Here is a 57,671-nt window from a genome sequence, read left to right as displayed (position 1 = left end):
GGCGATTTTTGCTCGTCAGTTTGCGGCTATGTTTAATGCCGGGGTGGCGATCGTGAGATGCCTTTCCGTGCTGCACGAACAGTGCTCTAATGCTAAGTTGAAACGAGCACTCAGGAGCATGAATGCTGACGTGCAAGAGGGGATAAACTTGGCAGAGGCGATGGCTAAGTTTCCTGATGTTTTTGACCAACTGTTTATCAGTATGGTGGCGGCGGGAGAGGTCGGCGGTGTGCTAGATGAAACCCTCGACCGTCTGGCGGTGATGATGGAAAAAAATCACAAGACGGAGGCTGAAATTAAATCTGCGATGTCTTATCCGAAGACTGTGTTTTTCATCGCGATTGTGATTTTTTTCGCAATGACGATTTTTTTGCTACCAACTTTCGCAAAAATCTTTAAGGATATTGGTGCAGACTTGCCTGCTTTTACGGTGTTTATGTTGGGGATTAGCGCATTTTGTACGGCTTGGCCTCCGATCCAACAACTGACAGTTATTGGGGTAATTATAGCGCTAAAATTTGCCTTCGATATGTACTACAAAACTCCAGTAGGTCACCTCCAAATCGATAGAATTGCGATGAAGTTGCCAATTTTTGGAGATTTGATTGAAAAATCGGCGGTGGCGAGGTTTTGCGTCATCTTTGGCTCGCTGACGCGATCGGGTGTGCCGATTCTTAGCTCTTTGGAAATTGTGCGAGATGTGGCGGGAAATCAGGCGATCTCAAATGCGATCGAATATGCAAGGCAGGAAATTCAAAGCGGTGGCATGATCAGTATTGCTTTGCAAGAACAAGCTGTTTTTCCCTCCTTGGCAATTCAAATGATGGCAATTGGCGAGGAGACTGGGGAACTTGACAAGATGCTGATGAAAGTTGGCGCTTTTTACGAAACCGAAGTCGAAGAAGCAGTCAAGGGACTTACCAGTATGCTAGAACCTCTGATGATTGTTGTGGTCGGTGGTATCGTAGGTTCGATTTTGCTGTCGATGTATCTGCCGATGTTCTCAGTGTTTCAGAAGCTGTAGACAATTGACAGTTGACAGTTGACAGTTGACAGTTGTTAGTTGTCAGTTGACAGTTGTCAGTTGTCCGTTGACAGTTGACTCTTGTCAGTTGGCAGTTGACAGTTGTTATTTGTTATTTAAGAGTTGTCATTAGCTTTGTTTGAGTTGTTAATAATGTTCAGTCAGTGATATGGCCTTGGCTAATCTTTGAATAACCAATGACCAATTGTTGCCAAGTAATGAATAACCAATTGCCAATTACCAATTACAAATTGCCAATTACAAATTGCCAATAACCAACGACAATTGACCAATGACTAATGACCAATGACTAATGACCAATGACTAATGACCAATGACCAACGACTAATGACTAATGACTAATTAATTGATTTAAAATGTCTGTAAAACAATCACATTACGAGGCTTTACTAGCACAGTACAGCGAATTTTCGGAAGCGATCGCCCTGCTGAAAAAATATCGGCTGTACATGGAGATGATTCCGAGTATCCGCCGCGCTAACGAAAGCTTAATTACCATTCCTTTGCCAATTGTGCGCTTGCGGGAGGGGGTTTCCTATGCGGGTAGGGGGGGGACTAGCATCTCTCCGGGACAGGCGGCTTGTTTGCCCTGCGATTTGGCGATTTTGATGTGCGATCCAGAGTGGAAAGTTAAAATTGGGGTGGAAATTTTGGTTTTTATTCACCGCCCTGGTGAAGATTTTTCGGATTTGTTGGGCCGCTGGCGGCAGTGTCAGGTTTGGTTGGATAAAACTTACGAGTGGGTGATGCCTTACCGCTACAGACATATTTTTAGCGATGAGGCTGAGGCTGTTCATCCGCTATTTGTTTTGTTTGAGGAAACTAGCGATCGCATTCAGCGCGGTTTGATGGCGGCGGGGTTGCCGTTTGTTGTTGAAAGTTTTGACTCGGGGATTGAGGAATTGGAGGATGAAGAGTTTCTCGGTAGCCCAGAATTGGGGAGTATGGGTGAAGAGAGTTATGAGTTGTAGGCGGTGGTGCGATCGAGAATGAGGTCTGTCTTGTAATGGTAATGGTAATTGGTAATGGGTAATCAGTAGACGAGCAATTGCATAAATATTTGATTGATAAATCAACCGCAGATGCAAGGCAGATCAACACAGATTAACGCAGATACATTTCTTGATTGGAAAGCTTAGGAGTGCAAGAGGTATAGTGTGTTCTATTTTGTTTGGTAAATTAAATTTAATTTAAAGATATAATTAACCGCAGAGAACGCAGAGGGCGCAGAGGAGAGAGAAAGAGGAAATTATAATTTTATTTAGATGAGTAGTATTTTTTATTAAACAGGAGCTATTGAGATGAGGTTGTTAAAATCCTGGCGTTTAGTTTTATTAGCTCTAGTTTTTGGGATGGCTGTAATTGTCTCAAATTGCGGCACTCCTGCAAATATTAGCAATAATTCTCCAACTGCGACAACTCCTGCGGCTGTTCCACCAGGGGCTTTAGTCTACGGTGCTGGCGGGCCGCCGGTGAATCTGGAACCGGGAAATGTTACTGATGGTAATTCGGTGATTGCGATCGACCAAATCTACAATCGCTTGACTGATTCTAAACCGGGTACTGTGGAACTCGCACCCAGTCTCGCTACTGAATGGTCGAGCTCTACAGATGGCAAAACTTGGACTTTTAAGTTGCGATCCGGGGTGAAGTTTCACGACGGGACGGATTTTGACGCGGATGCTGTTAAGTTTAATGTCGATCGCTGGTGGGATGCCAAAAATCCTCACGGGTATCGAGATTCGGGCAAAACTTATCAGATTTGGAAGGACTTTTTTGCTGGGTTTAAGGGCGATAAAGCTTCCCTGGTCAAGGATGTGACCGTTGTTGATAAGTCTACGATTAGGTTTGTGTTAAATCGACCTTTTGCTGCCTTTCCTGCGGCGATTGGGTCGGGTTATTTTGGGATTGCGAGTCCGGCGGCGGTGAAGAAAGCGGGTGCTAAATACGGCACTCCGGGGTCGCTGGCGGTGGGTACGGGGCCTTTTGTGTTTAAGGAATGGATCTCGGGCGATCGCATTATCTTAGAGAAAAATCCGAATTATTGGAAAGCTGGAACGCCGAAAGTCAATCAGTTGGTAATTCGTTTTGTGGACGATCCGGCGGCGAGACTCGCTCAATTGAGGGCCGGTCAACTTGATTTTACTGTTGATTTAACGCCGGATCAATTGAAAGAAGTGCAAGCGGATGCTAATTTGGAAACTGTTTTGCGGCCTTCTTTTAATGTGGGTTATTTAGCCTTAAATCCGGGTTACGCGCCTTTGGCGAAATCAGAGGTAAGACGGGCGATCGCCCAAACAATCAACAAGCAAGCCATCGTCAAGGCTTTCTGGGGAGAACTTGGCAAATATGATTCACAATTTATCCCGCCTTCGCTGAATTGGGCGGAGTCTGACAAAGTTAAAGATTACGAATTTAACCCGCAGCAAGCTAAAGCAATGCTGGCGAAGGCGGGTTATCCAAACGGTTTTGATTTGGATTTGTGGTATATGCCCGTCAGCCGTCCCTATTTTCCCACGCCGAAGCCGATCGCTGAGGCTTTTGCGGCGGATTTAAGCGCGATCGGGATTCGGGTAAAGTTGCTGACAAAGGATTGGTCTGCTTATTTGGCCGATCGGCTAAAACCTCCGGGCTTTCAAGCTTTTATGATGGGTTGGACTGGGGATTATGGCGATCCTGACAATTTTTATTATCCTCACTTCGGGCCTGGTTCGACGGCGGATTTGGGAAATTGGAAAAATCCGAAGGTTTTGGAACTTTTGGATCGGGGGAGGGCGAGTGGGGATAAAGCAGCTAGAGGGAAAATTTATGCGGAAGTTAGCGAGATTTTGCATGGGGAGGCGGTGCGTTTGCCGATCGTACATTCGCAGCCACTTTTAGGGAAACGCAAGAATATTAAAGGTTGGATTCCAAGTCCTTTGGGTTCGGAGTCTTTTGAGGATGTGAGTAAATTATAGTAAAAATTTGGTTTGTAGTGAGGACTTCAGTCCTTCTAAAATTCAGAGGACTGAAGTCCTCACTACGAACATTTTTGCGGACTGAAGTCCGCACTACAAACTTATAATGAGATCGCATTTAAAATAAACTGATGTTTCAATAAGTAAGGTTCGTAGTGCGGACTTCAGTCCGCTTTCTGGCTGCGGACTGAAGTCCGCACTACGAACTTATAATGAGATCGCATTTAAAATAAACTGATGTTTCAATATATTGTTAAACGTTTGCTGGGAATATTGCCCGTTCTTTTTGGAATTACACTGCTAGTATTTGCGTTTTTGCACCTGATACCGGGAGATCCGGCGACGGTGCTTTTGGGAGAACGCGGAACTCCCGAACAGGTTGAAATATTGAGGGCTAGATTGGGTTTGAATCAGCCTTTACCTTGGCAATATTTGGCTTTTTTAAGTAGTTTGATTCGATTCGATTTAGGACATAGTATTATTAGCGGTATTCCGATTGTTGATGAAATCAGAAGTCGCTGGCCTGCTACTTTGGAACTGTCGGTGGCGGCGATGTTGGTGGCACTTATAATCGGAATTCCGGCGGGAATTTTGGCTGCTGTTCGGAAAAATAGCTGGCTGGACAATCTGACGATGAGCGGTTCTTTGATTGGCGTATCTTTACCAGTCTATTGGTTGGGATTGATGTTGATTTATTTGTTTGCTGTTTATCTGAAATGGCTGCCTCCTAGCGGGCGAATTAGTGTAGATTTGGGGTTTGGTTTTAAGCCAATTACGGGTGTTTATGTTTTGGATGCTTTGCTGCGGTGGGATTTGGTGGCTTTGCGGGATGCGATCGCCCATTTAATCCTTCCAGCCTTGACTTTAGGAACAATCCCCTTGGCGATAATCGCTCGGATTACTCGTGCTGCGATGCTGGAAGTGCTGGCGCAAGATTACATCCGCACGGCGCGGGCTAAGGGTTTGCCGGAATTTTGGGTGGTTTTGAGACACGCTTTGAAAAATGCGTTTTTGCCGATCGTCACAACTATAGGTTTGCAGTTCGGCACGCTTTTGGGTGGCGCGATTTTGACTGAAACAATTTTCTCGTGGCCGGGAATTGGTTCCTGGATTTACAGCGGGATTCTGACGCGGGATTACCCAATTGTCCAAGGAGGAGTAATCTTTGTGGCTGTGACTTTTGTGCTGATCAATCTGGCGGTTGATATTTCCTATGCTTTTTTTGACCCGAGAATTCAGTACCGTTAATTAGAAGGGAAGTTCTACAGAAAATGCTTGTTTAACATCCGGCTGTAGCAGGTAGTAAATGCTAGCAATGGCAAAACCCAGAGATAGAAAATTAACTGCTGCACCTGCGCTACCCAACATTTTGGCAATTTGCGTGACGACGGCGATAACATGGATAATTAATGTTCCAGTCCAAGCCCATTTTTTTAGTTGAAGCAAACCCCATGCTAAGACTAGGGAAATAATTCCGATAATTATCGCGATCGCCGAAAAAATTGCAATGAAGCCGCCGATGACAGTGCCAACTTTTGCGCCGAATCCAACTGCGCCGAGACCGCCTAAAACGCCTGCAAATAGTAAGATGAACAAGCCGTCAAGCAGACTGAAGATGCCACTAATTAACTGTAAGATTGCCAGAACTGTAACGCTTTGAGGACGATTCATGTTGAAGCTTTTCCATTTTCAACGGATTTGCAAAATATTTTAACCTGTTGCGCGCACAGGGCACATAGATATTCACGACTTGGACAGGGTACGATCGACAAACGGGTTTATGAGATGTCAGCGTCTTCATACTGTGTAGTTACCGGGCGCGCACTGTGCGATCGCCCTACAAGACAACCCACGACTTACTGGAAGCCGATCGCCCACGCGGCAGATCCCGCCTCCGCAGAAAGTCAGTTGAGTGCGATCGAAGTTTGAGCTCGCCTCTTGAGACTGAAAAAACTTAACATTATTTAATAAGTTGCAAAGATTAGCTATAATTGTTTACAGGTGCTGGTTGGGGAACTTTTTTTAAATCACCCGATCGGATGAGTCTGAAAGACGATGCCGCGCATCAGAAAAAATTTTACCTTTAAGGTAATCCTGAGATTTAATTAGGTGAGTCGGTATGATCGTTAGCCCCAAAAAGGAAACTGCTCAGGTCAAGGTGGAAGATACTCAGATTGTAGACACCAAGGCCCCAGAGACTGAAATTGCAGATAAAAAACCCGCCCAAAAGCAGTCACCGAAGAAAGCCGCGCGGAAGATGCCGCGGTGGGCGATCGGTTTGGTTGCAGCCGGGTTGCTAGCTGTACCGACTACCATATATATATCAAAAAGTCGATCGCAGCCGAAAGTAGATGCGATCGCAGCGATGACAGTGCCGGTGGAAGCGCAAAACCTGACGGTGCGGATCACGTCTAGCGGGACGGTACAACCCGTACAGCGCGTGAATCTCAGCCCCAAAGGCTCCGGTCGGATCGCAGAGTTATTTGTCGAACAGGGCGATCGCGTCGAAGCAGGACAAATTGTGGCCCGCATGGAAAGCCGCGATGTGGAAGCTCAACTGGCTCAAGCCAAGGCCCGCGAAGCCAGCATTAGAGCTAAACTTGCCAAAATTGAAGCCGGAAATCGATCGGAAGACATCGCCAGCGCCCGCGCGCGTTTAGAGCAAGCCCAGGCTAGTCTGGCGCAACTCCAAGCCGGAAGCCGCGTCGAAGAAGTTGCAGGAGCCAGAGCTCGCTTGGAGCAAACTCAAGCCCGCTTACAGCAACTCAAAGCCGGCAGCCGCGTCGAAGAAGTCAGCCAAGGGCGAGCTCGTTTAGCCCAAGCTCAAGCCCGTTTAGCAGACGCTCAAACTGGCAGTGTCAAACAAGAAATTGCCCAAGCACAAACGCAAATTGAATCGAGTAAAGCTCAAGCCGAACTAGCAGCTCAGCGGGTGGAACGCAACCGCCCGTTAGTCCAAGAAGGTGCTCTTGCTCAAGATAAACTGGATGAACTGATTAAGGAAAATCGCACTGCCAAAGCTAAGGTAACAGAAGCCCAAAAACGCTTGCAACAACTGCAAGAAAGTCGGGAGTCGCAAATTCAGCAACTCCAAGCTGCTGTGGAAGTCGAGCAGCAAGCATTGAAGCAGTTGCAAAACGGCACGCGATCGGAAGAAATTACCAAAGCCGAGGCAGAAGTTGCTGAAGCTAGAAGTAAATTAGCACAAACAGAAAACGGCAACCGTCCAGAAGAAATCGCCAAAGCCGAAGCAGCAGTTGCTGAAGCAAAAAGCCAATTAGCTGTCCAAGAAAACGGCGCTCGCCCGGAAGAAATAGCTTCGGCTAAAGCTGATTTAGCTGAAGCTCAGGCTCAAGTCCGCTTTCAAGAAGTGCAGTTAGAAGATACAAAAGTTCGCGCTCCTTTTGCGGGAGTTATTACCCAACGGTATGCCATCCAAGGAGCTTTTGTAACCCCAGCAACTTCGGCTTCGGAAGCGACTTCGGCAACTTCAACATCGATCGTGGCTCTCGCTAGAGATGTGGAAGTTTTGGCGAAAGTGCCCGAGGCTGATATCAGCCAAATCAAACCGGGTCAAGTGGTGGAAATAGTCGCCGATGCTTATCCCGATAAAGTGTTTAAAGGCAAGGTTAAATTGATTGCGCCCGAAGCTGTGAAAGAACGGGATGTAACGCTGTTTCAAGTGCGCGTCGCCATTGATACTGGCAAGGATTTCTTGCAGTCGGGGATGAATGTTGACTTGAAATTTGTCGGTCAAAAGCTGAGCAATGCTTTGGTTGTTCCGACTGTGGCGATTGTGACCAATAAAGGTCAAACGGGTGTGCTGGTTCCCGACGAGAAACAGCAGCCGAAGTTTAAGCCTGTGACTGTTGGATCGACTATTGGTAACAAGATTCAGATTTTAGAGGGTGCTAAGGCGGGCGATCGGGTTTTTACTGAACTTCCTGCTGGTAAAAAGTTGGAGGATATTATTAAGACTCAGAAGTAGAGGAAGTTGGGCAACAAAGGTACGTTGTTGCGCTTAAGCGCTCTTTCCTAATCTTATAAAGAGCGCTGAAGCGCAACTACATACCTAAGAGTTAACTTTTTTTTAAATAAAGGTACGTTGTTCCCCTTGAGCGCTCTTTCCTAATCTTATAAAGAGCGCTGAAGCGCAACTACATACCTAAGAGTTAACTTTTTTTAAATAAAGGTACGTTGTTCCCCTTGAGCGCTCTTTCATATATTAACTTTTTTTAAATAAAGGTACGTTGTTCCCCTTGAGCGCTCTTTCATATATCTGTAAAGAGCGCTGAAGCGCAACTACATACCTAAGAGTTAACTTGATTCCGCAAACAATCTAAAATCCAAAATCTACAATCTAACAATAGACTCATGGATATTATTGAAAGCGTCAAAATGGCTGTCACAACTTTGACGGCAAATAAGTTACGCAGCAGCTTGACAATGTTAGGAATTATCATCGGTAATGCTTCCGTAATTTCGATGATTGGTATTGGCGAAGGAGCTCAAACCTATATTGCGGGACAGGTTAACTCTCTGGGTTCAAATTTGCTGTTTATCATTCCCGGAAGTCCTGATGCCCAAAGTCGCCCGGTGATTCCTCCTCAGACTTTGGTTTTGGATGATGCAGAGGCGATCGCCTCTCAAGTTCCTTCTGTCGAAGCAGTTGCACCAACTCTCAATGACAGTCAAATCGTTACTTACCGCAATAAAAACGTTTCGTCTTCGATTGTCGGAACTACTCCTGAGTTTCTGCCGGTGAGAAGCTTTGATGTTGCTCAAGGTCGTTTTTTAAACAAGCTAGATTTAGAAAGACAAGAAAATGTAGTTGCTTTAGGTTCAGAAGCTGCTGAACAATTGTTTGGCAATACTCAGCCTGTCGGTCAATATGTTCGCATCAAAAACGCAACTTTTCAAGTGATTGGCGTGATGCAGGCTAAGGGATCGAGTTTTGGTGACAATCAAGATATGAATGTTTATTTGCCGCTGACAACGATGGCTAACCGCATTGTCGGTCGCTCGTCTCCCTACGGTACTAAGGTAACATTTATTTCGGTTTCTGTGAAAGATGAAAAGTTGATGCGGGCGGCGCAATTTCAAATTGAAAATCTGCTGCGCTTGCGTCACAATATTACTAAGGAAGATGATTTTATTGTCCGAAATCAGAAGGATTTAATGAAGACTTTGGGCAGCATTACTGGTGCTTTGACTCTGATGTTGGCTTTTGTGGCGGCAATTTCGCTGTTTGTGGGCGGTATCGGGATTATGAACATTATGCTGGTTTCTGTGACTGAACGTACTAAGGAAATTGGACTGCGAAAGGCGATCGGTGCTTCTCCTCAGGATATTCTGATTCAGTTTATGATTGAGGCTGTGATTTTGTCGGCTGCTGGTGGTGCGATCGGTACTGGATTCGGTATCGGTGGTGTGTTTTTGGTGTCTGCTTTTAGTCCTCTGCAAGCTAGTGTTTCTCCAGTGGCGATCGCCCTTGCGGTTGGTGTTTCTGGTAGCATAGGCTTATTTTTTGGCATCGTACCGGCAAAACAAGCTGCTAAGTTAGACCCGATTGTGGCACTCAGAAGTGCTTAATCAGTTGACAGTTGACAGTTGACAGTTGACAGTTGGTAGTTGGCAGTTGACAGTTGACAGTTGACAGTTGACAGTTGACAGTTGGCAGTTGGCAGTTGACAGTTGACAGTTGACAGTTGACAGTTGACAGTTGGCAGTTGGCAGTTACCAATTACCAATTACCAATTACCAATTACCAATTACCAATTACCAATTACCAATTACCAATTACCAATTACCAATTACCAATTACCAATAACCAATTACCAATAACCAATTACCAATTACCAAACTATTATGAATTTTATTGAAAGTTTTAAAATGGCCGGTCAAACACTGCTAGCAAACAAAACTCGCAGCAGCTTGACGATGATTGGGATGATTGTCGGAAATGCTTCGGTAATTGCGATGATTGGGATTGGAGAGGGTGCTCAAAATTTTGTGGGCGGACAAGTTAAATCACTCGGTACAAATGTGTTGATTGTGAGAGCTGGAGTTCCTAATGCTAGCCGAAGTTCGATTAGAAATGCACCTCAAACACTGATAGTAGAAGATGGTAAGGCGATCGCATCTCAAGTCCCGTCGGTGCAAGGTGTATCTGCCGAACTCAACAGTTCAGAACTCGTTCGCTACGGTAACAAAAATGTCTCGTCTCTGATTTTTGGCACAATTCCCGAATTTCTGACTGTCAGAAACTTTGAAATGGCTAAAGGACGATTTTTGACGGAACTCGATGTTAGGCAAAACAATCAAGTTGTGATTCTTGGTTCAGAATTGGCCGAAAAACTGTTTGCTAATACCAATCCCCTCGGCGAACAAGTGCGAGTCAAAAATGTCAGCATGAAAGTAATTGGAGTATTTGCGGAGAAAGGGACATCTTTTGGTACGAATTATGATAACTCAGCCGTTGTGCCGATCGCCACAATGGCCAACCGCATTGTCGGGCGCAAGTCTCCCTACGGTTTAGCTGTCACTTCGCTGTTTATTTCGATTCAAGATGAGTCGAAAATGGATGCTGCTCAATTTCAGGTGGAAAACTTGCTGAGATTGCGGCACAAGATTACCACAGAAGATGACTTTACTGTCCGAAATCAGAAAGATTTAATGGCGACAATGGGCTCGATTTCCGGGGCGCTGACACTTATGTTAACTGCTGTGGCCAGCATTTCTTTGTTAGTCGGCGGCATTGGGATTATGAACATTATGCTGGTTTCCGTCAGCGAGCGCACTCAGGAAATTGGGCTCAGAAAGGCGATCGGGGCTTCCCAACACGATATCTTGTTTCAATTCATTATCGAAGCTGTAATTTTATCTGCCGCTGGAGGCATCGTTGGGACTTGCGTAGGAGTTGGAGGTATCTTGCTTGTAGGTAATTTTACGCCTCTGCAAGCTGGTATTTCGCCTGTGGCGATCGCCCTTGCTGTTAGCGTGTCCGGTGGCGTCGGTCTCTTCTTCGGCGTGATCCCGGCGCGTCAGGCGGCCAAACTCGACCCGATCGCAGCCTTGAGAAGTGCTTAACAAATAATTACATATATAGCATACTTAAGTATATACCTAGGCAAGTATATACATAATGTTACTCGTTGATGCTAACCACGGTGTATATATGTTGAAAAATTAATAAAACCAGTCGGATGGTAAAGTTTTAGCAAAAACAATGTAGTTTAAATAAAAAATTAATCGGAAACTTTATCAAAATGAGTGAAACATTAAAGATTCAATGAAGTTTCACTCAGGGGATTTACTTACTTAAGAAAAGGCCTAATAATCTAAACTACGAGCAAACACTCATAGCATCGATCGATGGCTATGAAGGTTGGCTATTTGATGAAAATTATTAAATAAAAACAATGGCATCTCTTACCAGCAGTCCTAAATTCGACTTTCTCGAAGGAACTTCAGGCCCAGACACACTTAACGGCTTGGATGGTAACGATATAATTTATGCCAAGAGCGGAGACGACTTGCTCCTAGGCGATCGAGGTAAAGACAAAATTTGTGGCGACTCTGGTAACGATACAATTGCTGGCGGCCTAGACGACGATATGATCTGGGGCGGCAAAGGCAACGACCTGATATTTGGCGACTCAGGCAACGACACTCTCTACGGGTGCGTAGGTAGCGATACCATCAGCGGTGGTGAAGGCAATGACATATTTGCGATCGGCAAAAGCAACGGCGGCCCAACGGTAGCCACAGCAGACTACATCACTGACTTCGAGAAGGGCAAGGACAAAATTCGGTTGCTCAATGGTCTCACATTTAACGACTTAAACATCCAACAAGGCACAGACGCTAACAGCAACAGCACGGTAATTCAAGACAAACTCACAGGTGAATATTTAGCAGTATTGCAGGGAGTCAATAGCAGCACCGTCACCCCCGACAACTTCGCAACTCACCTTTCGGGAAACTGCATCAGAGAGTCGAACGGAATGATGCTAGACGCCATCCGGACAGCCGGCACCCCGCCTCCGGTAGCCTCCCGCAACATGGCAATGGTTCACGCGGCCATTTACGACGCTGTTAACTCGATTACCAAAAAATACAGCCCTTACCGCGTCAACATAGATGCACCAGCGGGGGCATCAGAAGAAGCTGCGGCTGCGGCGGCTACCTACCGCACTCTGCTTAGCCTGTACCCTGCACAAAGCATCAAATTTGATGCAGCATACGCATCGTCTTTAGCAAAAATTCCCGATGGGAAATCGAAACAAGACGGAATCGCGATCGGAGAACAGGTTGCTGAGAAAATTATCAGTTGGCGCAGTACAGACGGCGCTAACAAAGTAGTACCCTACACACCGAAAACTGACGCAGGCAATTGGCAGCCGACTCCTCCCGCCCTGGCAGCATCGCTGCTGCCTCAGTGGCCGGATGTGACTCCCTTTGCGATGACTAGCGGTTCGCAGTTTCGTCCGTCAGGCCCGCCCGCCCTCGATAGCGCCAAGTACGCAGAGGAGTTGAACGAGACTAAAGAAATCGGCAAAATTGACAGTCTGACGCGCACGCCCGATCAAACTGCGATCGCCAAATTCTGGGCCAACGGCGGAGGTACTTTTACTCCCCCCGGCCACTGGAACCAAATCGCCTCAGAAGCATCGGCCCTCAGCGGTACATCGTTGGAAGATAGCGCCCGCTTGTTCGCCCTGCTAAATATTGCCCAGGCCGATGCAGCTATTAACTCGTGGGATGCTAAATATAAGTACGATTTCTGGCGGCCCGTGACAGCTATTCGCCAAGCTGACACAGACAACAATCCCAACACAACAGCCGATCCTCTGTGGACACCGCTGCTGATAACTCCGCCCTTTCCTGAGTACACATCGGGCCACAGTACCTTTAGCGGTGCAGCGGAACCAGTTTTGAACTCTGTATTTGGTTCGGATTTTGGCTTTGCAGATAAGGGAGACAAGTCTGTCAACAGTCTGCGAACCTTTGACAACTTTGCCCAAGCGGCCGACGAATCGGGGATGAGTCGCATTTACGGAGGCATCCATTTCATGAGTGCTAACGTAGACGGTTTGAGCGCGGGTAGAAATGTGGGGAACTATGTTGTCCAGAATTTCTTAGTTTAGGAAAGTGGCGAGTTGATGGAAAATGGAAAATTTTCCATTTTCGATTTTCTGAATTGGGTGCATCTCTGATTTTGCAAATGTATGAAAAAATCACTGCGTACCTTACCGCTATCAGTAGTGCGTCAAGCTATTTTTTGGTCTTAGGAATGAGAATTAAATAACTTACAATTTTAATTATTGTGGGATGGGCGTCCCGCCCGTCTATAAAGGACGGGCGGGACGCCCATCCCACAAGCTTGTGTAAGGGTGCATCTCAGTTTTGCAAGAAGCATTGTTTATTGTAGTGCGAGCGTCCCCGCACAGCAAAGCTTGTACAAGCTTTGCTGTGCGGGGACAGCACTGTAAATGCAAAACTGAGATACACCCCTTGTGTAAATTATTTAATTCGCCATCCTTAGTCCTGACTATTCCAGCAGTTCCACAGTGCCGAGATATCCATCTACTCGCACTTTTTGACCGTCTCGCAGGCGAGTTGTAGCTTCAGCAATATTCATGACTGCGGGAATTTTGTACTCGCGGGCGATAATTGCTCCGTGAGACAACTGGCCGCCAACTTCGGCTACAATTGCCTTTGCTCCTAACAGCAGCGGCGCCCAACCGGCATCGGTGTAAGGCACTACGGCGATCGCATTTTCGCCTAATTCTGTAGTGACACTCCGGCAAATCTTCACAAAACCTTCGACGCAGCCGATACTTGCCGGGATTCCCTGCATGATACCAGTTGCAGATGTTGAGGAGTCGATCGACCTTTTCTGAGAATTCGGCAGCAGATTGCCGTAGACTACAGGGGGAATCGGGCGATCGCGATCGGCTAACAGGCGATCGCGCCTCAGGCTAATCGTCTCCTGAAAAGAAACACTCGCACCGCTGCGAATCCACTGCTGAATCTCCCCAAATTCCAGATAAAAAATATCTCCTGGTTCCTGAAACACCTGCATTTCCAATCCGCAAGCTTCAATTGCCAAAAAAGTCCAGCGGAGATGAGCCAACAATCGCGCGTAAATTTCACTAATTTGGCTTTTAACTATAGCTCGTTCCTGACATTTATTTAAGCGCCACTTCTGAGCAAAAGTCAAGCTTAATTTTCCAGTTGCTGCTGAATTAGCAACAGTAGGTTTTTGAGCCAAAGTTATCAGCAATTTGCGGTAAGTTTCAGACTGTTCTCGCCAAGTAGGAACAGCGATATCCGTTCCCACTTCGCTCAAATATCCGTAAATATCCAGCCACTGTTCAAAGTCTGCTTGCAAAGCCAGACTTTCAGTAAATATCTGTGCTAATTGTGCGGCTGAAACATTCTCGCCTGACTGGTAAATAGCAACTTCTCGCAATTTCTCAGCCAACTCTTGCAAAGCTCGCACCGAAGCGATTTCAGGAGCAGTATCATTAACAAGCCAATCATCATCAACGCGAAAAATTGCTTTGCGAATTGCCAGCCCGATCGGCCCCAAGATATTGTAGTAAGTAATCGGCTTCAGCCACTTCTGAATTTGCTCAGATTTATCCAACAACTCACTTAAATCTTGGTAATTGGGCATGGGGAATTGGGCATGGGGCATGGGGCATGGGGCATTGGGCATTGGGAATTGGGCATTGGGAATTGGGAATTGGGCATTGGGAATTAATATTCCTTCTTCATTCTTCCCTCTTCCTTCTTCCCTCTTCCTTCTTCCTTCTTCCTTCTCTGACTTCTCCAGACTTTCGATTGCTGGTAAAAAAATAGAAGTGCGATCGCCCGCAAATTCTGCATTGAGCGCCCTCTCCCGCTGCACCAGACGCCACAAACCGGGTAAAGAGGGCAAAATCTTCCCCAAAGGTGGCTTACCCATCTTCTGCCCCCTGAGCAAAAACTCCAAACCCTGCTCCGGCAATCCCATCATCCGAAAGATTTCGCCCAACAAAGTCGCGTTAAAATAGGCGTGGGAGCCCAGCAAAGTCGCCGTTTCGTTGAAATTGAGATGAGCAGCGCGATCGGCCAAAACCACCCGAAAAATCTCTCCCCAAACCCCACAAGTCAGCGGCCGATTAATCGACCAAGTTAGCGGGCGAATTGCACCAGGAATCACTTCTGCGGCAATAGTTCGAGTCCAAAACGGCTGCAAATTAGTAATCGGGCGGCTTTGCAAAATCCAAACTTTTTCCCCGTCCCAACTCCACTCAATATCCTGCGGGATGCCGTGAAAAAAAGCTTCGATAGCTTGCGCTTGTTTGACTAATTCAGCTAGAAGTTTTGGGTTAACAATTGAATTAATTTCGAGTTCGTTTAAAGTTTGTTGTAAAATTTCAGGCTGGGTAAAATCAACTTCCAAATGTAACGGAGTAACTTGTCCGCCGACAACAGATTCAGCACCTCCCGGCAAAGCTTCAATAATTATCTGAGAACCGCCATCTAAAGGATTGCGGCTGAACATGACTCCCGCAACTTTGCCCTCAATATAAGGCTGAATCAAGACAGCCATTTGAGTATCCGGGAGTTGTCGCTGCTGGCGGTAAGACACAGCTTCCGAAGTCCAATAAGACTGACGACAGCGGTGAATGCCAGCGATTAATTCTGCTTCAGTGGAAACAGGCCCGATAGTTTCATATTGTCCAGCCGCCGAACTAATATCGCCATCTTCTCCCGCCGCCGAAGAGCGCACAATCATGCGATTTTCGATTTGCGATTTTAGATTTTCGATTAAAGAATTAGGGATTGACAAATTTTCACTGTTTTCTGAATGCCCGATGCCCGATGCCCGATGCCCGATGCCCGATGCCCGATGCCCGATGCCCGATTCATTCAATAATATCCAGCCAGAAGGAACATTAAAATTAGCGCGTTTTAGTTGAGACAATCTCGCAGCTTTATCGCCGCAAATTTTAGCATCCAACGAGTCATCGAGAGAAAACAATTGTTCCGATTTAGATAAAGCCATATCATCACCCTGACTGAGATTAATTGCAGCTAATAAAACTCCCAATCCTGCTGCTGCTAAGAATTCCGGCAAAGATTGATGCCACACCCAAACCCAGATAGGCGTGCACAGACAGCCGCAGCGGGAAGCAAAGAGTCTCGCCCGATCGCCCTTTTGCCACAACCGCCGTGCCAAACCCCACACCAGTAGCCCCCAAATGCCAGAAGAGACAGCCACCGGCGGCGAAAATACCAAAAGACCCCAAACCGCGTTAGTCACGCCTCCACCTCGGGCGATCGCATATCTGGCCGCAACCAGAGGAATTAACAGGGCGATCGCGATCGCAGGTGAATCAGGAAACCAAAATCTCCCCGCCAAAACCGGCAGAATACCCCTGGCAATTTCCGCTAACACCGCAGCAATTCCCGCCAACTTCCCCCCGTGAATAAAAGCAGCCGACACCCCCACATTCCCCGTGCCCAACCGCCTCAAATCTTTACCGCCCAGCAGCCGCACCGCCCAGCGAGTAAGCGGCAAAGCACCCAGAGCAAAACTGGCGGCTAACAGAAGTGCGATCGACAACAGCGGCATAAAGGGGATTTTTAATTTCAATCTCTAAGTATTATGGCTGCAATTCGCTCAAATTTTCAGTCTTCGGATATATTGCACGATCGCCAATAGCACATAAAATACTAGAGAAGTACAGTAAATAAGGATTTGAACCAAATGGTAGAGAACAACCTAATGATTCCGATCGCAGTTCTTGGTGTTGGATTTGTCGCTGCGGTTAGTATCGGCTCCATTGCGTGGTATAATTCCAAGCGCCCCCCGGGTTGGGAATCCAAAGAACGGCCTGATTTTGTTCCAAAAGTTGATAAAGATGATTTGATTGCAGATGTTTCTGAGTCCAAAGGTAAATAATAAAAAGTTTATTGAGACGAAGAAAAACTGAGATAGGACTTGTGAATTAATGAGAAAACTTTGTCGTTGCACCCAGAACGCTGCAATTTTAAGGGCTGGGTTTTCCATTTTTCGCACAAGTCCTGTATTTATATTGTAATGAAGAACATATTAATAAATATTCTGATATCCTGTCTGGTAGAACAACCACAAGCAAAAAAGTTTATATTAGCGAATGCGGCGTTGCTGCTGCAACGGCATGAAAGACTCAATGTGAAAAAATGAAACAAGCCAGTCAGTCAATATAGCTGAATTTTCAAGTGATTCATTTTCATACCCTAATATAAGCAAGGTCGTTTTTTTTGAAGAGCAAGAAATCGCTGTCGGTGCGGTTGAGTTCGATATAAATTGAAAGAGCCGGATCGATCGCCATCACATCGCCGTTTTTGTAGGTTGTGGAGCCGGAAGTCATCAAAAAATCGGATTTTTGTCAAAAGTATTTTCGAGAAGGTCGATCGCACGTTACAATATGTTAAGAGCCGGCACCGCCTTTTGCAGTCAGTAACTCAGCTCTAAAGAGACTGAGCTTGTAAGAAATTGCAAGCTGTGCTGACCAGACCCCTGTTACAAGGAGACGTTATTTAGGTCATGATACCGGAGAATGCGACGCTAGTTTTCCGCTCTATCGTTTGCAGTCAAACAAACTTAAAGTCACTCTCGTTAGTGCTGCAAACTTAACAAGCCTTTATAACCAGGTCGAAGCGAACATTACACGCAAGTGGAGGGACACAACAATGTCCAATTTTATTTTCGTAGTTGACACAAACAAAAAACCACTCACACCTTGCAAGTCGTCAATGGCTCGTAAGTTGCTGACGGCTGGTAAAGCGGCTATCTTCAGAAGATTCCCGTGTACCATTATCCTCAAAAAGGCAGTAACAGCAACCATTGAATCAATTACTCTCAAATTAGATCCAGGTTCCAAAACTACAGGCATTGCATTATTGCAAGGTGAAAAAGTAATTTTTGGTGCTGAATTAACTCATCGCGGTCAAACTATCAAAGCAAGTCTTGAGTCCCGTCGTTCACTGCGTCGAGGAAGGCGAAACCGTCATACTCGTTACCGCCAAGCAAGGTTTTTAAACCGTACCCGCAAAAAAGGTTGGTTGGCACCATCCTTGCAGCACCGGGTAGAAACCACCCTGACTTGGGTTGAAAAATTACGCAGGCTTGCACCTATCGGTTTAATTGTTCAAGAGCTGGTCAGATTTGACTTGCAACAATTAGAAAATCCTGAAATTTCAGCTATTGAATACCACCAAGGCGAACTACAGGGTTACGAAGTTAGGCAATATTTGCTTAACAAATGGAACCGAAAATGTGCTTACTGCGACGCCGAAAATGTACCATTGCAAGTTGAGCATATTCATCCCAAATCTCAAGGCGGAAGCAATCGAATTTCTAATCTTTGCCTTGCTTGTCAGAAATGCAACCAGAAGAAAGGTACTCAGAACATTGAACAATTCTTAGCAAAGAAACCTGACATTCTGAGTCGAATTCTTACACAATCCAAGCGCCCCCTAAAGGATGCTGCTGCGGTAAATTCGACTCGATGGACGTTATTTGGTCGCTTAAAAGAAACGGGGTTGCCTGTTTTAACTGGCTCAGGTGGACTGACCAAGTTCAATCGTAGTCGGCTGCAACTACCTAAAACTCATTGGCTTGATGCTGCTTGTGTCGGTCAAGTTGAAGCGCTAGAATTATTAACAAATAAGCCACTGCTAATCAAGGCAACTGGACACGGAACCCGTCAAATGTGTCGCACAGACAAATTTGGCTTTCCATCTCGGTACGTTCCTCGAAACAAGTTTGTTAAAGGCTTTCAAACTGGTGACATCGTAAAAGCAATCGTCATCAGTGGCAAGAAAATAGGTGAATATGTTGGTCGGGTTGCAGTTAGAACGACAGGTTCGTTCAACATCTCAGCATCAGAATTGGTGCAAGGAATTAGCCATAAATACTGCAAAATAGTTCACAAAAAAGATGGCTACAGTTACGCATATTAGGATTGACGGGGACTGAAGTCCCCCGCGTCGCTTCCCTCTCAAGGCTAAAGCCGTTGAGTTTCCCGCATCCCGTATTAATTTTTATGAATCCAGAATCAACTCTCGCCAGACTACAAGCTACACTTCCCGACGGAAAACTGCCTTCTAGCTACGGGGTATACTTCAAAAACACCCTAGTAGCCCTGTGTCACGCCCTAGAAGACCACATCTTGCAAACCAGCAGCGGGGACGATCTCGCACTCAAACCGCTGGTTTTGGTGACGTTTCAGCAGGGAAAATGGTATTTGCAAGAAGCCGATCGCTACTTCGATATTGCTAAGGCTTCTCGACAAGTTGTCATCGGTGCAGTAGCCGACAGCGGTTTCGCTACCCACAAAACCGGTCAATTAGAAAATGTATCTTTAATAGAACTTGATGAGATCGACCCCATTATCCAAGAATGGAATTTAATCATCCTGGCCCCCACATACAAAGCAATGGTGCTTTGTCGCGAACTTACGGCCCAGGAATACTTGCCAGAGGGCAAGCCAGAAGTCGATACAGAGCGAAAATTCTACGGTTTGTGGTCGTTTGACCAGTCGTTGGTGTCGGCGTCAGCAGAAATTTTTATAGAACAAACACGACATTATAATCCCTCCCTAGCCGACAGTTTGCTAGAAATTCATCACGAAATTCTTGCTACCAAAGGCCCGCCCTTGGCAGACATTAGTGGCGTAGTATCCCGCATCGTTACTTACCTGCAAAGTTCTCAGCAGCAAATGGTGGCAATTAACCGCCAAACTCGCGATTTGTGGGAATTGGAAGGTCAAGCTTTGCGCGTCAGCCGCAATTTGAACGCCAACAAACTGCAAGCTTTTCTGCGGATGGCCCAGCGCGTAGACGAACGCGACACCTCAAATCCCACAGCTTCTTTGCAGGTGGCGGCTTTGTCGGAAACTTTGGGTCAATTGTTGGATTTGCCGGCTTTGCAACTGCGAAGGCTGCGGCTGGCGGGATTGCTGTTTCGAGTCGGCTTGGTTTCGGCGCCGAATGAGGTGTTCGATCGCACTTCCGATAAATTCGACCAAGGAACTCTATCATTTTGGCGCGATCGCAGTTTCATCGGTTCCCAACTCCTCCAAGCAATGCCGGAATTAGCACCAGTCGCCGAAATTGTCAAGCACAAACTCGAAAATTGGGACGGCAGCGGCAGGCCCGAGGGTTTGCGAGGTGAAGGGATACCCGTTGCTTCGCGGATTTTGGGTTTGGTCGCTTGTTTCCAAGACTTGACTCAACCGCGGGGCGATCGTCCGGCTTTGAGTTTGACAGAAGCTTTGGAAAAGTGCCGCGAACTGTCGGGTACTCGCTTCGATCCGGCTTTGGTGGAAACTCTCGGGAATGTCGTCAGACTCGCAGATATGGGTTTGATGGAGTTACCCACCCGCCCCAGCCAACTGCCTAATATCTGGTTGGAGGATTTGGGCGATCGCACGATCGCGGCAACTCCGGCATTGTAAAATAAGTTGGGTAATTCAGTGGACAGTTGACAGTGGACAGTGGACAGTTATTGTATGGTGCGTCAGGACTACGGATTTAGTACGAATTCCGCAACCTAATTTTCTGTTTACGGTGTGTACCCTAGTAATTGACAACTGCCAACTGACAACTGCCAACTGCCAACTGCCAACTGACTTATGACTTATGACTAAAAACTAATGACTCATGACCTCGAAGCCATACGCCAAGGCAAAATTCATATATTGGCCGGCATAGATTTAGCCGGCGCAAACTTAGCGGGAGCCGATCTCGCAGGTGCCGACTTATCTCAAGCCAACTTAACAGGAGCTAATCTCACCGGTGCTAACTTGCAGCGGGCGGTGCTGCGAGCAAACCTCCGCGGCGCAGACTTGAGCGGTGCTGACTTGCGCGGGGCTGATTTTCGGAATGCTGACTTGCGCGGTGCTTCTTTTGCTAATGCTTTAGTCCGCGATGCAAGTTTTGGGGGTGCTTTTTTGACGGCGGCCTCGATCGGCAATTTGGACTTGAGCGGTGTCGATTTGCGGGGAGCCGATTTGCGGGGTGCTAATTTGGCTCGCGCCATCTTGCAGCAGGCAGATTTGAGCAATGCCAATTTGTCCGGCGCAGACTTGTCGGGAGCTGATTTAGAAGAAGCTATCCTGAATGGAGCCGTACTGCGCGGTGCTAACCTGACGGGGGCTAATTTGCTCTGTGCTGCGATCGAACATACCGTCTGGGATGGAGCTTTGCTCGATCGCGCTTGTCTCCAAGGCACGCCCCTGAGTCCTTAAATTTCCAAAATGTTACTTTCAAGGCAGACAAAAAACAACTTCTGCTTATAAAGTGAATAAGCACAAGCTATTTTAACATTTCTTAATGAGAGGCTATAATAGCGACTGTAGATCAGCAAACGAATAAATGGTAGCAGCTTTGTTTAGCGGTACATCCTTTCAAGGTCAAAGTGGCGATCGCCTTGTCAGCAAAGTAGCAGGAGCTGCGATCGCAGCCTTATTCAAACGTTCTGAAAAGGCAGAAGCCAACATCCGAGTCGAACCTGTAGCCAAACTCTTGCAGGGAAGCATCGACGGTTTCGACTTCGTTGGCAAAGGTATGTTGATGTATAACGGCCTGCGTATAGAAGTGATGGAACTCTACTTGCAAGCACTCTCCATTGATTTTGGGGCGATTTTTGCAGGTCAAGTCAAATTGCGGCAGCCTACCCAGGCAAATATGCGAGTAGTCTTAAGCCGATCGGATTTAACCACCTCATTCAATACACCTTTTGTAGTTGAAAAACTCCAAAAGCTGAAATACCAAGAGCAATCTCTGTACTTTCAAAACACTGAAGTCAGCTTCGGAACAGACAAATCAATTCGGCTTCAGTCCGAGATTACGATCGGCCAGGACAGCGAACCAGTCAAAATAGATATTACAGCTCAATTGCAAGTAGAAGACCGGCGCAAAATCCAATTTGTCAGCGTTACTTACGGCGGTGACGGGCAAGCAGTAGACTTGGCTCAAGCTATAATTGCCCACGTAAATAACTTGCTAGACTTAGACAAATTTGCTTTAGAGGGCACTCAACTGCGAGTAGACCGCTGTCGAGTTCAAAACGACGAGCTGGTTTTTTACGGCTGGGCTGGCATCGAACAGTTCCCCAAAGGCAAGCGCTAAGCCTCAGCGTGCTGAGCTTAGCCGACAAATCAGATTAGTGGGAAAAATTTTATAGCTTAACAAAACTACCCGCCCCGGCGGGTTTTGCTATTTTAGCCACAGTTTTTCAGCTATGGCGTTGCTAGCCTAAAGTCTCTCTGTATTCCGGTGTATTTCCAGAACTAATCTGTCGCGGATTTAATATGTCAGCAACTGCTGACTTAAATTATTTTGAGCGAGAATTCATAGCGCGCCATCAAGCTTAAATTTAAGTGCAACAGAACTTATACAACGCATAATATGCGGACTAATTGTTAAGTACGTTGTTACACTTCGGCGCTGTTTATATGAAAGAGCGCTGAAGCGCAACTACGTACCTGTGCAAAGTAGCTTATTCACGGAGATTCTAGATATCTGCTCAAAATCAGCACTCAGGTTGAGGCGATCGCCCAAATAGTCTTGATAAACTTAGAGTGTCTTGGAGACAGAAACCGGGTTTGAGAGACAAAATTCTCTGGTGGGGCGATCGCAAAGATGGGAGAACCCGGTAAATAAGAGTCGCAAGGACGCAAGTCCTATTACAAAATAAATAACCCATAAAGAGGAAAAATGCTTGGATTTTATTTATTTGGTCTCTACCTCGCAGTCTTGTCCGTGTTTGCCGGGCCCAGCCGCCGCAGCCCGGATAAATGGTGGGTAGAAATCATCACAGATTTTCCCTACTGTACCTACTATTTTGGCCCCTTCGACACCGACAAAGAAGCCTCCAGCCACACTCCAGGCTACATCGAAGACTTGGAAAGCGAGGGAGCCAAAAGACTTAGCATCCGCATCAAACGGTGTCATCCTTCCGATCTCACCATCTGCGAAAGTGAATTCTCAGAGGGTATTGCTGCTTAATAATTTTGATAGTTCAGACTGCCGAAACCGGGTTTTTTGACTGAAATACTCCCTCTATCGTGAGAAGTATCAGTTAAACATCTCGGTTTTTCCGCGTCAATAGTTCGTCATATCATATGTCGATACCATAACAAAAAAGGTTCGTAGTGCGGACTTCAGTCCGCAGCCAAAGAGCGGACTGAAGTCCGCGCTACGAACAAAAACGGTTTGTAGTGCGGACTTCAGTCCGCAGCCAGAGAGCGGACTGAAGTCCGCGCTACCAACAAAACTGTACAGATATCCGTTCTGTGTGACTTTTCAATTATCTAAAAAGAGAAATAGAAATCGGAAGAAGCAAGGCGAAATCTTCCGCAACGATTTCAGCAATTAAAAACTTCCTCATCGTCGGGCGTGGTTGGTATAACTCAAGCCTCAACAATAAAATTAAGCATCGTTTGATTCTAGTTCTTGCTTTGCGGATTTTTTGGTAGATGTCATTAAAACTCAGCCTCTTCTCCACCAAAATGCTGATGTTAGCCAGCATTGACTCTCAACAATTACGACCGTTAAATCAGCACTGAGGACGAGTCGATCGAGCTATTTGTCCTGCTAACTTAAGGACAGTAAAAACTACTTGACTGCGGGGACACCTACTATGTTTGGACTTTATATATTCAGTATGTACGTCGCTGCTTTCTGGATACTCACTCAACCGATTGGCGGCAGTAGAGGTCGCGAGTGGTGGGTAGAAGTTGACACAGATTCACCCAAACGCACCTATTACTTTGGTCCTTACGAAAGCAAGGATGAAGCTTCTAATAATACCAACGGCTACATCAAAGACTTGGAGAAGAAAGGAGCTAAAAAAATTAGCATTAACATCAAGCAAGGTCGCCAACCAAGTCAGCTAAGAGCTACTGATGAGTAATGCCATTTTTTCAAAATCATGCAATGCCTTCAACAGTTGATAGTTGACTCCCAGAGAGCGATCTTTACCTAGAAGTCGGAGGATTGGAGTAATGAATAGTCTGATTTTAATTTCTGCCTCAAAGGCGGGCGGGTTTTCAACCAATTCTTTCTGGTAAGTGAGCGGGTGTGGCTCCATTCTTCAATCTCTGGCATTTCAACTACAATCTAATAGCAACCCACCTTAGGAATGAGAATTAAATAACTTACAATTTTTATTGTTCTTGTGGGATGGGCGTCCCGCCCGTCCTATCTGGACGGGCGGGACGCCCATCCCACAAATAGGTGTAAATTATTTAATTCCCGATCCTTACACATTGGGTGGACTAAACAGCCCGGACGTTCATTCCGCCCAACAATTTTCTTGTCGCCAGCTTTTTTTAAAGGTATAATATAAAGTTAGGTGTAAGCTAGGTGTCACGAGTCAATTCGTAGAGTGCGCCGCCATTCTTAAATCTCTGGCATTTCACCTACAATCTAATAGCGACGCACCTTACCGATTGGGTGAACTAAACAAACCCAACATTTTTTTGTAGCAACCTTTTTTCTAAACGGTATTAGCCGATCGCACCAGTAGTTGCTTTTGATATTGAAGATTAAAGCCCCATCTGGTTTAAAGTGCTGCGGGGATTAAAAGTGCGATTAGCCTTGATTTTTTCGTAGCATTCGCGTTCTACAGCGGTTAGTTCTTTCGGTGGGACGATCGCAACTTTGACCAACAAATCCGTGCGTTCGTCTTTCTTCGGTTTCGGCCATCCCTTCCCCCGCAACCGCAAAGACTGACCGGATCGCATTCCCGCCGGAAATTTTACAGTTATCATACCTTCAGGCGCCGGCAGTTCAATAGAAGCTCCCAAAACCGCTTCATCGGGAGTTATCGGCACTTCGCAGATCAAATTCTCTCCCTCAAACTGAAAGAAAGCGTGAGGTAAAACTTCTAACTTCAGGTACAAATCTCCCTGCTGCTTCGTGTACGGGTCAATTTGACCTTTGCCTTTCACTCGAATTTTGCTGCCGGTTTTCACTCCCGCAGGAATCGAAACCTCACCAGTAGCAACTCGCTTGGAAGTTCCCCGAAATGCTTCCCCCAGAGTCAGCGAAATTGTCACCTCAGTGTCGCGAGTACCTCCGGCGCTGCGGTTCTCGTAGCCAGCGAAATCTTCAAATCCGCCAAAACCAGTAGGCCCGCCGGTGCCGGTGCGCTGGCTGCTGTAATTCCACTTGCTGCTGCGGCTGCTACTACTACCTCCACTGCTAGCTGCGCGCCCCAGCAAGGCATTAATAAATTCGTCAAAACTGCCGTACTGGCTGAAGTCAACGCCACCAAAGTCTACATTCGTAGCGCCCCCGCCCGGCCATCCGCTGGGAGTTGCCGCCGCTTGCTTCCAGTATTGGCCGTATTGGTCGTATTTTTTGCGTTTTTCTGGATCTGAAAGCACTTCGTAAGCTTCGTTTACTTCTTTAAAACGAGCTTCGGCTTCTTTGTTCCCCGGATTCATATCCGGGTGATATTTCCGGGCTAGTTTGCGAAAAGTTTTTTTTATTTCATCAGCGCTGGCGGTTTTGTTGAGTCCCAAAATAGCGTAATAGTCTTTAAAATCTGTTGCAGCCATTAAGTAATCCTCTCTTTATTAGTTATTAGTTGTTAGTTGTTAGTTGTTAGTTGTTAGTTGTTAGAAAGAATAAATCCCAAATTAGCAGGATGGCGAGTTATAGCAACCACGCCTGACGGTGAGGACGTTCTCGCGTTGCACCTCTTCCTTCTTCCTTCTTCCTTCTTCCTTCTTCCTTCTTCCTTCTTCCTTCTTCAAATTATAGGTTATCAAAGTTTTGGACTCGATCGAGTTCGGTTGTTGCTTGCGGGACATCGCAATTTCCGCACCCCGCTGCTGTTGGAGATTTTGAGGAGTGCTACGTCTTCGCGAGTTTGGTGTGGCTGCGATAGCTGAGGCGAACCCGGGAAAGCTGCTGCGGTTGTGGGCGCGATCGCCCGTTGGGTTGACTGCCACTGACGATCGATCTTTTTTTTACGGTGCGCCGTGCGATGGCTACGCCCCGGCTTACGCCTACGAACTTTTCTTTCTTTAGCTTTTCGCTCAATGCAAATCCTAGCAGGTTCTCATCAGCAACTCCCGTTCAATCTGCCGCCTTAATTTTGAGAATATTTTACCATAAAGCGTACATTAATTCAACAACCCTTCTGTATATTTTTTTCTTACCCTACTGGTGCTATACTTTTTTATTTTAACAGCACATCTATAGCTTTAAGTCACAAAATATACCAGAATCTATCTGCTGTCTGTTAACTAGAACACACACTTTGAAAAAAATTAAGATAAAATGGTAGCTCAATAACTTGTTAACGTTACGAGGGTGATAACATCATGAATTATTTGCTAAGTTGGCCTTGCGGCTGCTGCGACGATTGGAAAGATAGTTCCGAAAGTTGTGTGATGCTAAGAAACGGGCAGCGCATTTGTCAGTCGTGCTACGATCGCAAATACAAGAATCAGAAGCAATCCGCCAGACGCAGGCGATCGAACATACGCGTATCACCGCAGACCGTAACAGAGACTGTTCCTTATTAATGCGCCTGAGTTTGAATGAAGCCAAATATTTCGACAACCTCACATCACCAGTTGCAATTAATAACGAACTAAAAAACAATTTCCTGATCAGTCATCGGTCATTGGTTATCTGTCACTAATTTATTTATTTATCATCAGTCACTGGCTGGCAGATAACAGATTTTAACTTAAAAAACTAATGACTGACGACTAATGACTAATGACTAATAACTAAATGATAGTTCCATCAGGAATCGTGGCGTTTTTCAGAACTACGACAATGCCGCTGCGAATGTAAAAACCTTGGCTCTCGCGGTTGGCTTCTTCCACTCGGTCTTTATTAATGATTTGAACGTTCCGGCCGATGCGGGCATTTTTGTCCACAATCGCGCGGCGAATTGTAGTATCTGCACCGATACCGAGGGCGACACCACCGTGGTCTAAACTCGAATGCCGTTCCGCGTCGGGTTCGTAGAAGTCAGCACCCATAAGCAGGCTATCTTGAATCGTACATCCAGCTTCAATGCGCGCTCGAACTCCCAACACAGAATGGTCAATGCGGCACTGTTTGAGAATGCAGCCTTCAGCAATAATTGATTCCGTCACGTGAGTATCTAAAAGCTTAGTCGGCGGCAAGAAACGCGGGCGAGTATAAATCGGCGCATTTTCATCGTAGAAACTGAAAGGAGGCTTAGGCTGTTTTGTCAGCGCCAAGTTAGCATCATAAAAAGCCTCAATCGTTCCGATATCTTCCCAATAATCGTCAAACAAATAAGCTTGAACGTTGTGGTCTTTTGAAGAATTCGGAATAATCTCTTTACCAAAATCAGTTTGGTTGGGAGATTCTTTCAGGAGTTTAATCAGAACTTCTTTTTTGAAGACGTAAATCCCCATCGAAGCAATGTAAGGACTTTCCTGAGCCTGCTGCGCTGTCAGTCCCAGTTTAGTAGTATCCACCTGCATTTGTTTGAGCGCATCGCCTTTTGGCTTTTCGCTGAAAGAAATAATGCGGCCGTTGTCGTCGATTTTCATCAAACCAAAATCTGAGGCCCGCTTCTCGTCCATCGGCAAAACGGAGAGGGTGATATCGGCATTGGTTTCGCGGTGTCTATCCACAAACTTTTGGTAGTCCATGCGGTAGAGGTGGTCGCCTGACAGAATCAAGTATTCGTCAACGTCCCACTGTTCTAGCAGCGAAAGATATTGGCGAACTGCATCCGCTGTCCCTTGAAACCAGTTGGGGTTTTCCTGAGTTTGCTGGGCGGCGAGTACCTCGACAAATCCCTCGGTGAAGCCAGAAAACTGGTAAGTGCGAGAGATGTGCCGGTTGAGGGATGCCGAGTTGAATTGGGTGAGGACGTAAATTTTGACTATTTGCGAGTTGATGCAGTTGCTCACAGGAATATCGATGAGGCGATATTTACCTGCGAGGGGAACTGCGGGTTTGGCTCGCAGTTTGGTTAGGGGGTAAAGGCGGGTGCCGACACCGCCACCGAGGATGATGGCTAAGACTTTTTTCAAGGAACTTTCTCCCTAGGATCTATGAACTCTCCAAGTCCAGTGTCGGATGGTGAGGGCTTCTTGACAAGGGGGGGAGCGAGGAAGTTTTGAGTTAGGAGTTCAGTCGCTGGCGCTGAAACCGGGTTGTTTAATCCAAATACTTCGTTCAAACCCTCAACAAAACTTAAAAAACCAGGTTTATGAGAGTTGGAGTGCGTCCGGGACTGGTGTTATGAGTTTTGAGTTGTGAGTTAAAATACTCATCGATCAATCATGGATATTTAAAAAAGTTGGCAGTTTTGAGTTGAAATACCTATCAATAAATAAGGGCTGTTTAATGAAAGAATCAGGTTAGGGCTAGAATCAGTTGTCAATTTTGTGAGATAGACTGCAAATTTGTGTGATATTTTGCGATCGGTCGATCGACAAAACTCGATCGAGCGTCTATTCTCTACCAAAAGCTAGATCTCCTAGAAACATCTGCTAATGTAGCCTAAGCCGTAAAAGACAGGAAAATTGTATGCAAATCCAAACGCCGGACTGGGTTAAACACGCGGTATTCTACCAAATATTCCCCGATCGCTTCGCTAAAAGCAAACAGCCGCGCAAACGCCTGCTGCAAAACTTCATCTGGGAAGAATGGCACGAAATCCCCACCCTCCAAGGCTACAAAGGCGGCGACTTGTGGGGCGTGATGGAACAGCTAGACTACCTGCAAGACTTAGGCATTAACGCAATTTATTTCACCCCGATATTTCAGTCGGCCTGCAATCACCGCTACCACACCCACGACTACTATCAAGTCGATCCGATGTTGGGTGGCAATCCAGCGTTTAAAGAGCTTCTAGACGCTGCCCACGCTCGCAACATCAAAATCGTCCTCGACGGCGTATTCAACCACGCCAGCCGCGGCTTTTTCTTCTTTCACGATATCCTCGAAAACGGCCCCCATTCTCCTTGGGTAGATTGGTTTAAAATAGAAGGCTGGCCGCTATCTGCCTACGACGGTAATTTTCCTGCTAATTACGCAGGTTGGGATGGCAATCGAGCCTTGCCGGAATTCAATCACGACAATCCAGAAGTGCGAGAATACATCATGGAAATTGCCGAATACTGGATTAAATTCGGCATTGATGGCTGGCGGCTAGATGTTCCTTTTGAAATTAAAACTCCCGGATTTTGGCAAGAATTTCGAGAGCGAGTCAAAGCAATTAATCCCGAAGCTTACATTGTCGGCGAAGTTTGGGAAGATGCGAGAGAATGGCTAGACGGCAGTCAATTTGACGGAGTGATGAATTATCTGTTTGCGGCGCCGACTATTGCTTTTGCCGCGGGCGACCGAGTAGATTTAGCTCAAATTGAAGGTCGTTCTTACCATCCATATCCGCCGCTGTTTGCTCAAGAGTACGGCGACAAAATCCAGCACGTTTTGGAACTGTACCCGTGGCCGATACAGCTAACTCAACTTAATTTGTTGGCGAGTCACGATACAGCCCGGTTGATCTCAATTGCTGGAGGCGATAAAGCTAGCGTAGAACTAGCTAATTTGCTGCTGTTAACTTTTCCTGGAGCTCCCAGCATTTACTACGGCGATGAAGTTGGTTTACCGGGTGCCCTCGATCCCGATTCTCGCCGCGGTTTTCCCTTAGAAGCTCACTGGGAACTTGAGGTTTTAGATTACCACAAGCAGTTGATAGCTTTGCGGCACAAATACGCTGCCCTCCGCACCGGAGACTACCAAATTATATTTGCTGAGGGAACGGTTTACGTTTTTGCCCGAATTTTGGGGGATGAGGAAATAGTTGTTGCTGTCAATGTAGCGACTGAAGAGGCAAATGTTAGTTTTGAAGCAGCTACTTTGAAATCTCCTCACGAGAAATTGCTGTTTGGTAAAGGTGAGTTTGTTTGGAAAGGTGAAGGGGAAACTCGGCAGTTAGAATTGATGCTGCCGGCGCGATCGGGCTTGATTTTAGGTTCGGATAATTAGTTTAAAATGTCCGCTAAGGTGCAAGGCGCGGATTGCTTTGTTAAGATAGGTTTGTAGTGAGGACTTTAGTCCGCAATCAGAGGACTTTAGTCCCCATTATACCTCTTGCAAAAGTCATTTTAATCAAATTTTGGAACGGGCAAGATGCCCGTTCCACAAGCAAAAATGGTAGCTGTTCAGGAGGGGGTACGAAGTTGATGGGTTTGAGGTGCCATCAGACCTGAAAAATTGAAGAAATAGGTCTAAACTACCTGGTTGAAATGGCTGGAATCCGCACGATCTCGTTACCCCTCTGAACAGTTACCACGGTGCAAGGAATTTTTTGGTTTTAAAACTGGGGACATGGTACAAGCAACTTTGCCCGCAGGAAAATTTGCGGGTACTCATAGAGGCAGGCTGATTGTCAGAGCGAGTGGAGTTTTTGAAATGATGTGTGCCACAGGAAAAGTCAGTCCAGTTCGTTACAAATACTGTAGGGCAATACACCGCAATGATGGCTATATGTATGCGTTTTCCGCTATTGAGAGAGTGAATTGGCAATTAGAGGCGTAGCGATCGACCTTTTTGGCTTATCTTGGGGTGACATCCTCGCCTTTGCCCAAAAACTGCTGGAGAATCTCTCCGGGATCTCTGTCCCAGGTATCGATATGTTGGTAAATTAAGCCCTCTGGATCCAGCTTGTATGTAGAATAGCCGTTGAAGAAGATCCGAGCTTTCCAGGGTACGCGCAGTATCCCGCGAACAGTCCAAGTTGCCACAATAGTATCAGGGGCTGTCTGACTTACGTCGTGCAGGTCGAAGTAAATCTCGGTGAAAAATAGCTGCCCGTGAAATCGCAGAGTCCAAAAGATAATGCGATAGTTGATTTTTCCTTTAAATTTGTTAACAGGGTCTTGAAAAAAAACATCTTTTGTGTAGATGTCGTAGGAAATGTCTTTCTCAAAAAGCGTCGGGAGATCTGCTTTGAGGATATCTACTATTTGTTTGGCTTGCATTTGATATTATTTGAGAGCGCTGGAGCTACCACCTTGTGACAGTATTATCTGTAAGTTCAAATGGATAATCTCGATCGACAACAAGAGCATCCAAAACTTGATAAATCTAATTATATTGTCCGATCCCGCCTTTGGGCCGATCGGGACTTGTGACATCGAAACCTTGGCACAGATTTGACTGAACACCCCCACTCATCTGACATTCTCGCAGAAATCAACGGCGGCAAGCTGTTGATGGTAGATAGCCGTCGCCGAAACGGTCTAATTTTGATTAAAGGCTTCCATGCGGAGTTTGCCGGGCCTGGTGCTGCCGTTGGAGGTGCTTTTGATGCTGACTCGCAGCAGGCGATTCCTGTGGGGGATTTTTGTTTTGTTTGCCCTCTATCTCCCGCAGAAAGACAGAAAGCTTTCGGAATTAGGCGGCATTGGGTGCGGTTAACGGAACAGTTAACGGCAAAGTCTGTAGCTGCGGAACGCGCACAAATGATTTTAACTCAGTTTGAACAATATTTTGATTTGGAAACGGTGGCACAAATTCCCGATCGAGCTTTGGCACTTTTAGTAGGCGTATTTCCCCAAACCATTCGCGCGGCGCGACAGATTGATAATTAAAAATTACATATATCCTGTCCGGCAAAATAATCCCGATAAGTTCGATCGTTCGGACTTCAGTCCTCTCTCGTTTCCTGAGGACTGAAGTCCGAACGATCGAACCAATTTGTTAATAAGTCAAAATCGCAGCGAGGCGATCGCAAGTTCGCACATTTTCGTCGGGAGTACCCACGGTAATTCGCAAACCTCCGCCTGTGTGGCGAATTAAAGTACCTTGAGCTTTTAGCTGCTGCATGATTTGTTGGTGTTTTTGTTCTGCCGATTCGCCCTCAGCAGCTTTCACCCGCAGGTAAAGGAAGTTAGCTGCACTCGGCCAAACTTGCAGTTTTTGATGCTGAGTTAGCGCTGCAATTAATTTGGCTCTTTCTGAGATAGTTTCAGGAATTACTGCTAGCAATAACTGCCGCTGGGCGAGGGCAAACTCTGCTGCTGTTTGCGAGAAACTGGGAAGGTTGTAGGGGAGGCGGATTTTTTCTAAGGTGGCTGTGAGTTCGGGATGGGCGATCGCATATCCGACTCTCATTGACGCTAGGCGAAATGCTTTGGAAAATGTTCGCAAAATTATCCAATTCGGATGTTGGTGCAATCTGTCGGCTAAGGTATTTTGGCTGAATTCAAAATAGGCTTCGTCAATTACTACTAAGATATTTTCGGGCAAACTTGACAGCCATTCTATTTCATTGATTGTTAAAGCATTGGCTGTGGGGGAGTTGGGATGGACGACAAAGACGATGCGGACGGGGGGATTTTGATTTTGGTCTATCGCCCTTTTAGCTGCATTGATGTCGATCGCAAAGTTATCTTCTCGGCGCCGGGCACTGACAACGGGAATCCCCAGGGTGGTGGCGGTAATTCCGTACATGGAAAAGGTGGGATTGGCGACGAAAATTGAGCCTGCGCCGCCCAAGCAAGTAGCGATTAAGAGCGATCGAATTAGTTCGTCGGAACCGTTGCCGACTGAAATATTGTCGGCTGTAATAGCTGTTTTTGGCTCTGGAACCCCCCCTAGCCCCCCCTTGTTAAGGGGGGGGACGTTTAGGAGATCCCCCTTAACAAGGGGGGGGATATTTAACCCTTCGTTGACGTATTGGGCGATCGCTTCTTTGAGTGCTGCGTGCCCTCCGTCGGGATAGCGATTTGTCTCAATTAACTGCTGGTAAGTCCAAGCTAGCTTTTGTTTTAATTCCTCTGGCAAATCATAAGGGCATTCGTTGGTGTCTAGGCGATCGAGTACAATTTCCGAGTGCGCTGATTCTCCTGAAGCGCCGCCCGGATGGGGAGTGTAGGCGGTAAGTTCGGCTAAGTCTTTGCGGATAAAGGGAAGCATGGTATGATTTTTGGTCTGAGATTGTAGATTTTATAATTACGATTTGGTTGGTCACTATTAGGATAATTAGTCATTAGTTTATGATGTCTAGCGTATAAATCCTTGATTGTCATCAATAACTAATAAGCTAATGACTAATGACCAATGACTAATGACTATTTTAATCGCGCCACAAAGCAATTCCGCCCAACAAACCGCTGACATTCGGTACTATTTTAACTTGTGGCGGTAAATCAAAAGCAATTTTTTTGGTATTGCCGCCGCCGATGTAAAGGCGATCGCAATTAAAGAGATTTTGCAGGAAGACGAGGGCTCTTTCCAGACGGCGGTTCCATCTTTTGGGGCCGACTGTATCTAAGGCGGCTCGCCCTAATTGCTGTTCGTAAGTTTCCCCTTTGCGAAACGGGTGATGTCCTAATTCTAGATTGGGTACCAAGATACCATCGACAAACAAACCAGAACCGAAACCGGTGCCGAGAGTAATTACTAATTCTACTCCCGTTCCAGCAATTGATCCCAATCCTTGAATGTCAGCATCGTTAGCCACTCGCACAGGTTTTCCCAATCGATCTTTGAGAGTAGTTGCTAGGTCAAAATCGATCCAAGATGGATCTAAATTGACTGCGGTTTTGATAATACCGCGGGACACGACGCCGGGAAAACCGACGGATACTCGGTCAAATTCGCCTTGTCCGCTGGCCAAAGAGGCTATGGTTTCCAGTATCGGTTCCGGCTTCGGCGGTTGAGGCGTTTCTAAACGGCTGCGTTCCGTTTGGGGTTCACCTTCAGCGTCCAAAACCATAACTTTGATGCCACTTCCGCCAATGTCAACGGCTAAGGTGCGAGTCGATTTATCTTGTTCAGTCATTTGATTTTTGAAACTTGCAAGTTGGTGAGTAGACTTGAGATTTTAGACTTGAGATTTTAGATTTACTCCACACAGGAATCTTGGAGTTTAAACGTTGTCTAAAATTTTTGTTTTTCACGACTTAAGTCGGAGGATTGTATCCATTTTTGGGGATTGTCAAATTTTAATTTTTGAATTTGCAAAAGTTTTGCATTGCTTCCCAAATTTCCGCTAGGACATTTCCCAAAGAATGATCGTCCTCTAGTTCGATTAGTTTCACCCAGGGACGATGCTCTGAAAAACTTCTGCTAGCTTGAATCGGTACGATCGTATCATGCTTGCCGTGCAGAATTAACGTCGGGACTGAGCGCATTAATTTTTCTTCAGGGTATTGAGCCATATCTGTCACAAATTCATAATTCAACGGCAAATAGCGCTGTTCGCCGTAGTGGTAAACTGGCAAATATTTCTCAGACTGCCACTTTTCTAACTGTTGCTGTCCCAACTGTGGCAGCCAATGAGAGAGAAATTGAAAAGCCGGTGCTAACAAAACTATTTGTTTTATTGATAATTGTCGCTGGGCCAGCCAAGCCGCTGTCAGCCCGCCAAAACTAGACCCAATGATGGTAACTTCCCCTAAATTTTTTACATTTTCTACAGATTCGGAGGATTGGGCTTGCAGAAATTCTGTTTCTATTTGGTCTAATTGGCGCGTGAGAGTGAGGCGCGAAAAATCCTTGTGATTGAGATCGGGAGTTTTGAGGTCAATTCCTAGGGAATAAAAGCGATCGCGGAAATATTTAGCCTTAGTTGAATCTGGACTTGACGCAAATCCGTGTAAATAAATGTAACTAGAATCGTTTTGTAGATTCATCCAGAAAATTTGATGAGATTTACCAACTAATTATTTTAACTTAAATTATCGAACTGGCGAGTGCACACCCGACAAGTTTATTTTTTAGTAGGGTGTGCAGTCGGTAGCGGTGTAGATTATTGGGATTTTTGGCTGTTTTGTTTCCGGGTTTTAGCAGCTTCCCTGCGCTGCTGCATCATTTGCGAGAACTGGCTGCGCTGTTCGGGTGTCAGCACTTCTCGCATGGCTAATGTACTTTCAAATTGTACCTCTTCTAACTGCTGCCTCAATCCCATGATTTGGCGGTGTTTGTCGCGCATTTGGCCGACATTTGCCGTCGTACCCGACATCATTGTTTCCAATTCTTGTCTGGCTTGGCGGATTGCTTGCATTCGCTGAGAAACTTGGTCTTTGTAGCGATCGCGAACAGCCTGCATTTTCTGCTTTTGATCGGCGCTTAAATTTAGTTTGTCAAACAGCCCGTTCTCTTTGCCACCAGCTCGATTGGGACGCTGGTTTTGGGCAATTGTTTCCGGTTGAGCGGGGCTGGGAGCGGCGGTTGCAGCGGCTGTAGTACCGAGGGTTAACATTAAAACTGCCATAGCCGAAAATTGGCGCATTGACATGAAAAATTACCTCTTTAAGATTAGTTAATTTGTTGGCGGTTCGGTGTCAGCAGTAACAGGGAAATCAAATAAATCTGTTTGTGGGCGATCGCTCATAGTTGCCGTGCGGGAATCGTTCAATACACCCTCCCAATTATTGACCAGAAATGCTTCCAAGTGAGCCGCTTCATCCGCCTGTAATTGTGCGGTAACTAGGACGCGATAGCTCGAAGCAAAAACTAGCAGGCCAGCGAAGATTGCAGCCGGAAAACCCCACTTGGGAAAACCGAGGAATTTTGAGCTTTTACTAGACTCTGTAAATCGCAAATAGCCGAGACCATTTAGCTCTCTCGCCCTGTCATTCCTATCTATTGCTGCTAAAACTCTTTGCTCAAGATCGGGGGTAGCGTCCGGAACTTTTGGGCTATTTTGCTTCAAGAAATTCACTAATCTTTTGTCGCTATTTTCATCGTTCACAGTTCGTCTACCCCCTGTTTTTGCAAAAATTGTCGCATGGCATTTCGGGCATAAAACACGCGAGATTTAACAGTTCCCGCTGGCATTCCCAGGATTTGGGCTACTTCTTTTTGCGGGATATCTTCTAAGTCGTGCAGCACCAAAACACTGCGGTGTTCAAAACTCAATTGCTCCAGTCCTCGCTGCACTAAATCTTGATAGTGCAACTGCATCAAGTCTGATGTGTTATTATTGGGAATAACGCGATCCATTGTTTCTTGATTTTTGAGCTGGGAGTCAAAAGAATGCTGTTTGGCAAATGCTTGTCTTTGGTCGGATGCCACGTTCCAAGTGATGCGATACAACCAAGTTGAAAAGTTTTCCTGGTGCTTGAGTTTGGGTAATCCTTTCCAGACTCGCAGAAATACTTCTTGGGTTAAGTCGTCTAGAAGTGATGAACCGCAGAGTTGGTAAAGGGTTGATCTGACTTTGTGTTGGTAGCGCCCGTAAAGGTGACGAAAGCAAGTGCGATCGCCCTTTAAGCATTTATCAACTAAGTCGGAGTCGGAACAATCATCGATTAAAACATTGGCTGGCACACCTAACACCTGTGAAGTATCCCTCACCTGTTCGTTATCTGAGGGGTTTAGACAGGACAAGTTCAAAAAAGGTTCAATTTGTTTAAAATATTATTTTGAGCATGAATCCGCTTAGAAGGTCAGTAACAGGCAAGATGCCTGTGCCACAAAATTAACAGGCAAGATGCCTGTGCCACAAAAAACAGGCAAGATGCCTGTGCCACAACAGATAAACTCTCTTGTGGAACGGGCATCTTGCCCGTTTTTCATAATTATGAAATACCCTATTTATCGCAGAGTCACAAACTCTTCAGCAGTCGAGGGGTGAATACCGATCGTCGAATCGAAATCTTTCTTGGTAGCTCCCATATTAACGGCGATCGCCATTCCTTGAATAATCTCGCCCGCGTCTTTCCCAACCATGTGCACGCCCAAAACTTTGTCAGTATTAGTTTCAACAACTAACTTGACAAAAGTCTTTTCATCTGCACCTGTCAAAGCGTGAAACATCGGCCGAAACTTGGCTGTGTAGCACTTAATTGAGTCGGGAAATTTAGCTTTGGCTTGTTCTTCAGTTAAGCCGACTGTAGCAGCTTCCGGCTGGGAAAATACGGCTGATGCGACATTTTCGTAACTAATTGCTCTCGGATTGTTGCCAAATTCCGTATCTGCAAAAGCGCGTCCTTCGGCGATCGCAATTGGCGTTAAATTAATCCGGTTGGTGCAATCTCCGACAGCAAAAATGTGCGGTTGATTGGTGCGGCTGTCTTTGGTAACTGCGATCGCACCTTTCTCGGTTTCAACTCCGGCATTCTCCAAAGCCAGTTTTTCCAAATTGGGCGATCGTCCGGTAGCGCACAAAACTGCGTCTACTGTCAAGGTTTCTTGAGATTTTCCCCACAATTGTAACTTTAAGCCTTCAGGAGTTTTCTCTATCCACTCGATCGAGCTTCCTGTGACGAAATTGATGCCGTGTTTAACCATTCCTTCTTGGACGTTGGCGCGAAGTTCTTCGTCAAAGTAGTGCAAAATGCGATCGCGCCGGATGATTTGAGTTACTTCACTTCCCAAGCCATTCATGATGCAAGCAAATTCAACGCCGATGTAGCCGCCGCCCAAAATTGCCAACCGTTTCGGCTGCTCTTTTAACAAGAAGATTTCGCGGGAAGTGATCGCGTGTTCGATGCCAGGAATATCGATTCTGTGAGCTTCGCCGCCGACAGCAATTAAGATTTTAGCAGCGGTGTATTTTTTGTCACCAACTTCGACAGTGTGGGGGTCGATAAATTTGGCATATCCTGAGATTAATTCAACTCCGGCTTTTTCGAGGAAGCTGATGTGGAGTTTGCTGAGTCGTCGCACTTCTGTGTCTACAGTGGTGACGAGTTTTTCCCAGTTGAAGCTGGTTTCTACAGGGCTCCAACCGTAGCCGATCGCATCTTCGTACAGGTGCGAAAATGTTGAAGCGTACACCATGAGTTTTTTGGGTACACAGCCGCGAATGACGCAGGTGCCGCCTACTAAGTCATTTTCGGCGATCGCCACCTTCGCCCCGTAGGATGCCGCCCGCTTAGAACTCGCCAATCCGCCAGAGCCTGCACCTATCACAAACAAGTCGTAATCGTATGTCATAATTGTCGCTAGTTTCCTGTCTTAATTTTAGCCATTTTGCGCTTTACTTTTTTTAATGATATCTCAAAAAAATTTTCGTTTTTTGGAGGAGAGATTGCTTTACTTCTTGCAGTTGACATGATATCATTTAATAATGGAAATATGTGCATTAAATTTTAAATTGCTCACACTTCGATTATTAGAGTATAGCACAAGCAACTGACAAAAAATATATAAAAATGTAACTATTTTTGGGCGGCCGCTGATGAGGGAATTGCTGGGTGTAGCTCAAGTCTCGATCTCGTGCATTTGAGTTTGGTAAAATATACCTGGTAGGGGCGAAGCATTCCGGCGATAAATATCTGCTTCTCACCAATAAGTTAGAAGCCGGAATGCTTCGCCCTCTGCTATAGCAATCCTAAATGAGTCGCAAGTTTTTTACCCCACCCCAACCCTCCCCTTATTAAGGGGAGGGAGCAAGAAATTCACAAATGATTTAGAATTGCTATATTATAGAAATCAATTTATTTGTCGGGCTAGCTTTATGATTGATTGGCTTGTGGTCTGGGGAGTAACCCAAGGAGTCGGCATTCTCGTCAAACCCATCTTAGAAGAGTTGGCAGTAGACGGCGCAAAAGATTTAGTAAAAGATTTTTTTAAAGATTCCCTAAAAAACGTCTTATTTGGCGAAAAAGATCCGCGACAAGTCGCAGGGGGTAAAGCGCTGAAAAAGTTTTTGGAGTTAGTGCAACAGCAGTTAAAAATCAGCGGACTTTCCCAAGAACAGATTAAGCTGTATATTAAAGATGTTAAAAAGTTTATCGGCAACAAGTCAGTTAAGGAAATTTTGGGTAAGGCCTTTGAGAGCGATCGCGAATCCCTCGATGCAGAACTTCTCGAACAAACCTGGACTCAACTAGATTTAGCTGCTTTGCCGGCCAGATTTAAGTGGCAAACCATCGCCAATCAGTATCTCGCCGAAGTTCAAGAAATTCTTTTTGACTCAAAAGACTTGCGGGATATCTTGAATGCCCAAAATCTGGATAGCATTCAGAAAAACACTCAACAAATTGCTGGGATAATCCCCGATTTTGATTTGAGGCAATATCAAGAGGCTTTGTGCGAACGTTACAGCAATCTGGATTTAAGCAGCGTCGATAGCAATACCTACGATTATCGCGAAAAGCTGAAAGTTTGGCAAATCTTTATTTTCCAAGATGTGCGCTTAATTTACGAGTCATTTCTGCCCCAAGCTTACGAAATTCCCAAGGAACATCAACGGCGGTTGGAAGATAGCGATCGATTAGAGGCGATCGCACTTGAAAATTTAGAGAAATATCGACGCGGTTATTTTTCACAGCCGATCGTATCCGTGGTAGATGTCATCAATGACAAGTCAAATTATCCCTACATTGTGATTTTAGGCGATCCGGGTGCGGGCAAATCTACTCTGTTACAATATTTAGCATTAACCTGGGCGCGATCGCCTTTAAATAGCGTAACATCTCTGCCGGTGCCGCTGCTAATAGAATTGCGGATTTACATTCGCAACGTGGAATCAAAACATTGCAAGAATTTCCTGGAATTTTGCCATAAAAATTCCGGTTTTATTTGTGACTTGAATCAGCATCAATTGCACGAACAACTTAAAGCCGGCGACGCTGTGGTGATGTTCGACGGATTAGATGAAATTTTCGATTCGGGGAAACGAGAAGATGTAATTACCGCGATTCATCGGTTTACCAACGAGTATCCGCGCGTGCGAGTGATTGTCACGTCTCGGATTATTGGTTACAAGCCTCAACGGTTGCAAGATGCCCAGTTTCATCACTTTATCCTGCAAGACTTGAATCCCGCACAGATTCAGGATTTTGTGCACCGCTGGCATGAGTTGACTTTTGCTGATGCTAGGGAAAAAGTGCGAATTTGCGATCGGATGAAAAGAGCGCTAGAGTATTCATCAACAATTCAAGATTTAGCCGGAAATCCGTTATTGTTAACGATTATGGCAATTTTGAATCGCAGTCAAGAATTGCCGAGAGACAGGGCAGAACTTTACAATCAAGCTTCGCGGGTATTGCTGTATCAATGGGATGTGGAAAGGTCTTTAGTAGAGGATAGCAGGCTCGATCCAAAAACGATTGATGCGAAAGACAAGCAAGAAATGCTGCGGCGAGTTGCTTGGGAAATGCAAGCAGCACCTGAAGGGTTGGCTGGCAATATTATTAGTGCGGAAGATTTGGAGGATATTCTGACAGCATATCTGAAGAATAAAGATTTTGACCAACCGAGAAATCGGGCGAAGTTAATCATTAATCAACTGCGAACCCGCAACTTTATTTTATGTTATTTGGGTGCGGACAGTTACGGATTTATACACCGCACTTTTTTGGAATATTTCTGTGCATCGCAAGTAGTGAATAGGGTTCAGGCTTTAGAACTATCGCTGGATGAGTTGAAAGCAGAAGTTTTTGGCCCGCACTGGGATGATGAATCTTGGCAGGAAGTTTTGTGTTTGATTGCGGGATTGATTGCTGGAAAGTTGACAGGAGAATTGATTCAATTTTTGATGGATCAGGATGGAGAAGCCCAAAAGTTTACCAACCTGTTTTTGGCGGCGAAGTGTTTGGATGAGGTGAGGGATAGAAAGGAGATTGCTGCCGTTGATAGTCAATTGCTGGAGCGATTAAAAGAGTTAACGAAGTACGATCTAAATTACCATTATCGGTTTTATGAAGAAGAGGCAGATTTAGTTAGGAAAATTCGCACTAAAGCAGTAAGTGCGATCGCCTTTACTTGGAAAGATGACCCGGAAACCTTACCTATCCTCAAACAATGGGCTCAATCTGACGATGATTTGGATGTGCGACGTACAGCAGTCCAAGAAATAGCACGGGGGTGGAAAGATGACCCAGAAACCTTGCCTATCCTCAAACAATGGGTTCAATCTGACGGTAATTTGGTTGTGCGAGGTACAGCAGTCCAAGAATTAGCACGGGGGTGGAAAGATGACCCGGAAACCTTACCTATCCTCAAACACTTGGCTCAATCTGACGGTAATTCGGTTGTGCGACAAGCAGCATTCCAAGAATTAGCACGGGGGTGGAAAGATGACCCGGAAACCTTACCTATCCTCAAACAATGCGCTCAATCTGACGATAATTGGGCTGTGCGACGTGTAGCATTCCAAGAATTAGCACGGGGGTGGAAATATGACCCGGAAACCTTACCTTGGCTCAAACAATGCGCTCAATCTAACGATAATTCGACTGTGCGAGGTACAGCAGTCCAAGAATTAGCACGGGGGTGGAAAGATGACCCGGAAACGCTAGAAATTGTACGCGATCGCGACCAAAAACTCCGCGAATTTGCACAGCAAAAATTGGCTGAATTAGAAGGCAAATGAGCGATCGCCTTTATTAGCGATCGCCCTTTCTCCCTCAACTTCAACCTCATCAACCTGTAAACTTTCATTCCGCCGCCAAAACTCATCCAGCAACTGAAAAAAATACTCAAATCCCTCTTTTTCGTCCACTGAATAAAGCATGATAATTTTCGCCCAAGAATTCACAGACAGTACCTGAAACCGTTTCTGCAACCAAGGCTGAAACTCCCCATAAAACTCATTTTCCTGTTCAGTTGGCTCAATCCCAAATTCTCGCCTAGCTGTTTTATAGCCCGCCAAAAATACAAACAAATCGCTAACTGAAGCTTTCCCAATGTACATCCCCGGTCTAGCTTTAATCTTTTCTAGAATGTCAAATATTCCACTCATGCTTACCTCTAATTTTAGGGATTTATCGTTGGGTGGGGGCGGGTTTATGAGATTGTGAATTTTAGGCAATTATTGTCGGTGAACCCGCCCCTACAAGACCTGGCATTATATTGTAACGGAATCGATCGGAGTTAACATGATTCCATTTTACACTCTGCTACAATACCAACAGCAAAAAGTGCGATCGGTCTCAAAAATAGTATAATTAAACCTAGATAATTCTCGGAGACAACCACTATGCAAGTCACAACCGCAGAAATCATTTATCCATCCAGCGACGGTCAACCAATGGCAGAAAGCACAATTCAATACAAATTAATTGTCAAAATCAAAGAAGGTTGCGAATCGTTGTTCAAAAATGACCCAAACGTTTTTGTGGCCGCCGATTTACTCTGGTATCCAGTTGAAGGTAGACCAGACATTTCTCAAGCACCGGATACGATGGTAATATTTGGTAGACCAAAGGGCGAGCGGCCTTCCTATATGCAATTTCTCGAAGATAATATTGCTCCCCAAGTCGTTTTTGAGATTCGCTCCCACAACGATCGCCAAACTAAAATGAATAAAAAACTTTCATTTTACCAGCGTCATGGAGTTGAGGAATATTACCTTTACGATCCAGAAAGAAATGAGTTGGAAGGTTGGCAAAGAATTGAAGGTAATTTAGAAGTAATTGAGCCGATGGAGGGATGGATCAGTCCTAGATTGGGAGTACGATTTGAGTTGGGCGAGGATGGGCTAGAAATATATCAACCCGACGGAGAAGCATTCGTTTCTCCTGAAGAATTGAGAGAAGAAAGGGATTTTGAAAGACAGCGTGCCGAACAAGCAGTTCAAAGAGCCGAACGTTTAGCAGCAAAACTGCGCGAATTGAACATCGATCCCGATCGCATTTAAGCCACAAATTGTTTAATTTAGCGCTTACTCACCAACACCAAAGAAACCAGGTTTTTATCGTTTCCGCGCGCTCTAACGAATTATTTACGTCAAAAAACCCGGTTTTTGACTACCCGTGCGTAAGTCCCCCAACCGTCCAAACATCGCCCTTCCACCCCCGAAAACCGCTCAGAAGTGTTAGCTTAGTAGTAAGTTGTGTCGATCGCACATAAAAACAAATGCCTGAACTACAAACCCAGACCCAGCCAGACCTCGACCTGCAAGCCACCTCAAAACCCGTCATCGTCGGCCTGCAAGACATAACAAAAGTGTACGGCATCGGCGACTTAGAAGTGCGCGCCCTCAACGGCGTCAGCTTGACGGTAATGCAAGGAGAGTATTGCTCAATTATGGGCGCATCCGGTTCAGGCAAATCTACAGCTATGAATATTATCGGCTGTCTCGATCGACCTACGAGCGGCAGTTACTACCTAGACGGCGTAGATGTCGCCCAAATGCCCGAATCAGAATTAGCCGGAATTCGCAATTTAAAATTAGGTTTTGTCTTCCAACAATTTCATCTATTGGCTCAACTAACAGCATTAGAAAATGTCATGTTACCGATGGTTTATGCAGGCATTCCCTCATCAGAAAGACGCGAACGCGCAGAGGAAGCTTTAACCAAAGTTGGTCTAGAAAGTCGCATGAAAAACAAACCAAATCAACTATCAGGAGGACAGCAGCAGCGCGTAGCCATCGCCCGCGCAATTGTTAACCGTCCCGTGTTGTTGCTTGCAGATGAACCGACTGGTGCATTGGATACAAAAACTACTCAAGAAGTAATGGATATTTTTACAGAATTTAATGAAGCCGGCATGACTGTTGTGATGGTAACTCACGAACCGGAAGTTGCGCGACAAACTCGCCGGGTTGTCTGGTTCCGCGACGGTGAAGTTATTCATAATAATCTGAATCCGGCAGAACTTTCGCACGCGGTGTTTTAAGTATTTTAAACTAAAATAATAGTCTTCTTCAACCTGCGGAGGCAGGTTTTGTTTGTCTCGACGCGGTTTCAACCGCCGTGTCTTATTCAAACCTGCGGAGGCAGGTTTTGTTTGTCTCGACGCGGTTTCAACCGCCGTGTTTTCTTCAACCTGCGGAGGCAGGTTTTGTTTGTATAGACGCGGTTTCAACCGCCCGGTATTTTTGCGGTTTCAACCGCCGTGTCTTTTTACGGTTTCAACCGCCGTGTCTTTTTACGGTTTCAATCGCCGTGTCTTTTTGCGGTTTCAATCGCCCCGTCTTTTTAATGAAAAGCGCTCGGAAAAGCTGCCCAAACTCGATCGACAAAATCTCTAAGTTGCCGAGAGGCGATCGTGCTATCCTTGCGATCGGAGTCCAGAGACTGCAACTGGGTTAACAGCGAAATCACCTCCGTATCCAGCGCCGCCCGAAACAAACTCAGTGGCCACAGCAAATCCGCACCATCCCGCAAATCTGATAAAGTGTATTCTTCCGGCCACCTTTGGGGGAAATCCTTCCCCGAAACCAATCCAACCAACATCAAAGGGCGCACCCAACAAATTTGACGTGCTTCAACCACTTGAATTACCTCTGAATGCAGGCACGCATCTCCACATTCCAAACTAACAATTTGACCAGGCTTAAAGTTCAAACCACAATCCATTAATGCTGACTCTTAATACAGACACAACCAAGCAAAATAAGTGCCGCAACTCTCAACAGCACCAAAAAATATTATATCACAATTAATTAATTCTTCCTTCTTCCTTCGGTCAACCATCAACTACCAACTGCCAACTACCAACTGCCAACTGCCAACTATCAACTGCCAACTATCAACTATCAACTGTCAACTGCCAACTGCCAACTGCCAACTGCCAACTGCCAACTGTCAACTGTCATCAAGAGTTTTAAGAGCCATTTCGAGTTGGGCCGTCAACAATTTTGCTTCTTTTTTACCACTACCACCATTAGCATAATCTGCCACAGAAATCGGAGAACCGATCGCAATTTTAACCCTCGAACGCCATCGAGGAATGCGCGGGCGATAGCGAATACTCATCGGTACAATCTTCACCCCCAAACCCGGTGTGTTCAACTCCGCTTGCATGGCCAAACGAGCCAATCCAGACTTCGCAGGGTGAACTTCACCATCTTGAAAAATTCCACCTTCGGGAAAAATTACCAACATTTGCTTGTCGAGGAGCAATTCCACCCCGTAACGGAGACTGCTAATTGCCGGATGCCGGATATCGACAGGAAAGCCTCCCAAATGTCTGATAAACCAACCTTGCACTCCTTTGACTTCATCAGCAGTTACCATGAACCGCAAATCGCGTCCAGTCACCTTCTGTCCCGTTGAATAGGGCATCATCAGCGCATCCCACCGGGAACGATGCGTCGGGGCTAAGATTACAGGCCCGTCTTTCGGCAAGTGTTCCTGTCCGGTTATCTCAATCTTGCCAAAATAAAACGGTAGGACAATATAGTGACCTAGCGGATAGAACAAGGAGGTTAACCAAGGAGAAACGCGAGAGGTATTAGATGCTACCTTGGCAGGCATTGGCTTCACTAGAGAGGATTTACTGAACTCAACGGCGATCGCGGCAGTATGATGCATGGCAATTACCCTGCTATATCGATATATAGAGTGTGAACTACCCGCCAGCAATCGGAGTACCGATATGCTGGGGGCTTCCCAATTCAATGGCAACAGCCTCGGCGACAGTGGATTTTTGCCCATACCGCTTTGGTCTTACATTGCCTCCAAGGGCAGTAACGCTGGTTCCCAACGTCAATATCCGTAAGCCCTCATTTCTGATATTGACTGCCGCATTAATGTCTCTATCGTGCCGCTTAGAGCAGTGGGGACAATTAAATTCACGAACAGACAGATCCATTTTCGGCAACAACAGTAAAGTCTCAGAACAAAGGTGCGATGACGGAAAAAATCGACCGACTTCTAGGTAGACTTTGCCCTCTGCCTCTGCTTTGTATTTGAGCATCGTACAGAACATTCCCCAGCCAGCATCACTGATGGATAAGGCAAGGTTATGATTCTTTACCATGTTCTTTACTGCCAGATTTTCTACGACAATGACTTGGTTTTTATCGACTATCTTACGGGATAGTTTATGCCGGAAATCTTCTCGAACTCTAGAGATTCTGGCGTGGACTTTGGCAACAGCCAATTTAGCCTTGCGCCGCTTGTTGGTAGTTTTGTCCCGTTTACGACATAACTTACGCTGTTTGCGCTTCAGGTTGCGCTCGTGTTTTCTCAGATGTCGAGGATTTTGGTATTTAGAGCCATCAGATGTAACAACAAAGTCAAGCAATCCGAGGTCGATACCAATGGCTTTGCCGTCTTTGTTTGTAGCGGGCTTGTCAATACCATCCTCCATCAGCAATGATGCGTAGTAACGACCATCAGGCATCTTAGACACCGTAACCGTCTTCAAACTACCCACTAATTCGCGATGAATTTTAGCTTTAACCACTCCAAGATTACCCGGAAATTTAATCTCGTCATTTCCCAAAACTTTAACGTTCTGTGGGAACTGAATCGATTGTTTTCCGTGACGTTTTTTGAAAGTTGGGTATGCTGCTCGACCATCAAAGAAGTTGATAAACGCTTGAGACAAATTCAAAACCGAAGACTGAAGGCATTGAGAATAACAATCTTTGAGCCATTCAAACTCAGTTTTCCAGACGGGAATCTGTTTCTTCATCGTGAAAGCAGAAATACCTTTCCCAGTCTCTTTGTAGGTTTGGGACATGGTAGCCAATGACTGATTCCATACCCAACGGACACAACCAAAAGCTTGCGCTAGATGGCTCTGTTGTTCAACGCTTGGATAGATTCTGACTTTGACTGCTTTTAACACGATATTATTTATCACAATCGGCATACCTATGATAATACAGGCACAAAGAAAAGGGTGAAGATTTGCTCATCTCCTCATCCACCCAACCGCCCGCCACCGAGCGACGAAGAGTCAGATTCCGGTGGGGTGAAATCGTCGCAAAGCTCGCCTTTCATCCATCGCGGGATAACGGTACTCCGTTTCGCGCGATGGATTCCCGTCTGTTCTAGCTAAAGATATGTTGCTTGGCAAATCTTTAGTCTTTCGATGGGGACACTTTTGCTATTGGCCTTTGCCTCCGCAAGCGATCGCACCCAAAACAGATAATCTGTAAGCAGGTAAAATACGATCCCAGCCGACACCACTACCGCACAGCCGTCAAGGGATTTTAGATTTTAGACTTTAGATTTATGCCACAGATTAATCTGGGAATTGGAGCTTTGGTCTAAAATCTGGAGTGCACCGGGACGAGTGTCGGCAAGCAAGTATCCGTTTTTAGGCGGGGTCAACCGCCGAGAAAGCTCGATCGGGCAATTACCGATCTATTATTTCAGTTAAAGAGCCAAGTTAGACTAAACATCGGCTATGGGAGAGTAAAAAACTTTACCTGTTAAATTTGCCGGCGGGCTTCAAACCAAGCAAGCAACTGATCTCGACAAACAGACTCCATAATACCGCCGAGCACCTGTAAGCGGTGACACGAAGGCGCGCTATCTGGAAGATTAGCCACCGTCCGAATTGTGCCAGTTTTCGGGTCATCTGCTCCGTATACCAGCAAACCGATCCGAGCTTGTACGATCGCACCAGCGCACATCGGGCACGGCTCCAGCGTCACGTAAAGCGTGCATTGATTGAGATGCCAGTCTTGCAAAACCTTGCCCGCCGCCCGCAGCGCCAAGACTTCAGCATGAGCAGTCGGATCGCAGTCTCGCTCTCGCCGATTTTGCGCTTCGGCAATCAATTTGCCAGCACCGTCAACAATGACAGCACCCACTGGCACTTCGCCCGCATCACCGGCTGCTCGTGCCAGTTCCACAGCCCTACTCATCCAGTGTCGGTGAATAGCATAATTAGAATCACTACTACACAACGGCTCTGTTGGCAAATTCACGGTATACCTAAGTATCTGAAAACACTTAATATAATCTTATTTATCCACTTGCTGTGGAGAGAAGTAAGTGCGATCGCTAAGAAAACAAGTTTTTTACGGAATTCATGGCATACTTACCTAGCTGAAAACACTTAAGATCGAGAAATAAAGTTACACTACAGCCCCATCCAGAGTAATTTTGAATTATGGACACCACCCTGATTAGCACTGAAGTTGTTGAGCTGTTGTCCCGGATTAGCCGCCAAAAGCTCCGCGAACAAGATATCACTCCTTTGGTAGTGTTTGTGACTGCTCTGATTTCCATCCTGCGGGGAGTGATGATTATCGACAGGACGATCGCAGTTGAAGAAGAAGAACGGCTGCAAAAGACTCTCAAAGCCTTTGCCAGCGGCGATCCACATCGGATAGAACTAATTCAGCGCCTTGTCAAAGGAGTCTCCAAACAGCAGGTTTACTTCAACCCCACAGAATTGCTAACCCTGACAGCTTTCTTCTCAGAATCAGAAAAACTGTTGCTCATCGGTTCCGGCTACGAAATGTCAGCGGTAGACGGACACATCGACCTGAGGGAGCAAATGTACTTACAGTCGATCGGCAATCGGCTCGGCCTCGACTCCAGACACATTGCAGTCGTAGACACTTTATTTACCAAAGAAGGAACCCTCAACCAAGAAGACTTTGCCGAAGTTAAAGCTTTACTAGCTCCCAGCGAATTTGAGTCCCGCGATCCGGTATTTGGCAAAGCAGCAAAACACCTGCTGTCTCTGTTAACGCGCAAATAATGCAACGCAAATTATTTGCTGCGTCAAAATTTGAGACTGTTGGGATGGGAGACGGGAATTGCGCGCTCTTGTATTAAAAACCGGGTTGTTTAACCGGCAACAAGAGCGCTTCACAGTTGATTTGGGGAAGTCGGTTTGGGCCACGAGTCCCGCTTAATTTTTTTTCCCAAGAGTCGATCGACCTTCGTATCCCATTGAACCGAATCCGTCTAAAATCTAAGGAATGAGAATTAAATAACTTACAATTTTAATTATTGTGGGATGGGCGTCCCGCCCGTCCTTTATAGACGGGCGGGACGCCCATCCCACTTTTAAGAGTGTAAATTATTTAATTCGCGATCCTACTAAAAGCGAATTATTCCTGCATCGATCGCCCCAGCTCGCTCTCAAATCTCAACTTAACCCCGCATCAACGGGTACCTTGCCCCCGACGCTGTTGAGCGAGTGGATGATCCCCCAAATTTAGACCAAAGTTCCTACTCCGGTGATTCATCTGCCGAGTAAATCTAAAATCTAAAATCTAAAATCTAAAATCGACTGATTGATTATGCAAATTGAATGGCAAACCGCCAAAACCTACGAAGACATTCTGTATCAAAAAAGTGGCGGCACCGCCAAAATTACCATCAATCGACCTCACAAACGGAACGCTTTCCGTCCCAAAACCGTGCAGGAATTGTGCGATGCCTTTACTGATGCCCGTGAAGATACCAAAATCGGCGTTGTCCTGTTCACCGGTGCGGGGCCTCATACAGACGGCAAATACGCCTTTTGTGCCGGCGGCGACCAAAGCGTGCGAGGTTCTGCGGGATATGTAGACGAAGGTGGCATACCCCGGTTGAACGTGCTCGACTTGCAGAAGTTGATTCGATCGATGCCCAAAGTTGTGATTGCTTTAGTTGCAGGATATGCGATCGGCGGCGGTCACGTTTTACACTTAATTTGCGACTTGACGATCGCTGCTGACAATGCTATTTTCGGGCAAACTGGCCCCAAAGTCGGCAGTTTCGACGGCGGTTTCGGGGCCAGCTATCTCGCCAGAGTTGTCGGCCAGAAAAAAGCCCGAGAAATTTGGTTTTTGTGCCGTCAGTACAGCGCCCAGCAAGCTCTAGAAATGGGTTTAGTCAACTGCGTCGTACCCGTCGAACAACTCGAACTTGAAGGGATGCAGTGGGCCCAGGAAATTCTGGAAAAAAGTCCGATCGCGATCCGCTGTTTAAAATCCGCTTTTAATGCCGACTGTGACGGTCAAGCCGGTCTCCAAGAACTGGCTGGAAATGCCACTTTGCTGTATTACATGACCCAGGAAGGCGCCGAAGGCAAACAAGCCTTTTTGGAAAAACGGGAACCCGATTTTAGTCAATATCCTTGGCTGCCGTAGCTCGATCGAGAAATAAGTTTTGGGATTCCCTCATTCAAGCTACAGATATTATTGATTGCTGTGAGTTGAATGACCCGAGTTTAGTCGATCGTCCAAAAGTATCAGTATGGATACCAATTGCCAAAAAGAATGAAACTGCTTTGCCAGATCCAAATCATAATAGATAATAGTTATCAGTGATTTCCCAATCGCCAATCGAAAATGATACAATCTGTCCTGTTGCCGACGGACTAAACCGAGACTGCTGCTGATTTTTCGGTTAATGTTGTGCCTGTTAACTGGCAGGCGTTGCGTTCAGAAACAGGAACAGCGGTCTCATGCGGAGTCGCAGTCTGTTCTTGCCACAGTTCAATTTCTGTGATGTTTTCCCAAGATCCCCCAAAAGGCGAAACTGCCAAAGAACAAGCTTTCCACTGACTTTGCACCGGCACGGTCAACAGAGCACAAATTCCTCCGCGTCTCCCCTCAGGGGTATAGTGGCGGCAGTGACGACAAGCAGAAATTAATGGGGTTTTCATAAAAGTGTTGGCGGAAATCAGTTTCATCTCTAATTCTCCTGTGTAGAGCTAGGAGGTTTTAGAGCATCCCAGCCCTTATCCTGTCTGGGTTATAGCGATCCCCGAAGCATAATAAACCTTAATGATTTATTTATAATCTTGTTATATATAGAAACAATCACCTCAGTCCTTCCTCATTTTGTAGCGAAAAAGACAGGTTAAAAGTTTATAAAGGGTCAGGGATCAAGCAAAAGGACAAATACGGAACGACTATGAGATCTTCTAAATAAACGGTTGCTCCGATGCCAAAATCTGCTGAGAGTCGGGTAAGCAGCCTCCGGGACACAGTAAGAATTAAGGTTTCAGTTGACAGTTGACCAGGGACAGTTGACAATTAACAGCGACCTCTACCTGGAAGGAAGAGGATTAGAGTAATGAATCGTCTTCTTTTAATTTATCAAGGGCGATCGGGCTTGGGGCTTTAAACCAATTCTTTATGGTCAAACGAAAATGAAAACAGAGCAAATGGCGATCGACACTTCGGGCCCAAAGGCAGCAGTTGCCTTGACACCAAAAGCAGCTAATCCTAGAATAAGCAAGTTTTAAAGCTTCTTGTTGATAAAAAAAGTTCGGCAAGCGGAAAACGAGCGAGTCTTTAGACCTTCCATGAAAGCGGCACGGGCGGTTCAAACCGCCGTGAATCTTTCTTGATTTTTAAAATTTTTAGCAGTGTAAAAAGGGCTTTTGCCGTTACACTCTATTGTTGGGATGAATACACAGGTGTAAACCTGGGAAGCAAATGCCTACCATATATTCAAGGTACGCGGGGACTCCACGGAACCAAGGGCTAAGCCCCTTAAACGCTTGAGGAGCTTGCTGAAAGGCAAGGATAGCAGCCCACCATTTTTTGGCAAGAGGATTGCGCCCAAGAACCCTAGTAATAGGGATATTAAGAACGAAATTTCTTAAGAATCTCAGTCGCCAAGAGCGCTGAGAGTGTCAACTTTAGAATCAAAACATTAAAATCAATTCAGAGGCGGTAGGAGTTTTGCTAATGAGTAAGCGTTCTTCAGTGGAATCCCCAAGTCAATCCTCATCAACCCCAATCAAACCTGCTTTGCAAGCAGTCCTCGGGTGTTTGGATGTCAACCTAGAAGCAGAACTGACAACATACAGAAGACACAGGCGGCGCGCCGAACAGTGGGTGTCGCCATCAGTTCGCAGCGGCCAGCCAACAGCCACAACCGAGCCACAAAAAAGCCAAAACCTACCGCAGGCTGCGGAGGAAGCCCAGCAACCGCTGTCGCTGCCCCTATCCCTTGGCGGCGTCCAGGGCGATTCCCCGCTAGCAACTACCGTGGGTGGGACAAAAATATCTAGCAATACCTTTGCACCCAACAATTATCTCGAATCCAGCGAAAAACTGATCGAAAGTTTGGACGAAGCAAAAGCTGAGCCTGCCCAAGAACGCAGTTTGGCCGCGAGTCTGTTAACTCCCTTGGGACTGAGTTCGATGTTGCTGTTTCTGTTGTCGTGCACAGCTTTGGGTTATGCAGTGATGCACCCGTCAAGTCTGGTTAAAATGGCAGGCCTGAACCGTTTTCTCGATCGCACAACCCCCTCTACTAACGAAAGTCCGGCAGCTACAACCATAGATAGCAGTAGCAGCAGCAAGGAACTGCCGAAAGCTCCAAATCTGGCATCCAAAGAATTTGTCGAGCTAGATTTGAACACTCTCAGCAACGTCAATCCCACAACCAGCCCCATTGCTTCCCCGTCGCCCAAAGCATCAATCCCCCCCAATCCGCCAGCACCTCCTGCCCCCATCGGCGCTGTCCCAATTCCGACAGAAGACGGCAACCCGGCCAGAGGTAGGGAACAAGGACTCAACAATATTAGTACCGCTTTGCTTCCCAGTCCCAGCCCCAGCGCCACCCAGACAGTCCCGACACTGCCGACACTGCCTCCCACACCCTCCCCAGCCCAGCCAGCCGCCGCATCCCCTGCCACAGCAGCCCCGACAGCCACAGCAGCCCCGGCCGCAGCAGCCCCGCTAGGAAGACCGACACGGGCTAGCGACGGCTTTTACTACGTTGTCACCGATTACACCAATGAAAAAGCGCTGCAACAAGCCAGAACCGCAGTTCCCGATGCCTACGTGCGGAACTTCTCAAAGGGTGTCAAAATTCAAATGGGGGCTTTGAACGATGCTGCCTCAGCAGAACGTTTGGCAAAGGAACTCCAAGCCAAAGGGATGAAGCCGCAATACTATCAGCCGTAAACTCGTTCAACAGTTGACAGTTGACCGCTTGACAGTTTGACAGTTTGAGAGCGACTTCTACCCTTAAGTCCGAGGATTGGAGTAATGAATAGTCTGATTTTAATTTCTCCCGAGCAGGCGGGCGGGCTTTCAACCAATTATTTCTGGTAAAGGTTCAAAAACTTTAACTAAATTGTTAGACAAAGCTAGACAATGATGAATGTTTTGTCTAACACAAAATTGGTTTTTTAAGTCAGACAAGTTCCCACACAGAATGCAAATGTAGACGCCCGATCCAAACCTTACGCTGACCAGTCAATCGATTTGAGATTTTAAATTTTAGATTTTAGATTTGCTGACAGCGCAGTGAATCTGGGAGATTGAACTCTTAGTCTAAAATTTGGGAATCGACCCTGACGCTCGCGTTGGGGGCTTGTACCTATTTTTGGGCTGGTCAATCGAAAATCGCAAATAATAATATTAATTTCCAGTCCTAAATCTAAAATTTAAGAAAATCGGGAGATAGGTAAAATGGGATTATTCGATCGCCTGTGGCGAGTGATTCGAGCCAATATTAACAGTTTGGTCGGAGCAGCCGAAGATCCAGAAAAAATTCTGGAACAAGCTGTAATGGATATGCAGGAAGATTTAATCCAGCTCAGACAAGCCGTAGCAGGAGCGATTGCCGCTCAAAAACGCACCGAACGCCAGTGTTCCCAAGCTGAGTCCACAGCCGCAGAATGGTACCAGCGGGCGCAGCTAGCTTTGCAAAAAGGCGAGGAAAATTTAGCGCGGGAAGCTCTGACGCGCAAGAAATCCTATCAAGAAACGGCAACGGCGATGAAAGCCAGTCTCGGACAGCAAAACGCTGTGGTTACTCAACTTAAAGAAAATATGCGATCGCTCGAAAGTAAAATTTCTGAGGCAAAATCAAAAAAAGATATGTATATTGCCCGAGCTCGATCGGCCAAAGCGTCGGAAAGGCTGCAAGAAATGATGGGAAATCTCAGTACCGGCAGTGCTTTGAGCGCCTTTGAAAAAATGGAAGAGAAAGTTATGCAGCTAGAAGCTCGTTCCGAAGCCATCGCAGAACTTGGAACAAACGATTTAGAAAAGAAGTTTCTCTCTCTCGAAGCTGCCGGCGATGTCGATGCCGAGTTGGCGGCGATGAAAACACAAATGCTTCCGAGCAAGAATACACCAAAATTGCCGTCGGGCGAGCCACCCACATCCTAAACCCCACTCAACACAACAATAGTTGGGATAATTGGCCAAACTTCTCAACAGATGGCCCATCAGCGTATTGGGGAATTCCCGGATCGAAGTTAAACTCAATAGATAGGTGCATCAATTAGCTTGGCTGCACCACTGACTCGATCGCTTTAAACTGTATTTACTATGTTTGCAAAATTGCTTCATGCTCGATCGCACTAAAAATCTGACCAACTGAGTCTCACCATCGCGGGCTAACGCTATCAAGCCTGCTTTGGGCCTACTTCGTACACCTCACCCAGGAAAAATAGCATTATGGGATTATTTGACCGCATTAGCCGAGTCGTCAGAGCCAATCTTAACGATATGGTCAACAAAGCTGAAGACCCGGAAAAGATTTTAGAACAATCCGTTACGGATATGCAGGAAGACTTGGTGCAGTTGCGTCAGGCCGTTGCCAGCGCGATCGCCACTCAAAAACGCACCCAGACTCAGTACAATCAAGCTGAATCCCAGTCTAACCAGTGGCAGCAGCGCGCTCAACTCGCCCTGCAAAAAGGAGACGAGACTTTAGCCCGCGAAGCTCTAGTACGCAAAAAGTCTCACGCTGAAACGGCTGCTACGCTGAAAGCGAGTCTGGAACAGCAATCGGGTCAAGTGGAAAGCCTCAAACGCAACTTGATCGGTTTGGAGAGCAAGATTTCCGAAGCCAAGACTAAGAAGGATATGCTCAAGGCGAGGATTTCTGCTGCTAAGGCTCAGGAACAGCTCAACAATACCATTGGCACCTTGAATACTGGCAGTTCAATGGCAGCTTTCGAGCGCATGGAAGAAAAAGTTTTGCAGATAGAAGCCCGCGCGGGAGCTTCCGCAGAGCTGGCGGCTGGCGGGAGCAATTTAGAGGAACAGTTCCGCTTGCTTGAAAGTGGTGGCGATGTTGACGACGAGTTAGCTCAGATGAAGGCTCAACTGAGCGGAGGTTCTGTGTCTCAAGGTCAATTGCCGGCTGCGGGTAAAACTGCTGCGGCTCCTAGTAGCTCGGAGTCGAGTCCGGTGATTGACGCGGAGTTGGAAGAATTGCGATCGCAGCTCAATAAAATGTAGTAATTTCTATCAAAATTCACCGATTTCTCAGATAACCCCGCCCAACAATGGGTACCAGCCCCCGACCCTCGTTTAGGGTCGAGTTCAAAATTTTAGACTAAGGTTCAAGCTCCCAAATTGCATGAGAGAGTAAATCTAAAATCTAAAATCTAAAATCCAAAATCTAAAATCGACTGATAACTTTGATAGAATGCTCCGCCTACCTACAGCGCTAGCTTGGGTAAGTCGGAGCTTTTTTCTGGATTTTTTAGCAAATCACAAAAAATATTTTTTGTCAAGTATATTTATGTTGAATTTAATGACTTAAGTCTTAAACAAAAGTGATAAAGTTACTTTAATCTTTGTAATTGCGCCAGGAACCCCTGCTCGTAAGTGTAAATAACTATCAATTATTATTAATCAATGATGCCCCTGCCACATTCCAGAGGGTTTTGTAAAATCAAGTTTTTTAGCGCAATAGCACTTGGTTGTTCAATTACAGCTATTTGCTTCGCATCGTCAGCAGCTCAAAGTGTTGGCGATCCGATCGTTGCTGGTGAATCAGGCGGGCGATCGCCTTTTGTTAATAACAATTTACAGTCTCAATTAAAACTTAATCCAGAAACAGCAGACGATCGCGATCGACTTTCTGGCGATTTATACTCAGGCTCAGAATTAGATAGATACAGTAAAGAGCCAGAAACCGACATCCCGGAATTTGCAGCAGCAGCGCCAAGTCAGGAACCTGAAACTCTCGCCCAATTGCCCAACCGAGGAGACAACCGACAAGAAATTCCCATTCCCAATCCTGTACTGCCAAATCCGGCTCCCCTCCCAGAACCCGCGCCAAGAAAGCCCCTACCTCCGATAGAACAGCTTTTGCCACCCGTCCCCGTACCGAGACGGACTGAAGAATTGCCGAATATTCCGGTACAATAACGGTCGATCGATGTGAAGTAGTTGGCAGTACCGTCTTTAGCAAACAAGAATTAGATGCTGCACTCAAAAACTTTGTAGGCCGCCCGCTGACTTTCGCCGAACTGCTGGAAGCTCGTTCTGTGGTGAGCCAACTCTACATCAGCAAAGGTTTTATCACTTCGGGTGCACTGCTGGAAGCTCGTTCTGTGGTGAGCCAACTCTACATCAGCAAAGGTTTTATCACTTCGGATGCCCTGATTCCCCCACAAACCCTTGCGGTTTTCCACTGTCGCCCGGGGCGGATGCTCGCGGTAGAACTCGGGTTTCGGCGCTGAGACTGTTTCAGGATTTTACTCAGCGGGGAGAGAGGGATGTCTTGGCGGCGCGATCGCAGTTCAATCTGGGAGTCTCAGCATTTGGCGCTACCGCGAGCAACAGGGAGCCTGACGGTCAATTTTTGACGTGGCGCGGTCAATTGCAGTACGTGCGGTTGTTGGCTCCCCAGACGCTGCTGGTTGTGCGCTCCCAGGCGCAGTTGGCAATCGCTGAGCTTTTGCCGATCGAACAATTTGGTTTGGGCGGCCCGGATACAGTGCGGGGCTACCGTCAGGATGCAATGCTTGCGGATAGCGGACTTTTTGCTTCCGCCGAGTTGCGGTATCCGATTTTGCGTACCGGGGACAAAAAAGGTCTTTTGCAGGTGACGCCGTTTGTGGATGCTGGCAATGTTTGGAATAGCGGGGGAAGGGTGGCTCTGGAAGCAAATACTCTGCTATCAGCGGGATAGGGCTTGCGGTGGCAGTACGGCGAGAGGTAGAATTCTCGGTTCGGCTGGGGCATTCCTTTGATTGGCATCAAATCGGGCGAGAGGAGTTGGCAAGAGCGCGGGCTGTATTTTTTCGTAGAATTCAAACCTTTTTAGGAAAATAGCCGTTCTGCCCTTAGCGGAACTGAGTAATTTGGCTATATAGTAATAAGTATCATTTGGCACTCATCTTTAGGTGCCAAGAGTGCATTTTACTGAAAATTTTTACATTAAACTATGTCTAAGGTGCGGTTACTGGTTTTAAGTTCTTTTGCTTCCGGTTTTGGTTTTTGCTCAATCATTTTGGCGATGTTTACGATGATTTACGGGCTGTCGTTTACGTCTTTTTTTGTGTTTGTTTTAACCTTGGTATTCTTTGGAATCAATATGGTGTTTGCTTTGCATTATTACACATCAATCACTAAGCAGTTGAATGTGAAAAGTAAAAGGAAAGCTAGAATTTAGCGGTTGTGAAGCAGCAGCGGATAAAGGCATGGAGAGCGGGAGCATCTCATTTTTTGATTTGTATTGCTGTCGGGAAATCGCGAGTTTTATATAGATCGCGAGCTTGGACAACACTAGAAAAAAAGCTTTTTACCAAAATGAGATGCTCCCTGGAGAGTTCTTGATATAATTTGAATGGAATCAGAAAAACGCCTCTAGGTTAGGACAATTATCTAGCTGCTGTAAATCATAATTATTGTAGGTCTAATTATTTAGGAGGTGCGATCGTGGTCATTGCTCAAACCAACCCGCCAAACCTTGCTTCAGATGCAACAAAGACTAGCTTCACTCCTGATGAATACCGGGCCATGGAGGAAACCGCCGAAGAACGTCACGAATATTGTAACGGAGAGATTATTGCTATGCCCGGAGGTTCAGAAGTCCACAGCGCGATCGCCTGTAACTTGTTAATTTACTTGGGATTTTTGCTCAGAGACACCGATTTTCGCTTGTATAACAGCGATTTGCGGGTTTGGATTCCCGAATATAACTGCGGAACCTACACTGATTTGATGGTTGTCAATGGGGAACCGGAATTCCATGGATCTCGCACGGATGAAATTCTCAATCCTTTACTGATTGTCGAGGTTCTTTCGCCCTCTACCGAAGCCTACGATCGAGGTGAAAAGTTCCGAAAAT

The 57,671-nt window shown here is 46.1% G+C and carries 54 protein-coding genes (1 of these 54 only partly in view); 33 read left to right on the top strand and 21 right to left on the bottom strand.

Annotated features, from left to right (window positions below):
* The 4 genes from JGK22_RS14250 to JGK22_RS14235 all read left to right on the top strand — a co-directional run.
* Positions 1-1,024 carry the 3' portion of a type II secretion system F family protein gene (locus tag JGK22_RS14250; protein ID WP_293177098.1) on the top strand. The gene continues 104 nt to the left of window position 1, outside the view, so 1,024 of the gene's 1,128 nt are visible here — the last part of the coding sequence; its start codon lies off the left edge, out of view; it ends in the stop codon at positions 1,022-1,024.
* Between the two features lie 377 nt (positions 1,025-1,401).
* Positions 1,402-2,016: a hypothetical protein gene (locus JGK22_RS14245; protein ID WP_293177100.1), complete on the top strand. Its 615-nt coding sequence runs from the start codon at positions 1,402-1,404 to the stop codon at positions 2,014-2,016.
* Positions 2,017-2,346: 330 nt separating this feature from the next.
* Entirely contained in the window at positions 2,347-4,002 is a 1,656-nt protein-coding gene (locus JGK22_RS14240) for an ABC transporter substrate-binding protein (protein WP_293313061.1), read from the top strand.
* Between the two features lie 237 nt (positions 4,003-4,239).
* A complete protein-coding gene (locus JGK22_RS14235; RefSeq protein ID WP_293313058.1) occupies positions 4,240-5,250 on the top strand; it encodes an ABC transporter permease in 1,011 nt (336 codons plus the stop codon).
* Here the strand turns inward: JGK22_RS14235 and JGK22_RS14230 are convergent, their stop codons facing one another.
* Positions 5,251-5,673: a hypothetical protein gene (locus tag JGK22_RS14230; RefSeq protein WP_293224318.1), complete on the bottom strand. Its 423-nt coding sequence runs from the start codon at positions 5,671-5,673 to the stop codon at positions 5,251-5,253.
* A 114-nt stretch (positions 5,674-5,787) separates the two neighbouring features.
* Here JGK22_RS14230 and JGK22_RS14225 point away from each other — a divergent pair, with 114 nt between their 5' ends.
* The 6 genes from JGK22_RS14225 to JGK22_RS14200 all read left to right on the top strand — a co-directional run bounded on the left by JGK22_RS14225 (position 5,788) and on the right by JGK22_RS14200 (position 13,151).
* Positions 5,788-5,931 (top strand): hypothetical protein, encoded by a 144-nt coding sequence (locus tag JGK22_RS14225; protein ID WP_293177108.1) that lies wholly within the window; start codon positions 5,788-5,790, stop codon positions 5,929-5,931.
* Between the two features lie 190 nt (positions 5,932-6,121).
* Positions 6,122-7,990: an efflux RND transporter periplasmic adaptor subunit gene (locus JGK22_RS14220; protein ID WP_293313056.1), complete on the top strand. Its 1,869-nt coding sequence runs from the start codon at positions 6,122-6,124 to the stop codon at positions 7,988-7,990.
* A gap of 386 nt (positions 7,991-8,376) precedes the next feature.
* Positions 8,377-9,594 (top strand): ABC transporter permease, encoded by a 1,218-nt coding sequence (locus JGK22_RS14215; RefSeq protein ID WP_293313054.1) that lies wholly within the window; start codon positions 8,377-8,379, stop codon positions 9,592-9,594.
* 116 nt (positions 9,595-9,710) lie between these two features.
* The gene (locus tag JGK22_RS14210) at positions 9,711-9,884 is read left to right on the top strand and encodes a hypothetical protein (protein ID WP_293313052.1); all 174 of its coding nucleotides are present in this window, start codon (positions 9,711-9,713) and stop codon (positions 9,882-9,884) included.
* On the top strand, positions 9,871-11,091 hold the full coding sequence (locus JGK22_RS14205; RefSeq protein WP_293190560.1) for an ABC transporter permease: 1,221 nt from the start codon (positions 9,871-9,873) through the stop codon (positions 11,089-11,091). The genes JGK22_RS14210 and JGK22_RS14205 overlap by 14 nt, the downstream gene beginning before the upstream one ends.
* Before the next feature lie 332 nt (positions 11,092-11,423).
* On the top strand, positions 11,424-13,151 hold the full coding sequence (locus JGK22_RS14200) for a phosphatase PAP2 family protein (RefSeq protein WP_293196882.1): 1,728 nt from the start codon (positions 11,424-11,426) through the stop codon (positions 13,149-13,151).
* A 404-nt stretch (positions 13,152-13,555) separates the two neighbouring features.
* Here the strand turns inward: JGK22_RS14200 and JGK22_RS14195 are convergent, their stop codons facing one another.
* Positions 13,556-16,654: a glycerol-3-phosphate acyltransferase gene (locus tag JGK22_RS14195; RefSeq protein ID WP_293217320.1), complete on the bottom strand. Its 3,099-nt coding sequence runs from the start codon at positions 16,652-16,654 to the stop codon at positions 13,556-13,558.
* A gap of 114 nt (positions 16,655-16,768) precedes the next feature.
* Between JGK22_RS14195 and JGK22_RS14190 the strand changes: the two genes are divergently transcribed.
* On the top strand, positions 16,769-16,963 hold the full coding sequence (locus JGK22_RS14190; protein WP_293146752.1) for a hypothetical protein: 195 nt from the start codon (positions 16,769-16,771) through the stop codon (positions 16,961-16,963).
* 310 nt (positions 16,964-17,273) lie between these two features.
* Here JGK22_RS14190 and JGK22_RS14185 read toward each other — a convergent pair whose 3' ends face one another.
* Entirely contained in the window at positions 17,274-17,414 is a 141-nt protein-coding gene (locus JGK22_RS14185) for a hypothetical protein (protein ID WP_293177118.1), read from the bottom strand.
* 322 nt (positions 17,415-17,736) lie between these two features.
* On the opposite strand from JGK22_RS14185, the gene iscB reads away from it, so the two are divergent.
* The 6 genes from iscB (at position 17,737) to JGK22_RS14155 (ending at position 23,965) form a co-directional block, all read left to right on the top strand.
* The gene (iscB, locus tag JGK22_RS14180) at positions 17,737-19,008 is read left to right on the top strand and encodes an RNA-guided endonuclease IscB (RefSeq protein WP_293177120.1); all 1,272 of its coding nucleotides are present in this window, start codon (positions 17,737-17,739) and stop codon (positions 19,006-19,008) included.
* 83 nt (positions 19,009-19,091) lie between these two features.
* Positions 19,092-20,504, top strand: coding sequence for an HD domain-containing phosphohydrolase (locus JGK22_RS14175; protein WP_293190557.1), 1,413 nt, complete (start codon positions 19,092-19,094; stop codon positions 20,502-20,504).
* Between the two features lie 198 nt (positions 20,505-20,702).
* Positions 20,703-21,296, top strand: a complete 594-nt coding sequence (locus JGK22_RS14170; RefSeq protein ID WP_293177124.1) for a pentapeptide repeat-containing protein — start codon at positions 20,703-20,705, stop codon at positions 21,294-21,296.
* Positions 21,297-21,423: 127 nt separating this feature from the next.
* The gene (locus tag JGK22_RS14165) at positions 21,424-22,179 is read left to right on the top strand and encodes a DUF2993 domain-containing protein (protein WP_293177126.1); all 756 of its coding nucleotides are present in this window, start codon (positions 21,424-21,426) and stop codon (positions 22,177-22,179) included.
* 588 nt (positions 22,180-22,767) lie between these two features.
* The gene (locus JGK22_RS14160; RefSeq protein WP_293177128.1) at positions 22,768-23,058 is read left to right on the top strand and encodes a DUF1816 domain-containing protein; all 291 of its coding nucleotides are present in this window, start codon (positions 22,768-22,770) and stop codon (positions 23,056-23,058) included.
* Between the two features lie 634 nt (positions 23,059-23,692).
* Positions 23,693-23,965, top strand: coding sequence for a DUF1816 domain-containing protein (locus JGK22_RS14155; RefSeq protein ID WP_293177130.1), 273 nt, complete (start codon positions 23,693-23,695; stop codon positions 23,963-23,965).
* On the opposite strand, the gene JGK22_RS14150 is transcribed toward JGK22_RS14155, so the two are convergent.
* From JGK22_RS14150 to JGK22_RS14135, 4 genes are all read right to left on the bottom strand, one after another.
* Complete coding sequence (locus JGK22_RS14150; RefSeq protein ID WP_293177132.1) at positions 23,945-24,142, bottom strand: hypothetical protein; 198 nt, start codon at positions 24,140-24,142, stop codon at positions 23,945-23,947. The two genes, JGK22_RS14155 and JGK22_RS14150, sit on opposite strands and share 21 nt — an antisense overlap.
* Before the next feature lie 457 nt (positions 24,143-24,599).
* Positions 24,600-25,616, bottom strand: a complete 1,017-nt coding sequence (locus JGK22_RS14145; RefSeq protein WP_293177134.1) for a J domain-containing protein — start codon at positions 25,614-25,616, stop codon at positions 24,600-24,602.
* Between the two features lie 81 nt (positions 25,617-25,697).
* Positions 25,698-26,012, bottom strand: coding sequence for a hypothetical protein (locus JGK22_RS14140; protein WP_293205268.1), 315 nt, complete (start codon positions 26,010-26,012; stop codon positions 25,698-25,700).
* 789 nt (positions 26,013-26,801) lie between these two features.
* Complete coding sequence (locus tag JGK22_RS14135; protein ID WP_293177138.1) at positions 26,802-28,091, bottom strand: glucose-1-phosphate adenylyltransferase; 1,290 nt, start codon at positions 28,089-28,091, stop codon at positions 26,802-26,804.
* A gap of 499 nt (positions 28,092-28,590) precedes the next feature.
* Here JGK22_RS14135 and JGK22_RS14130 point away from each other — a divergent pair, with 499 nt between their 5' ends.
* Positions 28,591-30,057, top strand: coding sequence for a glycoside hydrolase family 13 protein (locus tag JGK22_RS14130; protein WP_293177140.1), 1,467 nt, complete (start codon positions 28,591-28,593; stop codon positions 30,055-30,057).
* 342 nt (positions 30,058-30,399) lie between these two features.
* Entirely contained in the window at positions 30,400-30,609 is a 210-nt protein-coding gene (locus JGK22_RS14125; RefSeq protein ID WP_293177142.1) for a hypothetical protein, read from the top strand.
* A gap of 17 nt (positions 30,610-30,626) precedes the next feature.
* Here the strand turns inward: JGK22_RS14125 and JGK22_RS14120 are convergent, their stop codons facing one another.
* Positions 30,627-31,052, bottom strand: coding sequence for a DUF2358 domain-containing protein (locus JGK22_RS14120; protein WP_293177144.1), 426 nt, complete (start codon positions 31,050-31,052; stop codon positions 30,627-30,629).
* 174 nt (positions 31,053-31,226) lie between these two features.
* Between JGK22_RS14120 and JGK22_RS14115 the strand changes: the two genes are divergently transcribed.
* On the top strand, positions 31,227-31,664 hold the full coding sequence (locus JGK22_RS14115) for a hypothetical protein (RefSeq protein WP_293177146.1): 438 nt from the start codon (positions 31,227-31,229) through the stop codon (positions 31,662-31,664).
* Positions 31,665-31,773: 109 nt separating this feature from the next.
* On the opposite strand, the gene JGK22_RS14110 is transcribed toward JGK22_RS14115, so the two are convergent.
* From JGK22_RS14110 to gor, 7 genes are all read right to left on the bottom strand, one after another.
* Positions 31,774-32,991 (bottom strand): histidinol-phosphate transaminase, encoded by a 1,218-nt coding sequence (locus JGK22_RS14110; protein WP_293177148.1) that lies wholly within the window; start codon positions 32,989-32,991, stop codon positions 31,774-31,776.
* Positions 32,992-33,151: 160 nt separating this feature from the next.
* Complete coding sequence (locus tag JGK22_RS14105; RefSeq protein WP_293177150.1) at positions 33,152-33,859, bottom strand: ROK family protein; 708 nt, start codon at positions 33,857-33,859, stop codon at positions 33,152-33,154.
* Between the two features lie 163 nt (positions 33,860-34,022).
* Positions 34,023-34,712, bottom strand: coding sequence for a YqiA/YcfP family alpha/beta fold hydrolase (locus tag JGK22_RS14100; protein ID WP_293177152.1), 690 nt, complete (start codon positions 34,710-34,712; stop codon positions 34,023-34,025).
* A 116-nt stretch (positions 34,713-34,828) separates the two neighbouring features.
* A complete protein-coding gene (locus JGK22_RS14095; RefSeq protein ID WP_293190554.1) occupies positions 34,829-35,293 on the bottom strand; it encodes a Spy/CpxP family protein refolding chaperone in 465 nt (154 codons plus the stop codon).
* A 48-nt stretch (positions 35,294-35,341) separates the two neighbouring features.
* A complete protein-coding gene (locus tag JGK22_RS14090) occupies positions 35,342-35,773 on the bottom strand; it encodes a hypothetical protein (protein WP_293313050.1) in 432 nt (143 codons plus the stop codon).
* Complete coding sequence (locus JGK22_RS14085; RefSeq protein WP_293177339.1) at positions 35,770-36,360, bottom strand: sigma-70 family RNA polymerase sigma factor; 591 nt, start codon at positions 36,358-36,360, stop codon at positions 35,770-35,772. Before JGK22_RS14085 ends, JGK22_RS14090 begins: the two co-directional genes overlap by 4 nt.
* A gap of 258 nt (positions 36,361-36,618) precedes the next feature.
* Positions 36,619-37,962: a glutathione-disulfide reductase gene (gene gor / locus JGK22_RS14080; protein WP_293205270.1), complete on the bottom strand. Its 1,344-nt coding sequence runs from the start codon at positions 37,960-37,962 to the stop codon at positions 36,619-36,621.
* 523 nt (positions 37,963-38,485) lie between these two features.
* Between gor and JGK22_RS14075 the strand changes: the two genes are divergently transcribed.
* Positions 38,486-41,347, top strand: coding sequence for a HEAT repeat domain-containing protein (locus JGK22_RS14075; protein ID WP_293313048.1), 2,862 nt, complete (start codon positions 38,486-38,488; stop codon positions 41,345-41,347).
* Here JGK22_RS14075 and JGK22_RS14070 read toward each other — a convergent pair.
* Positions 41,333-41,716 (bottom strand): hypothetical protein, encoded by a 384-nt coding sequence (locus JGK22_RS14070; RefSeq protein WP_293190551.1) that lies wholly within the window; start codon positions 41,714-41,716, stop codon positions 41,333-41,335. The genes JGK22_RS14075 and JGK22_RS14070 overlap by 15 nt on opposite strands.
* Before the next feature lie 237 nt (positions 41,717-41,953).
* Here JGK22_RS14070 and JGK22_RS14065 point away from each other — a divergent pair, with 237 nt between their 5' ends.
* Positions 41,954-42,613, top strand: a complete 660-nt coding sequence (locus tag JGK22_RS14065; RefSeq protein ID WP_293190550.1) for a Uma2 family endonuclease — start codon at positions 41,954-41,956, stop codon at positions 42,611-42,613.
* A 218-nt stretch (positions 42,614-42,831) separates the two neighbouring features.
* Complete coding sequence (locus JGK22_RS14060; RefSeq protein WP_293217330.1) at positions 42,832-43,596, top strand: ABC transporter ATP-binding protein; 765 nt, start codon at positions 42,832-42,834, stop codon at positions 43,594-43,596.
* Between the two features lie 302 nt (positions 43,597-43,898).
* Here JGK22_RS14060 and JGK22_RS14055 read toward each other — a convergent pair whose 3' ends face one another.
* The 4 genes from JGK22_RS14055 to JGK22_RS14040 all read right to left on the bottom strand — a co-directional run bounded on the left by JGK22_RS14055 (position 43,899) and on the right by JGK22_RS14040 (position 47,527).
* On the bottom strand, positions 43,899-44,279 hold the full coding sequence (locus tag JGK22_RS14055) for a hypothetical protein (protein WP_293177170.1): 381 nt from the start codon (positions 44,277-44,279) through the stop codon (positions 43,899-43,901).
* 228 nt (positions 44,280-44,507) lie between these two features.
* Entirely contained in the window at positions 44,508-45,236 is a 729-nt protein-coding gene (locus tag JGK22_RS14050) for a lysophospholipid acyltransferase family protein (protein ID WP_293177172.1), read from the bottom strand.
* Between the two features lie 37 nt (positions 45,237-45,273).
* Entirely contained in the window at positions 45,274-46,524 is a 1,251-nt protein-coding gene (locus JGK22_RS14045; RefSeq protein WP_293232601.1) for an RNA-guided endonuclease TnpB family protein, read from the bottom strand.
* A 565-nt stretch (positions 46,525-47,089) separates the two neighbouring features.
* On the bottom strand, positions 47,090-47,527 hold the full coding sequence (locus JGK22_RS14040) for a nucleoside deaminase (protein WP_293177342.1): 438 nt from the start codon (positions 47,525-47,527) through the stop codon (positions 47,090-47,092).
* Between the two features lie 248 nt (positions 47,528-47,775).
* On the opposite strand from JGK22_RS14040, the gene JGK22_RS14035 reads away from it, so the two are divergent.
* The 3 genes from JGK22_RS14035 to JGK22_RS14025 all read left to right on the top strand — a co-directional run bounded on the left by JGK22_RS14035 (position 47,776) and on the right by JGK22_RS14025 (position 49,920).
* Positions 47,776-48,372 carry a TerB family tellurite resistance protein gene (locus tag JGK22_RS14035; protein ID WP_293205275.1) on the top strand — a complete coding sequence of 199 codons (597 nt, stop codon included), beginning with the start codon at positions 47,776-47,778 and terminating at the stop codon, positions 48,370-48,372.
* Between the two features lie 547 nt (positions 48,373-48,919).
* Positions 48,920-49,753, top strand: a complete 834-nt coding sequence (gene menB / locus JGK22_RS14030) for a 1,4-dihydroxy-2-naphthoyl-CoA synthase (RefSeq protein WP_293177178.1) — start codon at positions 48,920-48,922, stop codon at positions 49,751-49,753.
* A complete protein-coding gene (locus JGK22_RS14025) occupies positions 49,741-49,920 on the top strand; it encodes a hypothetical protein (protein ID WP_293177180.1) in 180 nt (59 codons plus the stop codon). The genes menB and JGK22_RS14025 overlap by 13 nt, the downstream gene beginning before the upstream one ends.
* Before the next feature lie 63 nt (positions 49,921-49,983).
* On the opposite strand, the gene JGK22_RS14020 is transcribed toward JGK22_RS14025, so the two are convergent.
* The gene (locus JGK22_RS14020) at positions 49,984-50,298 is read right to left on the bottom strand and encodes a hypothetical protein (protein ID WP_293177182.1); all 315 of its coding nucleotides are present in this window, start codon (positions 50,296-50,298) and stop codon (positions 49,984-49,986) included.
* Between the two features lie 1,006 nt (positions 50,299-51,304).
* Here JGK22_RS14020 and JGK22_RS14015 point away from each other — a divergent pair.
* The 7 genes from JGK22_RS14015 to JGK22_RS13985 form a co-directional block, all read left to right on the top strand.
* Complete coding sequence (locus JGK22_RS14015; protein ID WP_293177184.1) at positions 51,305-52,531, top strand: SPOR domain-containing protein; 1,227 nt, start codon at positions 51,305-51,307, stop codon at positions 52,529-52,531.
* A gap of 510 nt (positions 52,532-53,041) precedes the next feature.
* Positions 53,042-53,746 carry a PspA/IM30 family protein gene (locus JGK22_RS14010; protein ID WP_293190549.1) on the top strand — a complete coding sequence of 235 codons (705 nt, stop codon included), beginning with the start codon at positions 53,042-53,044 and terminating at the stop codon, positions 53,744-53,746.
* A gap of 291 nt (positions 53,747-54,037) precedes the next feature.
* Positions 54,038-54,826, top strand: a complete 789-nt coding sequence (locus tag JGK22_RS14005) for a PspA/IM30 family protein (protein ID WP_293177188.1) — start codon at positions 54,038-54,040, stop codon at positions 54,824-54,826.
* Positions 54,827-55,228: 402 nt separating this feature from the next.
* Positions 55,229-55,744 (top strand): hypothetical protein, encoded by a 516-nt coding sequence (locus tag JGK22_RS14000; protein WP_293177190.1) that lies wholly within the window; start codon positions 55,229-55,231, stop codon positions 55,742-55,744.
* The gene (locus JGK22_RS13995; RefSeq protein ID WP_366025764.1) at positions 55,720-56,058 is read left to right on the top strand and encodes a POTRA domain-containing protein; all 339 of its coding nucleotides are present in this window, start codon (positions 55,720-55,722) and stop codon (positions 56,056-56,058) included. Before JGK22_RS14000 ends, JGK22_RS13995 begins: the two co-directional genes overlap by 25 nt.
* Complete coding sequence (locus JGK22_RS13990) at positions 56,010-56,510, top strand: ShlB/FhaC/HecB family hemolysin secretion/activation protein (RefSeq protein ID WP_363319720.1); 501 nt, start codon at positions 56,010-56,012, stop codon at positions 56,508-56,510. The genes JGK22_RS13995 and JGK22_RS13990 overlap by 49 nt, the downstream gene beginning before the upstream one ends.
* 749 nt (positions 56,511-57,259) lie before the next feature.
* Positions 57,260-57,671, top strand: a 412-nt coding sequence (locus JGK22_RS13985) for a Uma2 family endonuclease (protein ID WP_293313046.1), incomplete at its 3' end; no start/stop codon positions are given.

Origin of the sequence: Microcoleus sp. PH2017_08_TRC_O_A (assembly GCF_020738665.1) — a bacterium.
In the GTDB taxonomy this organism is placed as follows: domain Bacteria; phylum Cyanobacteriota; class Cyanobacteriia; order Cyanobacteriales; family Microcoleaceae; genus Microcoleus.
Note: the sequence above shows the minus strand (reverse complement) of the source record. Positions and strands in the feature narration are given on the sequence as shown.

Excerpts from the sequence above, each read along its gene's own strand:
- JGK22_RS14010 (WP_293190549.1), top strand. The coding sequence starts at position 53,042 with ATGGGATTATTCGATCGCCTGTGGCGAGTGATTCGAGCCAATATTAAC.
- JGK22_RS14015 (WP_293177184.1), top strand. The coding sequence starts at position 51,305 with ATGAGTAAGCGTTCTTCAGTGGAATCCCCAAGTCAATCCTCATCAACC.
- JGK22_RS14170 (WP_293177124.1), top strand. The coding sequence starts at position 20,703 with ATGACTCATGACCTCGAAGCCATACGCCAAGGCAAAATTCATATATTG.
- JGK22_RS14240 (WP_293313061.1), top strand. The coding sequence starts at position 2,347 with ATGAGGTTGTTAAAATCCTGGCGTTTAGTTTTATTAGCTCTAGTTTTT.
- JGK22_RS14175 (WP_293190557.1), top strand. The coding sequence starts at position 19,092 with ATGAATCCAGAATCAACTCTCGCCAGACTACAAGCTACACTTCCCGAC.
- JGK22_RS14110 (WP_293177148.1), bottom strand. The coding sequence starts at position 32,991 with ATGCTTCCCTTTATCCGCAAAGACTTAGCCGAACTTACCGCCTACACT.
- JGK22_RS14165 (WP_293177126.1), top strand. The coding sequence starts at position 21,424 with ATGGTAGCAGCTTTGTTTAGCGGTACATCCTTTCAAGGTCAAAGTGGC.
- JGK22_RS14225 (WP_293177108.1), top strand. The coding sequence starts at position 5,788 with ATGTCAGCGTCTTCATACTGTGTAGTTACCGGGCGCGCACTGTGCGAT.
- JGK22_RS14100 (WP_293177152.1), bottom strand. The coding sequence starts at position 34,712 with ATGAATCTACAAAACGATTCTAGTTACATTTATTTACACGGATTTGCG.
- JGK22_RS14045 (WP_293232601.1), bottom strand. The coding sequence starts at position 46,524 with ATGCCGATTGTGATAAATAATATCGTGTTAAAAGCAGTCAAAGTCAGA.
- iscB (WP_293177120.1), top strand. The coding sequence starts at position 17,737 with ATGTCCAATTTTATTTTCGTAGTTGACACAAACAAAAAACCACTCACA.
- menB (WP_293177178.1), top strand. The coding sequence starts at position 48,920 with ATGCAAATTGAATGGCAAACCGCCAAAACCTACGAAGACATTCTGTAT.
- JGK22_RS14095 (WP_293190554.1), bottom strand. The coding sequence starts at position 35,293 with ATGGCAGTTTTAATGTTAACCCTCGGTACTACAGCCGCTGCAACCGCC.
- JGK22_RS14220 (WP_293313056.1), top strand. The coding sequence starts at position 6,122 with ATGATCGTTAGCCCCAAAAAGGAAACTGCTCAGGTCAAGGTGGAAGAT.
- JGK22_RS14190 (WP_293146752.1), top strand. The coding sequence starts at position 16,769 with ATGGTAGAGAACAACCTAATGATTCCGATCGCAGTTCTTGGTGTTGGA.
- JGK22_RS14235 (WP_293313058.1), top strand. The coding sequence starts at position 4,240 with ATGTTTCAATATATTGTTAAACGTTTGCTGGGAATATTGCCCGTTCTT.
- JGK22_RS14020 (WP_293177182.1), bottom strand. The coding sequence starts at position 50,298 with ATGAAACTGATTTCCGCCAACACTTTTATGAAAACCCCATTAATTTCT.
- JGK22_RS14200 (WP_293196882.1), top strand. The coding sequence starts at position 11,424 with ATGGCATCTCTTACCAGCAGTCCTAAATTCGACTTTCTCGAAGGAACT.
- JGK22_RS14145 (WP_293177134.1), bottom strand. The coding sequence starts at position 25,616 with ATGGCTGCAACAGATTTTAAAGACTATTACGCTATTTTGGGACTCAAC.
- JGK22_RS14035 (WP_293205275.1), top strand. The coding sequence starts at position 47,776 with ATGGACACCACCCTGATTAGCACTGAAGTTGTTGAGCTGTTGTCCCGG.
- JGK22_RS14005 (WP_293177188.1), top strand. The coding sequence starts at position 54,038 with ATGGGATTATTTGACCGCATTAGCCGAGTCGTCAGAGCCAATCTTAAC.
- JGK22_RS14120 (WP_293177144.1), bottom strand. The coding sequence starts at position 31,052 with ATGCAAGCCAAACAAATAGTAGATATCCTCAAAGCAGATCTCCCGACG.
- JGK22_RS14125 (WP_293177142.1), top strand. The coding sequence starts at position 30,400 with ATGGTACAAGCAACTTTGCCCGCAGGAAAATTTGCGGGTACTCATAGA.
- JGK22_RS14155 (WP_293177130.1), top strand. The coding sequence starts at position 23,693 with ATGTTTGGACTTTATATATTCAGTATGTACGTCGCTGCTTTCTGGATA.
- JGK22_RS14130 (WP_293177140.1), top strand. The coding sequence starts at position 28,591 with ATGCAAATCCAAACGCCGGACTGGGTTAAACACGCGGTATTCTACCAA.
- JGK22_RS14185 (WP_293177118.1), bottom strand. The coding sequence starts at position 17,414 with ATGACTTCCGGCTCCACAACCTACAAAAACGGCGATGTGATGGCGATC.
- JGK22_RS14160 (WP_293177128.1), top strand. The coding sequence starts at position 22,768 with ATGCTTGGATTTTATTTATTTGGTCTCTACCTCGCAGTCTTGTCCGTG.
- JGK22_RS14060 (WP_293217330.1), top strand. The coding sequence starts at position 42,832 with ATGCCTGAACTACAAACCCAGACCCAGCCAGACCTCGACCTGCAAGCC.
- JGK22_RS14040 (WP_293177342.1), bottom strand. The coding sequence starts at position 47,527 with ATGAGTAGGGCTGTGGAACTGGCACGAGCAGCCGGTGATGCGGGCGAA.
- JGK22_RS14230 (WP_293224318.1), bottom strand. The coding sequence starts at position 5,673 with ATGAATCGTCCTCAAAGCGTTACAGTTCTGGCAATCTTACAGTTAATT.
- JGK22_RS14105 (WP_293177150.1), bottom strand. The coding sequence starts at position 33,859 with ATGACTGAACAAGATAAATCGACTCGCACCTTAGCCGTTGACATTGGC.
- JGK22_RS14055 (WP_293177170.1), bottom strand. The coding sequence starts at position 44,279 with ATGGATTGTGGTTTGAACTTTAAGCCTGGTCAAATTGTTAGTTTGGAA.
- JGK22_RS14050 (WP_293177172.1), bottom strand. The coding sequence starts at position 45,236 with ATGCATCATACTGCCGCGATCGCCGTTGAGTTCAGTAAATCCTCTCTA.
- JGK22_RS14215 (WP_293313054.1), top strand. The coding sequence starts at position 8,377 with ATGGATATTATTGAAAGCGTCAAAATGGCTGTCACAACTTTGACGGCA.
- JGK22_RS14000 (WP_293177190.1), top strand. The coding sequence starts at position 55,229 with ATGATGCCCCTGCCACATTCCAGAGGGTTTTGTAAAATCAAGTTTTTT.
- JGK22_RS14205 (WP_293190560.1), top strand. The coding sequence starts at position 9,871 with ATGAATTTTATTGAAAGTTTTAAAATGGCCGGTCAAACACTGCTAGCA.
- JGK22_RS14245 (WP_293177100.1), top strand. The coding sequence starts at position 1,402 with ATGTCTGTAAAACAATCACATTACGAGGCTTTACTAGCACAGTACAGC.
- JGK22_RS14150 (WP_293177132.1), bottom strand. The coding sequence starts at position 24,142 with ATGGAGCCACACCCGCTCACTTACCAGAAAGAATTGGTTGAAAACCCG.
- JGK22_RS14075 (WP_293313048.1), top strand. The coding sequence starts at position 38,486 with ATGATTGATTGGCTTGTGGTCTGGGGAGTAACCCAAGGAGTCGGCATT.
- gor (WP_293205270.1), bottom strand. The coding sequence starts at position 37,962 with ATGACATACGATTACGACTTGTTTGTGATAGGTGCAGGCTCTGGCGGA.
- JGK22_RS14070 (WP_293190551.1), bottom strand. The coding sequence starts at position 41,716 with ATGAGTGGAATATTTGACATTCTAGAAAAGATTAAAGCTAGACCGGGG.
- JGK22_RS14065 (WP_293190550.1), top strand. The coding sequence starts at position 41,954 with ATGCAAGTCACAACCGCAGAAATCATTTATCCATCCAGCGACGGTCAA.